At 41.6% G+C, this 57,671-nt stretch carries 44 protein-coding genes (2 of these 44 cut by a window edge); 24 read left to right on the plus strand and 20 right to left on the minus strand.

Annotated features, from left to right (window positions below):
* A protein-coding gene (locus AC04NP_RS08505) for a TonB-dependent receptor (protein WP_482859154.1) crosses the window boundary here: on the plus strand, positions 1-1,746 show its 3' portion. 522 nt of this gene lie to the left of the window's left edge; only the last 1,746 of its 2,268 coding nucleotides appear in the window; the start codon falls outside the window, past its left edge; it ends in the stop codon at positions 1,744-1,746.
* Between the two features lie 407 nt (positions 1,747-2,153).
* On the opposite strand, the gene AC04NP_RS08510 is transcribed toward AC04NP_RS08505, so the two are convergent.
* Positions 2,154-3,638, minus strand: a complete 1,485-nt coding sequence (locus tag AC04NP_RS08510) for a gluconokinase (protein WP_482859155.1) — start codon at positions 3,636-3,638, stop codon at positions 2,154-2,156.
* Between the two features lie 586 nt (positions 3,639-4,224).
* Here AC04NP_RS08510 and AC04NP_RS08515 point away from each other — a divergent pair.
* From AC04NP_RS08515 to AC04NP_RS08530, 4 genes are all read left to right on the plus strand, one after another.
* Positions 4,225-7,470: a SusC/RagA family TonB-linked outer membrane protein gene (locus tag AC04NP_RS08515; RefSeq protein ID WP_482859157.1), complete on the plus strand. Its 3,246-nt coding sequence runs from the start codon at positions 4,225-4,227 to the stop codon at positions 7,468-7,470.
* 71 nt (positions 7,471-7,541) lie between these two features.
* The gene (locus AC04NP_RS08520) at positions 7,542-9,266 is read left to right on the plus strand and encodes a RagB/SusD family nutrient uptake outer membrane protein (protein ID WP_482859158.1); all 1,725 of its coding nucleotides are present in this window, start codon (positions 7,542-7,544) and stop codon (positions 9,264-9,266) included.
* Positions 9,267-9,794: 528 nt separating this feature from the next.
* Entirely contained in the window at positions 9,795-13,190 is a 3,396-nt protein-coding gene (locus AC04NP_RS08525) for a VCBS repeat-containing protein (RefSeq protein ID WP_482859159.1), read from the plus strand.
* 217 nt (positions 13,191-13,407) lie between these two features.
* Positions 13,408-15,099: a glutamine--tRNA ligase/YqeY domain fusion protein gene (locus AC04NP_RS08530; RefSeq protein WP_482859161.1), complete on the plus strand. Its 1,692-nt coding sequence runs from the start codon at positions 13,408-13,410 to the stop codon at positions 15,097-15,099.
* A 141-nt stretch (positions 15,100-15,240) separates the two neighbouring features.
* Here the strand turns inward: AC04NP_RS08530 and AC04NP_RS08535 are convergent, their stop codons facing one another.
* On the minus strand, positions 15,241-15,801 hold the full coding sequence (locus AC04NP_RS08535) for a DNA glycosylase (protein WP_482859162.1): 561 nt from the start codon (positions 15,799-15,801) through the stop codon (positions 15,241-15,243).
* Between the two features lie 83 nt (positions 15,802-15,884).
* Between AC04NP_RS08535 and AC04NP_RS08540 the strand changes: the two genes are divergently transcribed.
* Positions 15,885-16,649 carry a creatininase family protein gene (locus AC04NP_RS08540; protein WP_482859163.1) on the plus strand — a complete coding sequence of 255 codons (765 nt, stop codon included), beginning with the start codon at positions 15,885-15,887 and terminating at the stop codon, positions 16,647-16,649.
* 170 nt (positions 16,650-16,819) lie between these two features.
* Positions 16,820-17,326, plus strand: a complete 507-nt coding sequence (locus AC04NP_RS08545; protein ID WP_482859164.1) for a DUF2306 domain-containing protein — start codon at positions 16,820-16,822, stop codon at positions 17,324-17,326.
* A 167-nt stretch (positions 17,327-17,493) separates the two neighbouring features.
* On the opposite strand, the gene AC04NP_RS08550 is transcribed toward AC04NP_RS08545, so the two are convergent.
* Positions 17,494-18,102 (minus strand): GDSL-type esterase/lipase family protein, encoded by a 609-nt coding sequence (locus AC04NP_RS08550; protein ID WP_482859165.1) that lies wholly within the window; start codon positions 18,100-18,102, stop codon positions 17,494-17,496.
* 309 nt (positions 18,103-18,411) lie between these two features.
* Between AC04NP_RS08550 and AC04NP_RS08555 the strand changes: the two genes are divergently transcribed.
* A complete protein-coding gene (locus AC04NP_RS08555) occupies positions 18,412-18,870 on the plus strand; it encodes a hypothetical protein (protein ID WP_482859166.1) in 459 nt (152 codons plus the stop codon).
* A gap of 76 nt (positions 18,871-18,946) precedes the next feature.
* Here AC04NP_RS08555 and AC04NP_RS08560 read toward each other — a convergent pair whose 3' ends face one another.
* Positions 18,947-19,543, minus strand: a complete 597-nt coding sequence (locus AC04NP_RS08560) for a hypothetical protein (RefSeq protein WP_482859167.1) — start codon at positions 19,541-19,543, stop codon at positions 18,947-18,949.
* Positions 19,544-20,093: 550 nt separating this feature from the next.
* Here AC04NP_RS08560 and AC04NP_RS08565 point away from each other — a divergent pair.
* A complete protein-coding gene (locus AC04NP_RS08565; protein ID WP_482859222.1) occupies positions 20,094-21,785 on the plus strand; it encodes a DUF6909 family protein in 1,692 nt (563 codons plus the stop codon).
* 5 nt (positions 21,786-21,790) lie between these two features.
* Here AC04NP_RS08565 and AC04NP_RS08570 read toward each other — a convergent pair whose 3' ends face one another.
* On the minus strand, positions 21,791-22,660 hold the full coding sequence (locus AC04NP_RS08570) for a TolB family protein (RefSeq protein WP_482859168.1): 870 nt from the start codon (positions 22,658-22,660) through the stop codon (positions 21,791-21,793).
* 107 nt (positions 22,661-22,767) lie between these two features.
* Here AC04NP_RS08570 and AC04NP_RS08575 point away from each other — a divergent pair, with 107 nt between their 5' ends.
* Together AC04NP_RS08575 and AC04NP_RS08580 are read left to right on the plus strand one after the other, a co-directional pair.
* Entirely contained in the window at positions 22,768-22,962 is a 195-nt protein-coding gene (locus tag AC04NP_RS08575) for a hypothetical protein (protein ID WP_482859169.1), read from the plus strand.
* Positions 22,963-23,007: 45 nt separating this feature from the next.
* Positions 23,008-24,936: a glutamate-cysteine ligase family protein gene (locus AC04NP_RS08580; RefSeq protein WP_482859170.1), complete on the plus strand. Its 1,929-nt coding sequence runs from the start codon at positions 23,008-23,010 to the stop codon at positions 24,934-24,936.
* A gap of 1,059 nt (positions 24,937-25,995) precedes the next feature.
* On the opposite strand, the gene AC04NP_RS08585 is transcribed toward AC04NP_RS08580, so the two are convergent.
* The 3 genes from AC04NP_RS08585 to AC04NP_RS08595 form a co-directional block, all read right to left on the minus strand.
* On the minus strand, positions 25,996-27,204 hold the full coding sequence (locus tag AC04NP_RS08585) for a tetratricopeptide repeat protein (RefSeq protein WP_482859171.1): 1,209 nt from the start codon (positions 27,202-27,204) through the stop codon (positions 25,996-25,998).
* A gap of 152 nt (positions 27,205-27,356) precedes the next feature.
* Entirely contained in the window at positions 27,357-27,536 is a 180-nt protein-coding gene (locus AC04NP_RS08590; RefSeq protein ID WP_482859172.1) for a hypothetical protein, read from the minus strand.
* Positions 27,537-28,187: 651 nt separating this feature from the next.
* On the minus strand, positions 28,188-28,421 hold the full coding sequence (locus AC04NP_RS08595) for a hypothetical protein (protein WP_482859173.1): 234 nt from the start codon (positions 28,419-28,421) through the stop codon (positions 28,188-28,190).
* Positions 28,422-28,738: 317 nt separating this feature from the next.
* Between AC04NP_RS08595 and AC04NP_RS08600 the strand changes: the two genes are divergently transcribed.
* The 4 genes from AC04NP_RS08600 to AC04NP_RS08615 all read left to right on the plus strand — a co-directional run bounded on the left by AC04NP_RS08600 (position 28,739) and on the right by AC04NP_RS08615 (position 33,530).
* On the plus strand, positions 28,739-30,058 hold the full coding sequence (locus AC04NP_RS08600; RefSeq protein WP_482859174.1) for a tetratricopeptide repeat protein: 1,320 nt from the start codon (positions 28,739-28,741) through the stop codon (positions 30,056-30,058).
* A gap of 76 nt (positions 30,059-30,134) precedes the next feature.
* A complete protein-coding gene (locus AC04NP_RS08605; RefSeq protein WP_482859175.1) occupies positions 30,135-31,451 on the plus strand; it encodes a tetratricopeptide repeat protein in 1,317 nt (438 codons plus the stop codon).
* Positions 31,452-31,870: 419 nt separating this feature from the next.
* Positions 31,871-32,038, plus strand: coding sequence for a hypothetical protein (locus AC04NP_RS08610; protein ID WP_482859176.1), 168 nt, complete (start codon positions 31,871-31,873; stop codon positions 32,036-32,038).
* 136 nt (positions 32,039-32,174) lie between these two features.
* The gene (locus tag AC04NP_RS08615; RefSeq protein WP_482859177.1) at positions 32,175-33,530 is read left to right on the plus strand and encodes a tetratricopeptide repeat protein; all 1,356 of its coding nucleotides are present in this window, start codon (positions 32,175-32,177) and stop codon (positions 33,528-33,530) included.
* A 102-nt stretch (positions 33,531-33,632) separates the two neighbouring features.
* Here the strand turns inward: AC04NP_RS08615 and AC04NP_RS08620 are convergent, their stop codons facing one another.
* Both AC04NP_RS08620 and AC04NP_RS08625 read right to left on the minus strand, forming a co-directional pair.
* Positions 33,633-34,982 carry a sensor histidine kinase gene (locus tag AC04NP_RS08620; RefSeq protein ID WP_482859178.1) on the minus strand — a complete coding sequence of 450 codons (1,350 nt, stop codon included), beginning with the start codon at positions 34,980-34,982 and terminating at the stop codon, positions 33,633-33,635.
* Positions 34,983-35,002: 20 nt separating this feature from the next.
* Positions 35,003-36,373, minus strand: a complete 1,371-nt coding sequence (locus AC04NP_RS08625; protein WP_482859179.1) for a sigma-54-dependent transcriptional regulator — start codon at positions 36,371-36,373, stop codon at positions 35,003-35,005.
* A gap of 321 nt (positions 36,374-36,694) precedes the next feature.
* Between AC04NP_RS08625 and AC04NP_RS08630 the strand changes: the two genes are divergently transcribed.
* Together AC04NP_RS08630 and AC04NP_RS08635 are read left to right on the plus strand one after the other, a co-directional pair.
* Positions 36,695-39,094, plus strand: coding sequence for an ABC transporter permease (locus AC04NP_RS08630; RefSeq protein WP_482859180.1), 2,400 nt, complete (start codon positions 36,695-36,697; stop codon positions 39,092-39,094).
* Positions 39,095-39,317: 223 nt separating this feature from the next.
* Positions 39,318-40,391, plus strand: a complete 1,074-nt coding sequence (locus AC04NP_RS08635) for a Gfo/Idh/MocA family protein (RefSeq protein ID WP_482859181.1) — start codon at positions 39,318-39,320, stop codon at positions 40,389-40,391.
* Between the two features lie 189 nt (positions 40,392-40,580).
* On the opposite strand, the gene AC04NP_RS08640 is transcribed toward AC04NP_RS08635, so the two are convergent.
* Complete coding sequence (locus AC04NP_RS08640) at positions 40,581-41,930, minus strand: sensor histidine kinase (RefSeq protein ID WP_482859182.1); 1,350 nt, start codon at positions 41,928-41,930, stop codon at positions 40,581-40,583.
* A 19-nt stretch (positions 41,931-41,949) separates the two neighbouring features.
* The gene (locus AC04NP_RS08645) at positions 41,950-43,332 is read right to left on the minus strand and encodes a sigma-54-dependent transcriptional regulator (RefSeq protein WP_482859183.1); all 1,383 of its coding nucleotides are present in this window, start codon (positions 43,330-43,332) and stop codon (positions 41,950-41,952) included.
* 474 nt (positions 43,333-43,806) lie between these two features.
* Here AC04NP_RS08645 and AC04NP_RS08650 point away from each other — a divergent pair, with 474 nt between their 5' ends.
* Complete coding sequence (locus AC04NP_RS08650; RefSeq protein WP_482859184.1) at positions 43,807-44,112, plus strand: LytTR family DNA-binding domain-containing protein; 306 nt, start codon at positions 43,807-43,809, stop codon at positions 44,110-44,112.
* A 96-nt stretch (positions 44,113-44,208) separates the two neighbouring features.
* On the opposite strand, the gene AC04NP_RS08655 is transcribed toward AC04NP_RS08650, so the two are convergent.
* Positions 44,209-44,715 (minus strand): hypothetical protein, encoded by a 507-nt coding sequence (locus AC04NP_RS08655; RefSeq protein WP_482859185.1) that lies wholly within the window; start codon positions 44,713-44,715, stop codon positions 44,209-44,211.
* Between the two features lie 107 nt (positions 44,716-44,822).
* On the opposite strand from AC04NP_RS08655, the gene AC04NP_RS08660 reads away from it, so the two are divergent.
* Entirely contained in the window at positions 44,823-46,826 is a 2,004-nt protein-coding gene (locus AC04NP_RS08660) for a hypothetical protein (protein ID WP_482859186.1), read from the plus strand.
* A 27-nt stretch (positions 46,827-46,853) separates the two neighbouring features.
* Positions 46,854-48,011 carry a YncE family protein gene (locus AC04NP_RS08665; protein WP_482859187.1) on the plus strand — a complete coding sequence of 386 codons (1,158 nt, stop codon included), beginning with the start codon at positions 46,854-46,856 and terminating at the stop codon, positions 48,009-48,011.
* A gap of 61 nt (positions 48,012-48,072) precedes the next feature.
* Here the strand turns inward: AC04NP_RS08665 and AC04NP_RS08670 are convergent, their stop codons facing one another.
* Together AC04NP_RS08670 and AC04NP_RS08675 are read right to left on the minus strand one after the other, a co-directional pair.
* Entirely contained in the window at positions 48,073-48,930 is an 858-nt protein-coding gene (locus AC04NP_RS08670) for an outer membrane beta-barrel protein (RefSeq protein WP_482859188.1), read from the minus strand.
* Positions 48,931-49,268: 338 nt separating this feature from the next.
* Positions 49,269-49,814, minus strand: coding sequence for a hypothetical protein (locus tag AC04NP_RS08675; RefSeq protein ID WP_482859189.1), 546 nt, complete (start codon positions 49,812-49,814; stop codon positions 49,269-49,271).
* Between the two features lie 108 nt (positions 49,815-49,922).
* Between AC04NP_RS08675 and AC04NP_RS08680 the strand changes: the two genes are divergently transcribed.
* Complete coding sequence (locus tag AC04NP_RS08680) at positions 49,923-50,693, plus strand: type III pantothenate kinase (protein ID WP_482859190.1); 771 nt, start codon at positions 49,923-49,925, stop codon at positions 50,691-50,693.
* A gap of 23 nt (positions 50,694-50,716) precedes the next feature.
* Here AC04NP_RS08680 and AC04NP_RS08685 read toward each other — a convergent pair whose 3' ends face one another.
* The 5 genes from AC04NP_RS08685 to trpF all read right to left on the minus strand — a co-directional run bounded on the left by AC04NP_RS08685 (position 50,717) and on the right by trpF (position 54,123).
* Positions 50,717-51,019 carry a DUF2290 domain-containing protein gene (locus tag AC04NP_RS08685; RefSeq protein WP_482859191.1) on the minus strand — a complete coding sequence of 101 codons (303 nt, stop codon included), beginning with the start codon at positions 51,017-51,019 and terminating at the stop codon, positions 50,717-50,719.
* 111 nt (positions 51,020-51,130) lie between these two features.
* On the minus strand, positions 51,131-51,550 hold the full coding sequence (locus AC04NP_RS08690) for an ATP-binding domain-containing protein (RefSeq protein WP_482859192.1): 420 nt from the start codon (positions 51,548-51,550) through the stop codon (positions 51,131-51,133).
* Complete coding sequence (locus tag AC04NP_RS08695) at positions 51,550-52,875, minus strand: DEAD/DEAH box helicase (protein ID WP_482859194.1); 1,326 nt, start codon at positions 52,873-52,875, stop codon at positions 51,550-51,552. Before AC04NP_RS08695 ends, AC04NP_RS08690 begins: the two co-directional genes overlap by 1 nt.
* A gap of 291 nt (positions 52,876-53,166) precedes the next feature.
* Entirely contained in the window at positions 53,167-53,313 is a 147-nt protein-coding gene (locus AC04NP_RS08700; RefSeq protein WP_482859196.1) for a hypothetical protein, read from the minus strand.
* A gap of 180 nt (positions 53,314-53,493) precedes the next feature.
* Positions 53,494-54,123 (minus strand): phosphoribosylanthranilate isomerase, encoded by a 630-nt coding sequence (trpF, locus tag AC04NP_RS08705; RefSeq protein ID WP_482859197.1) that lies wholly within the window; start codon positions 54,121-54,123, stop codon positions 53,494-53,496.
* A gap of 276 nt (positions 54,124-54,399) precedes the next feature.
* On the opposite strand from trpF, the gene mnmA reads away from it, so the two are divergent.
* The 3 genes in view from mnmA to AC04NP_RS08720 are tightly spaced (each overlapping or abutting the next) and all read left to right on the plus strand, a layout consistent with a single transcriptional unit that may run on beyond the window.
* Positions 54,400-55,515, plus strand: a complete 1,116-nt coding sequence (gene mnmA, locus AC04NP_RS08710) for a tRNA 2-thiouridine(34) synthase MnmA (RefSeq protein WP_482859198.1) — start codon at positions 54,400-54,402, stop codon at positions 55,513-55,515.
* Positions 55,502-56,197, plus strand: coding sequence for a hypothetical protein (locus AC04NP_RS08715; RefSeq protein WP_482859199.1), 696 nt, complete (start codon positions 55,502-55,504; stop codon positions 56,195-56,197). The genes mnmA and AC04NP_RS08715 overlap by 14 nt, the downstream gene beginning before the upstream one ends.
* On the plus strand, positions 56,184-57,671 hold the 5' portion of the coding sequence (locus tag AC04NP_RS08720) for a S8 family serine peptidase (protein WP_482859201.1). The gene runs 162 nt beyond the window's last position; only the first 1,488 of its 1,650 coding nucleotides appear in the window; it begins with the start codon at positions 56,184-56,186; its stop codon lies beyond the right edge, outside the window. Before AC04NP_RS08715 ends, AC04NP_RS08720 begins: the two co-directional genes overlap by 14 nt.

Here is a 57,671-nt window from a genome sequence, read left to right on the forward strand (position 1 = left end):
ATTAATGACATTCCCTTAACCACAGGTGATGGTGAAACGACCATTGAAGATATTGATTTACAACTCATTGACAGGGTAGAAGTGATTAAAGGTCCGAACTCCAGCATCTTTGGTGCCGGCCTGGGCGGCACGATCAATCTGGCCACCACAGCCGCAAGATATAGAAACACATCTGCAGAGGTTGGTTTTTCAGCCGGATCATACGGGCTTAACCGGTATACTGCCAAAATGCTGCATGGTGATGATAACAAAAACCTGGCCCTCATTTACAACAAAACCCGCCAGGACGGCTACCGGGAGAACAATGAATATGACCGGGAGTCAATTACCTTATTGGCAAAGATTTTTACCAATGAAGGTAACTCCCTTCATATATTCGGCAATTTTATAGCTCTCAAAGCTTTTATTCCCAGTTCGCTCGATAGTGCTACCTTTACCGCCAACCCCCGTGCGGCGGCGTTTACCTGGCAACAGGCTATGGGATTTGAAGATTACAACAAATCGAACCTGGGTATTTCGTATCACATGGCTATCAACGAGCGCTGGCGCAATGAAACCAGCCTTTTCACCAATTTCAGAAATGCTTTCGAACGCAGGCCATTTAATATTCTGACTGAGTCGACACAGGCCCTCGGGGCCCGGACAAAGACCACCTTCAACCATAAACCGGGGAATCGCCCGGTACAATGGGTGCTGGGAGCAGAGTACTTTATAGATTGGTATGACTGGCAAACGCTTGAAAATAACAACAACCTCACAGGTTCGGTATTGAGTAACAACAGTGAGACGAGGTTTTACTTTAATGTGTTTTCACAACTGGACTACGAGGTATTTGATAACACCAGCATTTCACTGGGATTAAATTTCAACAGAACCAATTACGAACTAACTGATTTATTCGCCGATGACAATATTAATCAGTCAGGGGAGTACCGGTTTGAAACTATTTTGTCACCGAGGTTGGCTGTTCTTCACAAACTAAGGGAGAATCGGTCGGTTTATTTTAATGTCAGCCATGGCTTTTCACCCCCCACGCTTGCCGAAACACTTACCCCTGATGGCCTGATCAATCCGGATATAAAACCAGAAAGCGGCTATAACTTTGAATTGGGAAGCCGTGGAACTATGATGGGCAATAGGCTTAGCTACGATGTTTCCCTGTACACCATGAAAATAAGAAACCTGCTGGTGGCCAGAAGGGTAGGTGATGACCAATTTATTGGTATCAACGCTGGTAAAACTACCCATGATGGTATGGAACTGCAATTAAAATACGCATTGATTGACCAGCCTTTTCATCACCTGGATGGATTTGTCAATATGTCTGTAACAGATTACAGATTTGATGATTTTGTAGATGGGGAAAGCGATTTTTCCGGCAATGAACTTACCGGCAACCCTGACAATATTGTTAACTTCGGACTGGACTATGAAATGAATGGCGGGGTTTATGTCCACATCAACAGCCAGTATGTCGACCGCACTCCTGTGAACGATGCAAATACCATTTACGCCTCTTCCTACTTTCTGACCAATGCTAAGGCCGGGTATCGCAGGCCAATTCAAAGCCGGTGGGCACTTGATATTTATGCGGGTGTGAACAATATTTTTGATGAGAAATATGCTTCTATGATTCTGGTGAATGCCGGAAGCTTTGGTGGCAATGCCCCCAGGTACTTTTACCCCGGGCTGCCGGCGAATTTTTTCGGGGGAATATTTCTGAGTTACGACCTCGGGAATTACTAATTGTTTACAGCATCATAGGAAGTACCATCGGACTTTACCTCCCCCTAATCCTTCCCCGGGAAGATGGGCTTGAAACAATATTTCTCCCCGGGGAAGGGTGGACTTGAACCATTGCTTCCTTTAGAATAATTTCTTTGTGTCTTGGTGCCTCTGTGGTTAAAAAAGGGACACCACAAAGGCACCAAGACACAAAGAGACACAGAGGTTTTTGTTTGCGTTGTGTAACAGCCGCGAGACACTTGCGCCCTATAAAGTAGTTGTTGTAATAAAAAAAATGATCTCCGCGAGGCAAAGTACATCTAAATCTATTATTAAATTTTTCATTTAATTTATATATAATAAATATCTGATTAATAGATATATATAATACTATTTTTAGACTAGACTAAAATCCGGAATTCAATATTTTAGGTGCCACTACCCGCACTGTTGAATGCAAGCAACTCCATAAAACCCTCAAAGTTTTTCTGATAGATTTCAGCGTGCTCAGGGTTCGGATAAAAGACCAGGGGTTGCTTATTCAATTCAGGAGCCTGATCAAAATTGTTAATATAACCCAAAGCTTTCAAGGCCAGTACTACCGCCCCATAGGCAGAAAGATCTACCTGGGGAATCACATTGATTTCCACACCAAAAATATCAGCCAGCAATTGACAGAAAAACTCTGACCGTGCAAGTCCGCCGTTAAAGTTGATTTTCTCAATCTTGTCCGAAAGTTGCTGAATGATTTTCGCAATATTCAAAAGGTTAAAGCCAATGCCTTCCAGGCCGGAGCGCATGAAGTGTTGGGGCTGGTGGTGAAGGGAAATACCATAATAAATACCTTTCGCTTCGGTATCCCATACAGGAGCCCTTTCGCCCAAAATCCAAGGAAGAAAAATCAACCCTTCCGATCCGGGGCTAACCGCTGCTGCCTCGGCAAGCAGCTTATGGTAGTCTTTCCCATCTTTGCTTTGATTCATAAATAATGTTTGCAGCCAATTCAATACAATACCTCCATTGTTCACTGCCCCGCCGGCAGCATATAATTGATGATCGATGATATAGTTAAATATCCTTCTGGAAGGGTCTTTTAAAATTTTTTCGGAAGTAACTCTGACCGCACCGCTGGTGCCCAGTGTAAGGCAGCCCTGGTTCTTCTCTAAGGTTAAGGAACCCAGGTTGGCCATAGGGCCATCCCCACCTCCAATGATTATTGGCGTACCTTCACTGATGCCAAGGCTCCTTGTTTCTTCATTGGTTTTAACTTTTAACAGGTGAGTAGTAGGCACCGGGTGGGATAAATGCTCCGGGTTGGTACCGGCTGTTTCCAGGGCATAATCATGCCACTGTAATTTTTCAATATCAAAAAGGCCTGTCGCCGAGGCCAGTGAATGGTCCACCAAAAAGTCATGTCCCAACTTATGCAGGATGTATGCTTTTATAGAAATGAATTTATGGGTTTTTCTGAAGATCTCAGGTAGCGTTTGTCTGATATGGGCAATTTTGCATAAAGGTGACATCGGGTGAATCGGGGTACCTGTCTGCCGGTAAATCTCATCAGCCTTTTGGTTTGCCCTGATGATCCCGGCCTGTTTATTACTGCGGCTATCGGACCAAATAATACATGGTGTTAAAGGATTGCCCATCTTATCTACCGCCAGAAGACTGTGGAGAGCGCTACTAAAAACTATGGCTGCCAGCTTGTGGGGAGGAAGTCTGGTGGTTAGCGTTCGGCAGGCTTTTTTAAAAGCATGGTAGACCGATAAAGGGTACTGTTCATGTTGGTTACCATGATAATCAGTAGGGTAGCATTGATGAACACTGTCCAATATAGCGGTACTTTTGATATCGAAGGCAATGGCCTTGGTGCTGCCGGTACCAATGTCTATCCCTATAATAATCTCTGTCATTGGCGGAAATTAAATAAAAAAAATGTATAAAGTATAACCAGCCATAAACACAGGATTTTTATATAAAGGTCAAAATCCGGCAAAATTTGCCATAAATAACGCAAATCAGGGGGTAATGTAACATTTACCCCCCGTTATTGTGAGATTTCCCATGGTTCCGGTTCAGTTATTTTCACCAAATTTTGGAAGTGTTATTACAAGAAAATTAACAGTTATATAGTTGAATACAGCGAAAAGAATTTTTTTGATATTTAAGCAAAAACAATCACTTATTTTAAGATTTGGCAATAACACTACACAATACACCAGTCTTTTTAAAAATTTAAAAATATTATTATATTACATATACTAATGCGAATTCATGTTTAATTTAAACTCTAATGTAACTATGGGAAAAAACTACTATCACTACTTTCTTGTCTAACATTTCATTTGATTTTTTTGACACAGCTTTTGCTGGTCTTCTCACCTGATTCTTGGGGGATGACGGTGGGGGATAAAATTCTTTATTTCAATGATTGTCATTGAAATTGTTTGCTTGTATTGGAATAAAATTATTTAACTAAATTTTTAACTAAACTTTCTTATGAAAAATAAAGTTTACCATTTCTTGGGAAAGGCGACGCTTGTTGTACTTTTTATGTTTTTCTATTCGACCGCTTATACTCAGAATAGGGTTGTGAAGGGTAAAGTTACGGATGCAGAAAGCAATGAGGGATTGCCAGGTGTTAATGTATTGATCAAGGGCACGACTGTCGGCGTTATTACCGACGCCAATGGGAATTACTCGATTAATGTAAATTCTGATGAAGATATACTTGTGTTTTCGTTTGTCGGCTATTCTACACAGGAAATTACCGTCAGTGCTCAATCGATCATCGATGTAATTCTTGGTTTTGATTTTCAATCGCTTTCGGAAGTGGTTGTGACTGGTTACTCCGTGGATGATCGGAGGGAAACCACGGGATCGGTGTCGACTGTTGACTCAAGGGCACTTCAGGTGGCACCTGTTGGAAACATAGAGCAGCAGTTGCAAGGGCGTGTAGCCGGGGTAACCGTTATTACCAGTGGCCAACCGGGTACAACGAGTATAGTGCGTGTAAGAGGTTTCGGGGCTTTGGGTGGCAATGAACCACTTTACATCGTTGATGGTGTTCCCGTACAATCCACAGAATTCCTTGCCCCGGAGGACATTGAATCTACTACCGTTTTGAAAGACGCCACTGCCGCTTCTATTTATGGGGCCCGCGCGGCAGGTGGTGTAATTGTTTATACAACCAAAAGGGGTAAGAAAGGCAAACAACCGTTAAAAGTAACTTATGATGGTATGGTAGGCTTTACCGATCCGGGAGAGGGACCTCCCATATTAAATCCACAGGAACAGGCTACGTGGACCTGGAACGCCATTAGGAATGCTGCTATTCAAAACAACGCAACCCCCGAGTTCAATCATCCTCAATATGGTACCGGACCGGAGCCAATAATACCTGATTTCCTGTTGGTGGGGTCACAATCGGGTGTAGTTGGATCTGTTGACCTTGGAGCGGAAGCAGAAAGATATAACATCGACCCTGATGCAGGCTCCATTTATCAGGTTATCAGGGCCAATCGGGAAGGTACGGATTGGTACGATGCCATTACCCGCAACGCATTTGTCCAAAGACATAATATCGGCGTTGCAGGTGGTGGTGAAAACAGCCGGTTTTATATGGGATTAGGTGTGCTGGATCAGGAAGGTATTTTACTTCATCAGAGATTACGCAGGTATTCGGTCCGCATTAATTCGGAATTTGACATAATACCCGGTAAAGTACGTATTGGTGAAAATATCCAGGGTACTTATCGTTCTAACCCTATTTTACTTGGGGCTAGCGGGGGATCTGGTGCTTCAGGTGAAGAAAATGTGATTCTTGACGCCTCCAGAATGTCACCCATCATTCCCGTTTTTGATGAGTTCGGTGGATACGCCGGCACTACGGCCCCTGGCTTTAACAATCCACGAAATCCAGTGGCTAACCTGGACGGTCAGGAGAATGATGAGCTATTCTGGGCTGAGGCATTTGGAAATGTTTACCTCGAAGTAGAGCCCATTGAGAATTTGATACTTCGCACCAGTTTTGGTGGGCGCTGGTTTTCGCAACACGAAAGAGCCTTTATCCGGCGTCAATATGAAAACTCTGAAAACAACTCCGCATTTGGGTTCAATCAAAATTCATTCTATGAAACTTCGTGGGTATGGACCAATACCATTAATTATAAAAAGGTATTTGGAGATCACGGATTAGATGTATTATTAGGCCAGGAAGCGCTAAATCAAGGTTCGAGGAGTGAGATTTTAGCGTCTGGTATTAACCCGCTTTCTCAAGATCCGGATTTTGTCACCTTGTCGACAGTCAATTTACCTATCATCAATGGTTTTAATGAGAATGGCGTTAACTTCTCCTCTTATTTTGGAAGGTTAAATTATGATTTTCAAGATAAATATCTTGCTTCTTTCGTGATACGCCGAGACGGTTCTTCCCGCTTTGGCAGGGATAATCGTTGGGGAACTTTCCCTGCTTTTTCAGCAGCATGGCGTATTTCATCCGAAAGCTTCATGGATGGCCTGACCTGGATCGATGACCTGAAAATCAGGGCAGGATATGGGATTATCGGTAATTCCAACAATGTTGATCCGGATAACCAGTTCTGGCTTTTCACTACGGGTATTCCTCAATCCACCTATGATATTACCGGAAGCAATTCCGGGGCAGCCCAGGGCTTTTACCGGCAAAGGTTTGGCAATCCTTCCGCTCAATGGGAAAAGGCAATTACTACCAATATCGGGTTCGATGCACTTTTGTTTGACGGAAAATTGGATTTGATTGTAGACTTTTGGCTAAAAAACACCGAAGACCTGTTGTTCAGGTTACCACTGACCGTACAGACCGGTGATTTTGCCGATGCTCCCTTTGTGAATGTCGGTGAAATGCAAAACAAAGGTATAGACCTTAAAATCGTTAACAAGGGCAAGATCAGTGAACTGGATTATCAAGTTACACTGAACGGTAGTTTTCTTAGAAATGAAATTGTGGCATTGGCAGATAATATAGAAAATCTTCCTGGCCGCAGTGTAAACTACCGGGGTATAACACCCATATTAAATCAGGTAGGACAACCATTATCTGCTTTTTTCGGATACGAGGTAGTGGGACTATTCAGGGATCAGGAGGAAGTGAATAATGCCCCTACTCAGGATGGCGCGGCCCCCGGACGTTTCCGTTTTGCCGACCTCAATAATGATGGCGTAATCGATATAAATGACCGTACAACATTGGGTAATCCCGTGCCGGATTTTACAGGAGGAATGACTATCAAACTCAATTACAAAAGATTTGAGTTAGAGATGTATTCTTTTGCTTCGATAGGCAATGAAATTTACAATATTTCCAAATTGTTTACAGATTTCTATCCGCTTTTTCCGGGAGCTGCTATCAGCGAACGGGTAAAGGACTCCTGGACTTTTGAAAACCGTTCCGGGGAGATCCCTATATTTGAAAATATTTCAAATTTCAGCACGAATACACAATCTAATTCTTTTTATGTGGAAGATGGATCGTTCTTCCGTATGCAAAATGTGACTTTATCCTATAACCTTCCTCAGCCCTTTTTAGACAGACTGGGCATGGAAAAATTCAAGGTATTCGGTAGTGTCAATAACCTTTTTACCATTTCCGGTTACGACGGGCTGGATCCGGCAGTTGGGGGTAATGCCGATACCAATTTCGGGGTTGATTTAGGTAATGTTCCGATTACCAGAACCTATACCATGGGTGTAAATGTGGCCTTCTAATGGGTTTGACTTTATTCAATATTTAACTGTATATGAAGACTTTCACGTATTTGAAATAAATAATTAAGATTATGAAAATAACGAAAATAATCGCTTTAACCTTGTTGATATCGATGGTAATTGTGATGGCTTGTCAAGAATCCTTTTTGGACGTAGCACCTACTGGCTCGCTTCAGGAAGAGCAACTTACCAGCCCGGCCGGTTTGGAAGTTTCATTGATTGCTGCCTACAGTATGCTTTTAGGCCGATCAGGATTTTATTCCGATGCCAGTAACTGGTTTTGGGGAAGTATTCTGGGAGGGGAAGCCAATAAGGGTTCTAATGCCGGAGATCAATCGCAGATGAATGAAGTGCAGGCTTTTGATCCGCAAACAAATAACATATCTGTATTGCAAAAATATACATCGACTTATGAAGGTATAGCACGATCCAATGTTACTATACGACTGGTAGCGAATGCTCAGCCTGTTGTGACAGAAGAAGTAAAGACCAGAATAGCAGCAGAAGCCAGGTTTTTGAGAGGCCATTACTACTTTGATCTCAAGAAAAATTTTGACAATGTGCCTTATGTGGACGAGAGCTGGGATGAGGTTACGCCCGTCAGCAATAACGTGGACATCTGGCCCTTTATAGAGGCGGATTTTCAGGCTGCCTTCGATAATCTGCCTGAAGAGCAGGTAGATATTGGACGTGCCAATAAATGGGCTGCCGCCGCTTATCTTGGAAAAGCTTATTTATTTCAGGGAAAATTCCCTGAAGCCAAGGCTATATTTGACCAGGTGATCGAGGACGGTGTCAATTCTGATGGCGAGAAATATGACCTGGTTGAAAACTATGCCAACGTCTTCAGATCTACTAACGACAACAACGCAGAAACTGTCTTTGCCTCCCAGGCTGCGGCCGGAACCGGCAGTGTTCAAAATGCCAATCCCGGCATGGTGTTAAACTTTCCTCATGGTACTGCGGGGCCTGCAAGGCCAGGAGGTTGCTGTGGATTTTTCCAGCCGAGTTTTGATCTGGCTAATTCTTTCCGTACCGATGCTAATGGATTACCTTTATTGGATAACTCTTACAATGATCCGGCTAATGCACTGGTGACAGATATGGGCTTACAAAGCAGTGATCCTTTTTCTCCGGACACGGGCAATCTCGACCCGAGAATAGACCACTCTATTGGCCGAAGAGGTATCCCTTACCTGGATTGGGGGCCTCATCCCGGTTTCGATTGGATACGGGACCAGCCTTATGGAGGACCTTATTCTCCTAAAAAGTTTATTTATTATCTTGAAGGTTCAGGTTCAGAAAATGATGCCAGTGACTGGACTCCGGGTTATACTGCTGTCAACTATAACATTATTCGTTTTGCAGATGTACTTCTGATGGCCGCTGAGGCCGAGATAGAGGCGGGTACCCTGGACAAAGCCCTTGAATATGTCAATAGGATTCGTGCCAGGGCCGATTCTTCACGGCTTATGCTTGATGATGATGAAGGAGAAGCGGCCAACTATGTGATTGGCGCATATACTACTTTCGCCTCTGAGGAAGAAGCAAGAACGGCGGTACGCTTTGAACGCAAACTGGAACTTTCCGGTGAAGGCCACCGGTTTTATGATCTCGTACGATGGGGCATTGCCGGAGAAGTATTGAATGCCTACCTGGATCATGAAGACCAGTTGCTGAACTCACCATTCGCAGGTGCCTCCTTTACCGCTAGCAAAAATGAGTTTTTACCGATTCCACAAGATGAGATTGACCTCCAGGGGCAGAATATTTTAATCCAGAACCAGGGGTTTTAATCCTATTCCAATATAGCTGAATTTTAGAAAAACCCTGGCGTACTGCGCCAGGGTTTTTTATGGCCCTGTGGCAGTAGCCATAATTTTCCCGAAGTCATAGCATGGCTCAAAGCCATACTATGACTAATTACGTCCTCACCATGATTACGTCTTCACTCACTTCACCAAAACCATTAACAGCATTGTTTTTACCGTATTAAATTATTTATCCCAACAAAACCCTGGCCCGTGAAATTTTTTTATTGATTTAGCCAATACTTCGCTGAAATTGTGATACCCCACCCATCTTGGTAAGGCCGCCCCCGGACAGGCGGTTTTGTGGAAATTTCCTTTTTATCCTTTTACCGGAAAAAAACACATTACCGTGATGAGTTGGCTGCGAATGCCGAAATTATCACAGAAGACATGCATTTATTGGAACGGTTTTACTACAAGATTATGCAGCATATGAGGAAATAAATAGAAAATCTCTCCATTATTTTGTTTCTTTGTTAATGGTGCGACTATCACTTGGACAAACCATTAACTATGAGAAAGGTATTAAATATTTTGGCAATCGGGCTTTTTGTGTGTATATCTTCCTGTATCGAAGATGGCGTAAATGTCGAACAAGAGAGCGGGAAGGCAGTAACATCCATTTTTAACAAATTATCCCCCGAGGAAAGCGGCATCACTTTTACCAATTACCTGGAAGAAGACACTATTATCAATTATTTTACCTACCCTTACATCTACATGGGAGGTGGCATAGCGGTGGGTGATGTGAACAATGACGGTTTACAGGATATATATTTCACTGGAAACCGGGTGAAAAACCAACTCTATTTAAACAGAGGCAACCTTCAATTTGAAGCTATTACCAGTGAAGCTAAAGTTGGGGGAGATGACCGGTGGGTGACCGGCGTAACCATGGCGGATGTCAATGCGGATGGCTGGCTGGATATTTATGTCAGCGTTTCCGGAAAATTTGCCACCACAAAAAACATGCTTTACCTCAACAACGGCCTCAATGAAAATGGCATCCCGGTATTTACCGAAAAGGCTCAGGCCTGTGGCATTGCAGATGAAGGGCATTCCACACAGGGGGTCTTTTTCGACTACGACAGGGATGGGGATTTGGATTTGTATGTAGCCAACTATCCTTACACCAGTTTCAAAACGATGAATATGGCCTACAAGTTTAAAATGGATAAAAAGGACCCGGAACACTCCGATAAGCTTTACAGCAACAATGGGGACGGAACTTTTGAAGATGTCACCAAAGAGGCGGGATTGCTGAATTTTGGTTTGTCACTGAATGTCAGCGTGGGCGATTTCAATAACGATGGCTGGGAGGACATCTACGTTTCCAACGACTTTGCTTCTCCCGATCATTTTTATTTTAACAATGGGGATGGCACATTTAGCGATAAGATCAAAGCAACCACCCAGCATACGGCATTTTTTGCCATGGGAACAGATGCAGGTGATTTCAACAATGACGGTTTGCTGGATATCATACAAATGGATATGACCCCTGAGGATAACCGTAGAAATAAGGCCAATATGGCCAGCATGGACCCTGCTGGCTTCTATGAGATTGTGAACCTGGGCATGCATTACCAATACATGCAAAACACCCTGCAACTCAATAACGGTATCACGGCAGATGGCCTTCCCCATTTTAGTGATATTGCCCGGATGACCGGAACTTCATCCACAGACTGGAGTTGGGCAGGCTTATTTGCCGATCTGGATAATGACGGCTGGAAGGACATTTTTATCACCAACGGTACCAGAAAAGACATTAATAACAAAGACTATTTTACCAAAATTGACAAAGCCAGCCGCAAAACCAGGGAAAGCTTTGATTTTCTGGATTTAAGCCTGAATATTCCCTCGGAAAAGGTTGATAACTATGCTTTCAGGAACAATAAGGATTTAACTTTCAACAATATTATCAAAGAGTGGGGACTGAGTCACGAAGGCTTTTCAAACGGTGCGGCCTATGCCGACCTGGATAATGACGGTGACCTCGATATTGTCATCAATAATATCGATGAGCCTTCCCTCGTATTTCAGAATAAAACCGTTGATCTTAAGCTCGGAAATTATCTCAGGTTTAAGCTGTATGGAAGTGAAAAAAATCCTCTGGGTTTAGGGACAAAAATCCTGATTAAAAACAAAGGCGAAATACAATTTCAGCATCATACATTAACCAGGGGTTTTCAATCATCTGTAGAGCCAGTTATTCACTTTGGTGTGGGGCAGGAGCATGTGGTAGCAGCGGTAGAGATTACCTGGATTGACGGGAAAATTCAGACTTTGAACAAAGTCAAGACCAATCAGGTCTTAACAATCGATTACCGGGATGCCCATGATAGTGCGTATAGTCAGCCGCTTTTAGCAGAAAATGAATTACTGTTTGCCGATGCCACCAGGGATTCGAATATTGACCATCTGCACCGGGAAAACAATTACAATGATTTCCAGTATGAGGTTTTACTTCCTCATGTTTATTCCCAAAGTGGCCCCGGTCTGGCTGTGGGTGATGTCAATGGGGACCAACTCGAAGATTTCTACGTAGGAGGGGCCCTGGGTAGTGCCGGAGCCCTGTATTTGCAAAATGAGGAGGGGACTTTCAGCATTTCAAAATCCGACGTCTGGCAGGATGATCGCGGTCATGAAGACATAGGCGCGACATTTTTTGATGCAGATGGCGATGGGGACCTGGATCTGTATGTAGTAAGTGGTGGCAACGAACGCAGTGAAGGGACCCGGGGATTACAGGACAGATTATATATCAATGACGGTAAAGGGAACTTTAAAAAGGCGCTTTACGCCTTGCCGGAGATGTTAACAAGCGGCTCCAGGGTCAAGGCCGCAGACTATGACAACGATGGGGATTTGGACCTGTTTGTCGGTGGCAGGATAGTTCCCGGATCTTATCCCTTACCTGCCAAAAGCTACATGCTGCGCAATGACGGGCTTGAAAACGGCGAAGTTAGATTTGCTGATGTTACGGAAGATATTGCACCTGATCTGGTCGAAGCCGGATTAGTAACCGATGCCATATGGGTCGATTTTGATCAGGATGACAGGCTGGACCTTGTTGTAACAGGGGAGTGGATGCCTGTGACTTTTTTGAAAAATACCGGAAAAAGTTTTGTGAACAAAACCAGCGATTTTGGTTTGGAAAAATTTACCGGGTGGTGGTACAGTATTGTAGCCGGGGATTTTGATAAGGATGGAGATATGGATTTTGTGGCAGGTAACCTGGGGTTGAACTATAAATATCAGGCCAGCGAGGAAGAGTCTTTTGATGTATATGCTTACGACTATGATAAAAACGGGCGTATTGATATCGTTTTGGGGTATTACAATAATGGAATTCAATATCCGGTAAGGGGCAGACAGTGCTCGGCAGAGCAAATACCGAACATTAAGGTTAAATACCAGGACTATAACTCATTTGCTGAAGCTTCACTGGTGGATGTCTACAGCATGCAAGATCTTGAAGCCTCGTTGCACTACCGGGCCACAACCTTTGCCAGCAGCTATATCGAAAACAAGGGTAACGGTATTTTTGAATTTCGGAAGCTGCCTAATCAGGCCCAGGTATCCTGTGTAAATGGTATGCTTACGGAAGACTTTAACCAGGACGGGCATCTCGATATCCTGGTAGCCGGAAACCTTTACGGTGCTGAGGTAGAAACTACCCGCAATGATGCAAGTTATGGCAAATTTCTGGCAGGAGATGGCAAAGGCAATTTCCGGGCAGTACCCTTTTCGGAAAGCGGTTTTTACTTAAAGCATAATACCAAAGATCTGGCCAGGATTCAAACCCCCCACGGTGTTGTCATTCTAGCCGCCAATAACAACGATTACCTGAAAGCCATCAAAGTAAATAATACCTCCAAAAAGAAATCCCTTGCCACTTTCTAGTGCTAACCCATTTGTACGCCGCAGCTTTAGGGAAGGGGTATGCGATACTTCTTATATTGACCGTGTTTGCATAAGGCTTTAGTGGCTTTAGCAGGCACAATGTTAGCATGGGTCTTTGGGAACGGCGACCTGGCTATAGAACAACTATTCTTTTGCTACTATATTTTAAATCCGAATCCTTCCTCTATCTTTGCATAAACAAACAGTCGTATAGTCAATGAGTGAACATGCAGAAGTGAAACCTTCTTTGAATTTTATAGAAGAAATCATAGAAGAAGATTTAAAAAAAGGTAAAAACGAGGGCCGGGTACATACCAGGTTTCCTCCGGAACCTAATGGATTCCTGCATATTGGACACGCAAAATCCATTTGTCTGAACTTTGGCATAGCGGAAAAATACAATGGATTGTGTAACCTTAGATTTGATGATACCAACCCGGAAAAGGAAGAACAGGAATACATTGACGCTATAAAAAAAGATATTCAATGGCTGGGTTTTAATTGGGATGACAGGGAATACTACGCTTCTGATTATTTTCACAACCTGTACGAATTTGCCATTCAGCTTATTAAAGAGGGCAAAGCCTATGTGGATGATCAAACGGCAGAAGAAATTGCCGCCAGCCGGGGCACACCTACGGAACCAGGCCGTGAGAGTCCTTTCCGTGACAGACCGGTAGCGGAAAACCTGCAACTGTTTGAGAAAATGAAAAATGGCGAATATGATGAAGGTGCGAGCGTGCTCAGGGCTAAAATCGATATGGCCTCCCCCCATACTTATCTGCGAGACCCGGTAATGTACAGAATCAAGCTTGCCGAACATCCGAGAACCGGCAATCAATGGTGTATTTATCCAACCTATGACTGGGCTCATGGGCAGTCCGATGCGTTGGAGGAGATCACCCATTCACTCTGCACATTAGAGTTTAAAGTACACCGGCCCCTGTATGACTGGTACATAAAAACATTGGGAATTTTTCCCTCCAAGCAAAGGGAATTTGCCCGGTTGAATCTGGCTTATACCGTACTTTCCAAAAGAAAACTCCGGCAAATGGTGGAGGAAGGTTACGTAAGTGGGTGGGATGACCCCAGAATGCCCACACTTTCAGGCATGAGAAGGAGAGGTTACACCCCCGGGTCGATTAAAAACTTTTGTGATACGATTGGTGTTGCAAGAAGGGATGGTGTGGTCGATATGGCATTGCTGGAACATAGCATAAGAAATGATCTCAACAAGGTGGCGCGCAGAGTGATGGGCGTGCTGAGGCCGCTGAAAGTTATAATAACCAATTTCCCCGAAGGGGAAGTTGCCATGTGCACCGCCATCAACAACCCGGAAGATGAAAACGCCGGGACCCGTGAAATACCTTTTGCCAGGGAGGTTTACATAGAAAAAAACGACTTCATGGAGGACCCTCCCAAAAAGTTTTTCAGGCTGGGACCTGGCAGGGAGGTACGGCTAAAATACGCCTACATAATCAAGTGTGAAAGTTATGACAAAGACCCGGCAACCGGTGAAATTACAACTGTTTATTGCTCCTATGACCCCGACACCAAAAGCGGAGCGGATACCAGTGGTAAAAAAGTAAAAGGCACTTTGAGCTGGGTTGCTGCGGCTCATGCCGTGGATGCTGAACTGCGGTTGTATGATCGTTTGTTTTCAGTGGAAGATCCGGAAGGCGATAAGGAAAAGGACTTTAAAGCATTTATCAATCCCGATTCGCTGGAAATTTTAACAGGCAGTAAGGTTGAGCCGGGTTTAAGGTCGGCCTCGGTTTTGGAGCATTTTCAATTCGAGAGACAAGGCTATTTCAACGTGGATCCTGACTCCGCCCCCGAAAAACTCATTTTTAACAAAACGGTTGGGCTACGCGATAATTGGGCCAGGATGCAGCAAAAGAAGCCATAAAAATCGGTATACCAATGCTCCGGGCCTGTAAAAAACTAATGACCGGGGCTGTCCGATAAGTTTGATTGAGTCAGTAAACGGCGAATTTTATTGGGCTCAGCGTTTGTTGACACCTCCCCGCCTCCCTCAAGGGGAGAGTTTTTATCCATGGCGACTACCGCCAGTTGAGGTGTAGTCAAACCTTACACCCTCCTTGAGGAAGTCAGGAGTGTGTGCCGGTCGTTGAAGCAAATAAAATTTAGTTGCAGGTCGAAACTTCTCCACAAGTGCCCTTTTTGTTTTATAGGCAAAACCAAGGTTGATCTGCTGTCCAATAATCGTCCAACTCAATGCTTCAAATAAATCTTTAATACCAATCAGGCGTAACCCCCAATATTTGTCTATCAGGGGATTTAAGATGGGATATCTTGCGCCAATATCATAAAATGCCTTCAAGTCCGTTTGCAGGTCAAACCACCGGTTAATATAAGATTTGATCAAAGCTTGATGGTTTGGAGATGAATCCCCCCACAGTAGGCTCACCTGTAAAACACTCTGGTTATAAGTAATCGAAACAAGCGAAATATTATTCTCAATATTAAGTGCTTTGATGATTGTATTTTTGTTAATTTGATGCAGACAATCGTCAAATCCCCGGTGTAGGAAACTCAGACATTCCTGGTAGTTGAAGATCTCGGGAGGTTTGATTTTTAGGGTTGTCATACAATCGGCTTACTGTTTGGCATTCAAAACCAAATAGGCTGGAAATATACAAAATCACTGTTAAATTTTTAATGCTGAATTTTATGCCAAGGCCCTACATTTTATCAGAAACAAATTGGAAAACCGTTAAATACGCAGACTACGAGGTGGCCGTATTACCTTGGGGCGCCACCGAAGCCCACAATTATCACCTGCCCTACGCTACTGATAATATACAATGTGACTTCATCGCAGCAGAATCGGCACGGATGGCCTGGGAAGCCGGGGCGAAAGTCATCGTTTTGCCTACTGTGCCGTTTGGCGTCAATACGGGGCAACTGGATATCAAGCTTAACCTCAATCTCAATCCTACCACACAATTGGCTATTATCAAGGACATTGCAGCTACCATTCAGAGAAGCAAAATACCCAAGTTGGTGATTATGAACGGCCATGGCGGTAACGATTTTAAGCAGATGGTGAGAGAAACCGGTCAGTTTTTCCCGGATTTATTTATAGCATCCCTCTCCTGGTTTAAAGTGGTGGACGGAAACGGATATTTTGAGGATTTGGGAGACCATGCTGGCGAGATGGAGACCAGCTTGATGATGCATTTTGTACCTGAAATTGTGCTTCCATTGAGCGAAGCGGGCGATGGTAAGGCAAAACGTTTTAAAATAAGTGCTATGCAGGAAGGCTGGGCATGGGCTGAAAGGTCATGGTCGCAGGTAACCAGGGATACAGGAATAGGCAACCCTTCAAATGCTAATGAAACAAAGGGCAAAGCCTATTTTCAGGAAGTAACCAAAAAAATTGCCGGGTTTTTTACAGAATTAAGTAAACTTGATAATAATGACCTGTACGAATAAATGGTAGCTGAATGATTTTCATTGTTGCCTGAATGCTCTGACTGAGTTGCTGCCGGCATTTTTCATATTCGTTAAAATTTTTGGGAAAAAGAATATTTGTTTAATTTAATAATGCATAGGGTAATTGGAATTATTAAAGGGAAATAAATAGATTTATTGCATATTTGTTTATGGATGCTATTCATACCACGATTGGACTTTTTGCCATCCTGGCAGGATTCATCATTTGTTATAAGGATAAGGGTACAAGAAAACATCGGCTTTGGGGAAGGATTTATATCATCAGCCTGATATTATTGGGGATTACTACCTTTCTGTTCCGGGATCCACGGCCAGGAATCGGTGCATACAAGATGTTTATCATCCTGAGTCTTTTATTTATCCCTGCTGCCGTTTATCCCCTGGTTTTTCGCAAATACATCAAAGTTTGGGTGGTTTGGCATTATACTTTTATGTTATATTCGTTTTTATTTCTTTTAATTGCCTCCGTTACCCTTTTTATTGATGATTTAAGGGACTTTCTGATGACCTTTAAAATTATCGAATCAGAGGCTAATGTGGTTAGCAGGGTTTTGTTTTGGTTTCTTCCCTTTATTATCGGCACCATTTGGATTTTTAGCAAGAAGCGTGCCTATGAAAGCAAGTTCAGAAATCTGATGATGCGCCCTCCGAAGTAAACAGGAAAGTCAGCAACTTCAGAGAGCGACAGTGGTTGATTGGACACTCAAAACTGACTCCGCCTTAGAGAAGGGCAGGAGGGTGTTCCTATCGCCAAAAGCAAATAAAACTTGATTACAAGTCGAAACATAATAACTTACCGGACAGCCCCATGACGCTTTTAAAATCAAGAGCCAGCGATAAACCGAGCCACGGTTCTGGCGATGATCTTGGCACCATGGGCATTTGGGTGGATGCCGTCAGGAAAATGTTGTGGTTGGTTAGACAAGGGACGGTAAAGGTCTATCACAGGGATGGACAAATCCTTACCAACACTGTCGATTTTTGGGATTACCTGTCTGGTGATCACCGTATCGTTGATATCTTTGCCGGCAAAATACAGGGGCGCAGGAAAACATATGTAAACCTCTGGCCGTGCAGGCAGGTTTTTAAACGAATTGATCATTTCCGTATAATCACGGACAAACTGATCCTTGTGTGTCCAGTTATGAAACTTGGCGTCATTGGTTCCCAGTTCGATCACGACAATGTCGGGGTTGTAACGGATGGCTTCCATATATGCCGATTCAACCCAATATGGAAAATCGCCTGTTTTCAGAAGAGTACGCCCTGATACACCGAAGTTTTTTACTTCGTACTTTTCTCCCAGGATTTTACTCAGTTGGGCTGGGTAAGCATTTTCATCCCTGTTTTTGATACCCATACCGTAGGTAATACTGTCACCAACGCATGCTATTTTGATTTTTCCCTCGTCATTTTTATCCTGGTTTGGCATTTGGCAGGATGGAATTAAAAGCATCAAAAACAGAAAAAAGTAAATCCGGAGGTTAAAAGAATGGGATACTAACATTTCATTATAAGCAAAAATCACACCAATGATACAAATTTTTTATCTTTTTTAATAAATTCTCTAAAAAAAATTGAGGGTGATTGTGTTTTGGTTTGTATTATTTAACAAACAATTTCCGGTATGTAAAAATTCTACATAATTCTTTTTTGTGTTTTTAATAAAATGGTGATGAATAGCAATAAAATGTGTAGAAGCCGGAATGGTATAATATTCTTGTTTATAACTTTGTTTTTTTTGAGTTGTAGTGACGATGATGTAGAGGAGGTAATGGAACCGGTTGCCTTTGCTAATGTAGATGGGGAACTGGTTCCATACTTTGAAAGGTTTCAGGAGGAAGCGGCGGCAAGAGGCATTTCGGTGGATTTGGCTACGGCAGAGATCGAAGGGGTGATAGAAGAAATTGATGAACAGCATGTGGCCGGTCAGTGTTCTTATGGCCGATTCAGAAACCCCAGGTTAGTTACTATAGATGCTTCTTTTTGGAGAAGGTCTTCTGACCGGTTCAAAGAGTTTATTGTGTTTCATGAACTGGGCCACTGTTATTTGAATCGTGGTCACCTCGAAAGTGCTTTTTCAAATGGCGTTTGTGTAAGTATTATGAGAAGTGGTGTGGGTGATTGCTTCGATAACTACCATGTCAATACAAGGGAGTATTACATCAATGAGTTATTTGAGCAGGAGTTCGCACGCTAGGTTGGTTGGTTTTGAGGTTTGAGATAAGATACCGGCTTTTCCCAAAAAGCCGGTATCGAAACCTTTTTGCAATGAATTATTGCTTAAGCAACAATTTTTCTTCAGTGGAAACCTCAAAAGATACCCGACGGTCTCTTAAATTTTCCAGGTTGTAGACACGACTGAAACTCTGTTGAATATCGATGGTTTCAGAAAATATTTCATTTTTATTATCGTTGAAAATTCTGACAAACACGGCTTCGTTAATTACACCCAGCACATCTAGTTTCAGTTTATTTTCATTCTTTTCCACAGGATTCAGCCTTGCCCTGATAATTTTGTTTTCAGTGGGCGCTTGCAGTTTGTACTCTAAAACTTTTTCTGCCATGCCTTCACAATCGGTTATTTCAAACCTGTATTTTCCTGCAACCAGTTCTTTGAAATTATAAGGCCGCACAAATCCGTTTTTGTTATAGATTTTGTCGGTGTGAACCAATACATTTTCGGCATCAAAAATGCGAATAGTGACTTTTCCTTTTTTTTCTCCCTGGTAAAACAGTTTAACTACCGGTTGGCTGGGATTGGCTACTAATTTACTGCTCTTAGCAGGATCCACCCCATCGACTCCCCCTGCCAGGAGGTATCCCGGAAATAAAATCATAACCAGGAAGACTAACTTCATTGTGTTTTTCATTTTGAATTTTAGTTTAAATGTTTCAGTTTAAATTTGCTGCAAATGTAGGCTTCTTCCGGGTTGCCTAAAACAGGTTTGTATTATCTAATAGTTACTTATAGCCAGCCATAAACGGCCTGGGCGTAATATTTTGGGCCATTCAGGGGTTAAATGCCAGGTTTCAAATTGTTGACAAATTGCCAGCGACCAAAAACGCGGTAAGAACGATGGGTTATTATACGGGTTTCAAAATTTTATTGGGATCAGCTGAATGGTGGCAGAACGGCACAAATTTAACGATTAGGTAATATCATGTAATATTCAATATACCTTTTCTATACAAATAAATGGACCCAAAAGTAAGATTTGGCTATAAAAAAAGAACAGTTAGCCGGGAATCCATGCTAACTGTCTTTTAAAGTTTATAAAACTTATTACTAATGGGTTTTTTTTAATGAAAAAGCTTGGTTTTGGTAACCCCTAATTTTATAATTAAAATATTAAAATCACCGATTAGCCCCGGATGAGACCGGAAGATTTTGTAATATTGGACAGCACTATTGAAGTATTTATGAACACCGAACCTATTCAACGCAGCAGAGCCCAGGAGTCGAGGTCTGCTATTGAGAGATTATATATTATCATGCGCCACCTTTTTATCAGAGGTGGCTATAAACCTCTTGGAATTTCCGGAGAATCATTGGTGCAGGCATTATTAACCCTGAGGCCCGAGATTTATGGCCTGATTGCCGATAATGAAAGGGTTGAATTGGATGGGTTGCTTTATGTTATTGACCGGCTTCCCAAGGGGATTGAAGAATGCCGGTTCATCAGATTGATTTCCAAAGAGGGCCTGGACAAAACCAATTTCCAGGCAATAGTTCCCCTCAAGAGGCGAAGAAACTGCTACCGGATAGATAAGGACCAAATGTACATAGAGCTAACCCGCGGGAGAAGTGATATTTATGACATCCTGACCCACCTGACTTTTCTTTACATAGAGGCCGAAAAAATTAAATTGCATGGCCTGGATCAAAAAGGTGGGAAAACCCAGGCGTGGCTAAAACTGGAGGAAACTATCACACGTGAATATCAGGGCAAGGAATTTAACAAAGAGATCGCTTATACCTATCTGAGTACGGTTATTGGAAGAACATACGAAGAAACTGCCAGAGCAGGTGAAAGTTTTTATGAAAATGAGAATCGTCATAGCCTTTTTCACACGATTTATTGGTTAGGAAAGCTGGCTATTGATGAGGAAAAAGGTAAGGGGGACAGGGAGATCAATTTTTCAGCGACCTTGAGAGAAAGGATCGGACATCATGTTTATGGTGAGCTTTGGGCTGATAACATTAAAAACTATCTGTGGGAACACGATTTGATGCAGCGGCCGGTACATATTATTAGTTCTAATTTACACAGTGTGATTAATACCTTGTATGGTTATAAGGTGCTAAGAAATACCCTCAAAACTGACAAGTTGGAAATCATTGCCCGCCAGCTTAGCATTTTGAAAAATGAAAAATCCCGTGAAAAGGTGAAAAAATATGCCAGGGAAAACGGGCTGTACGAAATCCCTGACCAGTCGGGCACAAACCTGGCTGTACAAATCATTGACATGGCCAAACTTGATCTCAAATCTTTGCCTAAAGAGCTTTCGGTTGATGAAACTAAAATCAAGGACCATCAGCCAATCATTCTGGTGATGGATTATGCTTTTGGTGAACAGGCGTTCGAGACCATGGATGAATTGCTGAAACCTTTTGAAAAAGACGGTAAAGCATATCCGTTAAAAGTGGATTCTATCTCAATAATGGGTAAAGCCGGTATATTGACTGGTAAAAAAAGCGATATCATGGTGCCAAGCTCCCACATTTTTGAAGGTACTGCCGACAATTATCCTATTGACAACGAGTTTTCTTGTAAAGATTTTGAAGGTCATGACCTGCAGGTATTTGAAGGGCCCATGGTCACTGTTCTTGGCACGTCATTGCAAAACAAGGATGTGCTTGAATACTTCCTTGATTCATCCTGGAAGGCCGTAGGATTGGAAATGGAAGGCGCCCATTACCAAAAGGCCATTCAGTCGGCCTCCAAAATCAGGAACAGCATCAAGAAAACCGTAAAATTACGATATGCCTACTATGCTTCTGATAATCCGTTAATCACTGGCAAAACCCTTGCTTCCGGCAGCCTGGGCCAGGATGGCGTAAAACCCACTTATCTGATTACCGTGCAAATTTTAAATAAGATTTTAGGTTAAAAGCATCATTCCATCACCACAACAGCCAGCTTTTTGTTATTGGCACTTACTGTCGGCCGGTTAAACTTTGATGTAATCCCGTAATCAGATAAATCCGCCACTTTAGACCAATTGATGTCCGTTTTAGCATTGTATTTAAAGAGTGCGTTACCCTGTCCCATAAGAAACGTTCCATCATTCAAAATGCAAAAGTCTTCCGAACCGGGTAATGTATCGATAACGTCAGTCATCACCAGATTATCGGGGTTGAGGGATTTAATCACCCAGTGGATTGCGTCTTTTTTTTGGACAAAGGTTAGCAGGTTTTCGCCAGGCATAGGGTGCAGAGCCCGGCCAATCTTTTCTGTAACCCGGAGCGAATTGCCAGTGATGGTATTGCCAATCTGTAAAGTATTAGGCTCGCCCGCAATGAACAATCCCAACCTTTGGTCGTCAATCCAGCAGTGATAACCCACAAACTTAATGTGTTCGAAAACGGGGGATCTTCCCCGCCCATTCATTTTGTATTTCCATAACCGCTGATCTCCGTTTTCTTCTACCATGATGCAGGTAAAATATTTGTCTTTTTTGATAGGAATAGGTGAATATTCACTTACATAGGTGTTAAAGATCTTCTTTGTTTTTCCTGACTTTAAGTTGTAACTATAAATATTAGTGTGATTACCCGCCTCCATGGATGTGAACAGTATCTTTTTTCCTTTATGGTAAAAATGTGGCTGGTTATCATAACCAGGCCGTTCTGTAATATTAATAGGATTGGCAATCGAAACATTGTCAAGCGCAATTGCTAAGTCAAAAAGGTAAATTTCACTTCCCTGTTGTCCATATATATATCCTGATGAAAAAATCAGGATAAAAAAAATGTGCCGGTGCATAATGAAATTATTTTGATTGGTATTTTAAGATATCCAGTTTTATTACCCGAATTTAGTTAAATTGTTGTTACTACATTCTGAAAATAATTTTATTTTTCCCGGAACCCTTGCCCGGGCCTGATAGGGTCGACAGGGGAGCGGTCTATCAAAAACAGTGGAAAAGTGTTGCTGTTGGCAGATTGGATTTGAGAAAAGGTACGCAAACCATCATCATAAACAGGAATGCCGTTGATCCGAGCGGGCAAATAGCACTAAAAGCTTTGTTGTTAAAGAAGCAAATTAATGAGGATGAAGCTATGTAATGTCAAAATATTTAATATTTTTAATTAAAGTTTAACCTAAAAGACATGGGCGACCTGAATGTAAAACTGGTGACTACCCAAAAGCAGCTCAATGATTTTACAAAGCGGCTTTTGCTGGATGTGCAAGCCCTGGAGAGGATGATAGATGAGGACTGGTTTGACGATAGTCCGGCCCGCATTGGAGCCGAACAGGAAATTTGCCTGATAGATCGGTATTATAAACCGGCCCCGGTGGCCATGGAGTTACTGGATAAACTGGGAGACGATAACTTTACCACTGAGCTCGCCAAATTCAACATCGAGGCCAATCTGCCACCTCTGGATTTTACCGGGGGGTGTTTTTCTACGCTTGAAAATAACATCGACGCATTGCTGAACAAGCTCAGAAAGACGGCCAATGACATGGACATAGATTTTCTCATTACAGGAATACTTCCTACCCTGAGAAAGTTTGATATGGACCTTGATAATTTAACACCCCTGCAACGTTATCACGCCCTGATGAAAGCCATCAGTAAGTTAAGAGGCAGGATGTATGAGCTAAGGATCAAGGGGATTGATGAGCTTAATTTGAAGCATGACTCTGCCATGTTGGAAGCCTGCAATACCAGCTTTCAGGTACATTTGCAGGTCAGGCCCGAGGAGTTTGTGGAAAAATACAACATTGCCCAGGTACTTACTGCCCCAACCATTGCCATTGCCTCAAATTCGCCATTGTTGTTTGGCAAAAGGCTTTGGAGTGAGACCCGTGTCGCCTTATTTCAGCAATCGATCGACACCCGCACTGCCGGTGAACACCTCAGGGACAGGAGCCCCAGGGTGACTTTTGGAAATCAATGGCTGCAAAACTCCATACTGGATTTGTACAAAGAAGATATTGTTCGTTTCAGAGTGATGTTAATGACACAGCTCGAGGGTGATGTTATGAAATTGCTCGACGATGGGATTACACCAAAGTTAAGGGCCTTGACCATCCATAACTCCACGGTTTATCGCTGGAACCGCCCCTGTTATGGAATAAGCAGCAATGGCAAACCGCATTTCAGAATAGAAAACCGGGTACTGCCAGCCGGGCCAAGTGTCATTGATGAAGTTGCCAACGCAGCCTTTTGGCTGGGGTTGATGAATGCCTTTGGCAACCACTACCCAAACGTAAACCAGCTAATGGATTTTGACGACGCCAAGTCAAATTTTATGGCTACTTCATTTAATGGTATTAATAGTGAAATTACCTGGTTTAATGGTAAAAAACTGGGGGTCAGTAAGTTGATTAAAAATGAGTTGTTGCCTATTGCCCGTGAAGGACTGGAAAACAACAACGTCAGCAAGGGAGATATTGACCGGTACCTGTCGGTTATAGAAGAAAGAAATGAGGTGCGGCAGAATGGGACAGTCTGGCTGCTGAATTCCTTCTCCAAATTGTCAAAGGAACAACGAACCAGGGAAGAGGTGATGATTGCTATTTCTTCGGCCATGGTTGAAAATCAAAAAAAAGGAGTTCCTGTACATCAATGGAAAGATGCCTGTGTAAATGATATTAATAGCTGGCATCCTTCCAAGATTTTGGTGGAAGAGTTTATGACTACCGATATATTCACAGTACATAAAGATGACATACCGGAGTTGGTCGCTGATATTATGGACTGGCAAAAGATCAGATATACCCCTGTTGAGGATGAAAAAGGAAAACTGACGGGGTTAATTACTTCCAGGACGCTTTTACGTTATTTTTGTATCAAGCATAAGCTGGGAGAAAAGCTGGAAAAAACGGTAAATGATTTAATGATTAAAGATCCGATATCCATTTCTCCTAACGCGACCATTATTGAGGCCATGAATCTGATGAGAGAGTCGGGCATTGGTTGTCTTCCTGTGGTCAACAATGATAAATTGGTTGGTGTAGTAACCGAAGGAAATTTTATTAACATAACGGGCAGTCTGTTGAATATATTAAAAGAGAAAAGGATAAGCTAAACCACCAAACCACCAAGATAAACAAATAGAGTTAATAAATAAATAGCGTTAAGGTGATAGAATAAACACAATAAATTTCATCCAATAAGCCAGCCTAACGGTCTGCATAACTCTAGGAAGAACGAAAGTGGCCAGGCTTTCTCTCTCACCTTTGGTGCTTACCAAGCCAGGGCCACTTTTGTTGAAAGGAAATTAATATTTAACTTTCACCTAAACTATAATTCCCGGTTTTTTTATACGATGCGTTTTTCTATGTATTTTTAACTATAGGTTTTACAATGTCATTGATTTACAGAATATTATGGCTGTATTCCCAAACTCTGTCGAAACTTAACATTTTTACCTGTGACAACAGATCTTAAAAATTTACCAACCTATTCCCAAGACATGGTGAAACCTAAACTCCGATTGATATTTTTCCATATGTTACATTTTTATACTTTTGAAAATGAGTCAAGAATGCCCCGAAATAGGGCATCCTTTGGTAAAAGAGCTCTGACCTGATTACTAACCTAACTTTTTACCCCAAGCCAAATTCGCTTCTTACCAGCGATTCTAAAATCGCAACTATCCCCCAATAATTGATTTGTTTGAAAATAGTAGTAAAGGATTCGGATAGGGCTATACTTTCAAGTTTAAAAAACTGACCTCCAAAATGTTTAGTTAATTTTAAATTTTAATTAAGTTTAAAAAATTAAGCCCTATCCTTTTCCTTCCCACGATTAAATTGATGTTTAATCAACAAACCATTTTACGATGTTGTTAATTGATGTTGTAATGTTAAAAATAAATAACAATAATGTCAACAAAAAATTATAAAAAAAATAACACTTGGTTGTTTTTCTGAAATTTTTTACAATAAGTAATTGATAATCAGTTTAATAAGAAAATTATACATAATAATATCACACAGACTATTTTCCCTGGCATTCAGATAGCTTACGCTTCCTTTTGACATGCCAAGCGCTTACTGCGCCAGATTTCCAACGCTCAGACAATTCAGGGACCATGAAGTACAGAATGGACAAGTTACCCTGTGCTTGTTTGTGTAGTGCGTAGTTAATTGCTACAAACTTTTTTGAGTATGGGGCCGGCACTTTTAATGCCCAGTTCGAAAGCCTTTTGAAGATCGGGACAAGCCGCAGTAGATGCTTGGTTATTGTACCTGGCAATGCCCCGGTTAAAGTAGGCCAACCCGTAAGAAGGATGGTAGAATATAGCCATATCGTAGTTTTGAATGGCTTCTTCGTATTTATCCAACTTAATCAAAACGTTGGCCCTGCTCAGGTAGGCTTTTTCATGATCAGGTTTCAGATGAATGGTTTGGCTGAAGTCACTGTAGGCTCCCACAAAATCTTCTGATTTTTCTTTGGCCAACCCCCGGTTCAACCAATTTTCAGGGTTGGACTTATCAAGCAATATGGCAGAATCATAGTCTGCCAGGGCACCTGAATAGTCTCCGCTTTCCATTTTGGCAATACCTCTTTGGGTATAGGCATAGGCAAGTGTCGGATCTTTTTTCAGCACTTCAGTGTAGGTTTTTATAGCCAGTTCGCTATTGGTTGTCTGTACCGCCAGCACACCGAGATTATAGCTGGCCAAAGCATTGCCCGGATCCAACTGTAATGCTTTCTCGTAATCGGCAATGGCTGCCCCGATGTCTCCCAACCCTTCATGTGCTATGCCGCGGTTGGTAAGGTAGTCGGGCTCACGACCGTTTATCTGTATGGCACTATCGAAGTAATGAATGGCTGGTTTGAAGTCATTTAGTTTTGTGTGGGTCAGGCCCAGGTAATTGTAGATTTCGACACTTGTCCCCTGAGCGGTCATGATTTTATCAGTGCCAGCTTCAAATAGGGAAGACCGGAAAAACACGGTGTTTGTTTCACCTTTTGGCAAAGCCAGAAATCTCAGAAAGTCTGCTTTCGCCAGTTCATATTGTTGCTGATTGTATCTGAGAATGCCCCTGGCCATAGTACCTTCTACATGCCCTGGTGCCAGCTCCAGCAGTATATTATAGTCGGTTAGCGCCGCTTTTGATTGCTTTAACCACTCCTTGGCAGTTGCCCTGGCGTAATAAGCTTCCAGGTAAAGATAATCCCTGTATAAGCACGCATCAAAATGATCAATGGCCTTTTCAAAGTTGTTGTTGTCCAGCGCTTTCATACCCAGTTGATAATTTTTTTCTGCCGAATACTGGAGTAAATCCTGCCGTCTTTGATTCTGGGCCAGACCGGTATGAATGAACGAAAGTAAAAGGAAGCTCAAAAAAACAATTAATTTAGAGAACATAGGCCCATTGTTGCCGAAACACTTTTAGTGAAATGTCAATTATCAAATGTCAAATGACAATCGGAGATTATTAGTGAGTAAAATTGATTCATTCTTATTGACATATACGTATTTGAATTGATTTTGATCTATGCTTTTGTATGAACTATTTTATTCAGGATCATCTGGTCGGTACGGCATTTTCCGGTGTCTGTAAGCGAAATGACAAGGGCAAGCACAAAATAATTAAATGCTATTTCACCTTCGGTGAAGTTCAACAGATTGTAGGCAAAAAGTACGGCAACCGCCATATTGAAAGTCAAAATCATAGCTACCGATTTAAGACCCATTATATTAATATAGCGGTTACAAACCCGCTTCCCTGAGAGAGATAGCACATCATTTCCACTATCTTCCTAATGAATAAATTGGCTATTGGTTTGTTTAAAGTTATATTTTGGTTATCAGGCCTTTCATTTACTTAAATAGATGTCTATTATCAATGGCTATCATATCATGTTTTTCCGCCAAACTTGTACAAAGATTCTATCACTGCCTCGTGACCGGTTCCTTATAATACTTTTGCCGGTGTATTCCCATTATTATCTTTGCTATTGGGATCTGCCTCTGAAGTTATTAACCTGATTATTACTTCCTGCTGATTTCTGATATTACGTCCTTTCCCGTTGAGCAGTCCGTGAACGACCCACAGCAATGGCGAACACCCAAATTCATCTTGCTGCCGCCGTGGCGGATCAGTGTACGAACCATTTCCAGACCAGTGGATTCGTAGATTTTATTTTCAAATACGCAATCACAGATAAAGTTGATGGGATGAACCTGATGCTCATGTCCGGACCCAAAAGTTATATTTTCATTTACAACCTGAGGTGTTTTTTGGATAGTGGCAATTAGTTCGTCAATTTTTCCTTGTTCGATGGCATGCTTTATCTTTGTATTGGGCTAAGCAGAATTTTGACTCATTTTTGAGCATTAAAACCCGGAATGGGTGAAGAAATATCTATTATTTGAAATGCCTGACGGGGGTTTTTAATCATAAGTTGATCTATGTCTTCTTGTGTAAGTGAGAAGCCCAGCTTTTTGCCAGCCATTTTCTCACTAACGGTATGAAAAAAACCCTCGTCAAATTTCTGGCTGATTTGGCAGTAATTGAGGATTAAAAGCAGCAAGGTTGTCAGGGCTAAATTTTTCATATGGGTATGGGACTTTATTGCCTGGTTTTTGGTGTGAAAATCAAATTTAGCAAAAACATTATATTTATTTTAGCGCCTTTGGTTAGGGCGCTGTATGGCGCATTGCTTGAACCAATTGCCTGATGTCCCAATCAATTTGAGGACCTATCATCCGTATTTACCAAAACCTGTTGATAGTGAAATTAATCCGATGGCTGTTACCATGACATTGCCGGTGTCTGTAAGGTAGAGGAGAATAATTATTTTTTCATTATATTTTTAGATATGTTTGAAATTTTATATTTTGTTAATCTTAATTTACAACCGGTTTAAAGCACATGGGAAGCGTAAAATCGATCATCAAACTTTTTGTATTTTTTGTTTTGCCCTGGCCTCTGAACGGGCAAGGACAGGAGATGCCGGATTCTTTGATTATGGAGTTGGAGAGGACTTATAACAAGGAGCGAAAACTAGAGATTTTGTGGAAGGTTGTCAGAAAGACTTATGGAGTTTCTGATTATGATACAACGATGTTCTTTGCTAAACAACAACTTAATTTAGCTAAAATACTTGAGAATAAGAAAAGATATGCAGATGCTACAGCGAGAATAGGCATGCTCTACAAATTAAAAAAAGATTTTCATAACGCTGGTGCTCATCTATTTCAAGCCCTTCATCTATATGAACAATTGGGTGATAAAGACAACACAGCAATGGTATTGTATAATATAGGGCAGGTTTTTAAAAAAGGTGGCGAATTCGAAAAAAGTGTATTGTATTTACAGAAAGCTCTAGACATATATAAATTTCTCGACGAAGAACAATTCGAAGCAAAGACTCATTATGAACTAGCAAGAGGATATTTGGAATTAGGAAATCATAACAAATCTTTGTTTCACCTTAATCAGTGCTTAAAATTAAATGATGTCAACGAAAATCAAGGACTTACCAGTAAAGCCCATAATTATCTGGGGATTAATTATTATCAGTTGAAATTATATGACAAGGCTATTGAGGAATATAGCAGGGCCAGGGACTATGCCGTAGGATTGGCAGATTATGACAACAAGTTGGCCATCGCTTTTAATAATATTGGTGAGGTGTATGTGGAGAAAGGTGATTATGAGAAGGCCAGGTCACATTATGAAAAGGCTTTGGCGCTTAAAAGGGAGTATGGAGACCTGGAACTGCTGGCCGGCACATTGATTAATCTCGGTAAGTTGGCCTTATTAGAAAATCGACCTTCAGGGGCAATTCTCTATTTAGAGGAAATAATATTTATTCTGGATAAAGACCGCTTGAGCGATAATTTAAAGGAGGCCTCGGTCTTGCTGGCAGAGGCCTATAAAAGTAAGCAAGATTTGACCTCAAAAGACTTACAAAAGATTATGAGTCTCAATGAACAATATGCCCGGCACATCCACGATTTGAAACAGACTGGATTTCAGCAGTCGATGGTTTTGACCGCTTCCAAAAGTATGCTGGAACATGAAACCCTGTATTTAAAAAATAAAGTTAAAGAGAGCCATAACCTCACACTTTGGATCATCGGCTTTTCAATAATTATCATTGTGGGATTTCTGCTGTTATTATATCACCGGGAGAGGAAATTCAAGCTTTTTATTCAAAAGATGTGGGAAGATATAAAAGATATTTAAGGTTTTTTGATTGACGTTTTTGATATACTGTAAATCTAATGTTTCATTAAATTTAATTAGCAATCAGGTGAAATTCATGGAAAGCACAAAAACTATAGTAGCACTTCTCACATTTTTAGCATTTTTATCACCCTTGAAAGGGCAGGAGCAGTATATGCCTGATTCATTGATTATGGAGATGAAGAGGACGTACAACAAGGAGCGGAGATTGGAGATTTTGTGGGAGATTGTAAAAGAAACTCATGAATCTAATCCGGATACGGCAATATATTATGCTAATGAACAACAAAAACTTGCAAAAGTATTAGGTAACGAAGAAAAATTTGTAAGGGCTATATGGGCGCGTGGTATCATTCATAAGTTAAATGGCAATCTAAAAGAAGCTGTAAATTGCTTTTTTGAATCTCTTGATTTATATCGTAAAATGAATCGCACGGAAAAGATCGCAATAGCCCTATACAATATTGGGCAGGTGATCATGGAAGGAAAGAATTTCAGTAATGCGCTTTTATATTTTAAGGAGGCATCAAATCTAAATAACGAGAGAAAAGATTATCAGAGGGTAGCTAAAGCCCAATATGAAATAGCACGATGTTATCTGGAAATGGCAAATTATAATAAATCGCTTTTTCATCTTAATCAATGCCTTAAAATGAATAAATCAAGTGAAAATCAAGGCTTAACCAGTAAGGCACATAATTATTTAGGAATTAATTATTACAAATTGAAAGAGTATGACAAAGCTATCATGGAATATAGCAAGGCAAGAAGGTACGCGATTGGATTGGCGGACTATGATAAAAAATCAGCGATAGCCTATAACAATATTGGTGAAGTCTATGTAGAAAAAAAAGACTATCAAAAGGCGTGGTCAAATTTCAACAAGGCCTTGGCCCTTAAGCGAAAACTTGGAGACCAGGAGTTGTTGGCCGGCACTTTGATTAACCTGGGAAAGTTGGCCTTGTTGGAAAATCGACCCTCAGAGGCAATTTCTTATCTAGAGGAGATAATTTCCATTCTGGATAAAGATCGCTTGAGTGACCATTTAAAAGAGGCCTCGATTTTGTTGTCAGATGCTTACAAAAGTAAACAGGATTTGACAACCAAAGACCTGCAAAAGATCATGTTACTCAATAAACGATATGCCCGGCACATCCATGATTTGAAACAAACAAGCATTCAGGAATCGATGATTTCGACCATATCCAAAAATGAGTTGGAGAATGTCGCTTTACATTTCAAAGAAAAAGCAAAAAAAACATACTACTTCACACTTTGGATCATCGGCTTGTTAATTATCATAATTGTTGCATTTTTGGTTTTATTACGTTACAAAGAGAGAAAATTTAAATCATTTATCCAGCAGATGTGGAAGGATATTAAGGATATATAATTGCTTGGTTATACGTTATCCCAATATCCACAACTTGCTTACAGCAACTCTATTTTTAAGACTCAATTGATCTTTGATCAAAAATTTCTGTTGGTTTGCCTAGGCAAACTCATACTGGTTGCACTTCCCTGAAATTATTAGTTTGCTCTAGCAAATTATTTGGAGTCAATATACTTTTTAACGTTAGATTTTATCCGGATTATGGATAATACTAATCTTAAAGGGTATTTCAAAAATCATATCTGAACTTCAATAAATATAATTAAGCAAATCAAGTTTTATTTAATTCCCCACCATCAGTTATAATCTTCACAAGATTTGGTATATTCAATACGGTTACGGAAATACTGGAAGAGTGTCAATTTTATCAAAGACACTTGAACGATGATTATGTTTAACTTCTAAAATTAAAAAATGCTATGAAAAATCTATTAATGCTAATGTTTGTGATAGGGTTCTCACTTTCATTTTCTGCTTGTGAAAATGATCCATTAAAGGAAATACAGCCTAAATTTGATTTGCCAGACGTACAGCTTACCGATGGGGAGGATGAAGGTACTGGAGGAGTGGGTAACACGAGAAGGTAACGGATACTTTAGGTGGCAGGAATTTCCTGCTACCGTATTTTTTTTAAAAATATTTATGGTATATTAGTAGATTAATACCCCTGGATCGCGTTTATATTTCCTAGTGTTCGACTCTTTCGACATTTGTGCCATGAATATGAAGATATTTGTTTTTTTGCTGCTGCTATCAACCCAAGCACTGAGTTTGAGTGCTCAAATTCCAGTGAAAAAAATAATGGAATTAGAAAAATCTATGAGCAATGAAGCTAAACTTGAACTTTTATGGGAAATTGTAGTAGAAACTTCAGAGTCTCATTATGATACAGCATTGTATTTTGCTAGCAAACAACTCGAATTGGCAAAAACTACAGGAAATGATGAGAGGTATTTGAATGCGGTCTGGGCCACCGGTTTGATTTACAAATGGAAAGGTGCTTTAAAAAATGCTGCAACATATTTGTTTGAAGCGCACCAACTGTATAGTAAGGAAGGAAATAAGAAGAATATTGCTACGGCACTATACAATATTGGACAGGTATTTAAAGCTGGGAATGATATTGAAAATGGAATTTTATATTTAAAACACGCATTAGATTTATATCAAAAAATTAATGATGATCAACTAGAAGCAAAAACTCATTACGAACTTGCCCGAGGCTACATGGGCGTTGAGAAATATCAAAAATCGTTATTTCACCTTAATCAGTGCCTTTTGTTAAATGATAGCAGTAAAAATCAATCTCTCACTAGTAAAGCTCATAACTACCTTGGCGCCACTTACTTTAATAAAAAAGAGTACAACAAAGCCATTGAAGAATATTTTTTATCTATGGAAGCCGCCGAAGGCCTGAAAGATTTTAAGAAAAAATCAGCGATTGCCTACAACAATATTGGCGAATCATATTTGTACAGCGGGGATTTAAAAAATGCGGAGATATATTTATTGAAGGCTTTGAAGCTGAAAAAGGAGCTAGGTGATCATGACTTCACTTTAAGCACGCAGGTATTGCTAAGCCGGCTGGCCACTAAGAAAGAGGAATATGAGAAAGCACTGGCCTATCTGCAGGAAGGCATTATGTTAGCGGATAAGTCTATTATCAACACCAACTTAATGGACGCCCTCGATGAAATTATAGCACTGAACGAACAGCAATCCACCGTAAAGATCCCTTCTGATCAAATCATTTCCTATTTTAAGATTGAAAACCGACAGGCGAGGCTACTGCGCGGACTCAACGAGGAACTGGGCAGTCTGAATAGCCAGTATGTTTTGAAAAATGCATTCGAAACCTACCAGTTATCTGAAGCTAACAGCAGTTTAACTGACAAACTTTCACAATCCAAGGTGATTATTATACTGACCGTGCTACTTTCTTTGTTTACCGGCATTTTATCCGTCTATTACGTCAGAAAATATATCGTCCTAAAGGAATTCAAACAAGAAACCACCCTTGGTTTAGAATTAATATCCCACCAATTAGAACGCACAATAAAAATGGCTTCCAAAAAATAATATCAAAAAAAACCTCAAACCCCACACCCAAACCCACACTCACACTCCAATTACTAATTGTTCCCACACGGGCACCCTCCCCAGGGAAGTAGTGGTCTCTGATCAGTGGTTGAAAACCAGGGTAAAACTTGCACCCTGGCCGGGTGGGGAAGATACTTTGATGGTGCCGTTATGGAGGTTCATGATTTGTTTAGACAGGCTTAATCCGATGCCGGAGCCGTTGGGTTTGGTGGAGTAGAAGGGAACGAAGATGCTGTCCAGCTTGGTGTGGTGGATGCCTCGGCCGTTGTCTTTGATGGTTATCATCTTTTGACGGTCGTGGGTATTGGTGCTTATGTCGATGGTGCCGTGTTGTTTGTGCTTGAGGGCATGAATGCTGTTGGTGATGATGTTGATGAGTACCTGTTCAATCAATTTGCGGTCAGCTTTAATGATTTGGCCGGGTGGGGAAAGGCTGAGGGTAAACCGGATGCCCTTTTTGCCGGCTTCTCCTTTCATGAGCGTAATGATGCCTTCCAGCAGGTTTTTCATATGAATTTCTTCCGGCTTGGGTTGAGGAATTTTGGTGAGTTTACGGTAGTCATCCACAAACTTTAGCATGCCATCACTTCTTCGCTGGATGGTCTGCAATGAAAACCTGATATCATTGATGTCTTCACTGTTCAGGGATTTGGAGGGTTTTTGATGGGGGATATGTTTTTCCAGCAACCGCAATAAGCTATCGGTTAACGATGTAATCGGAGTAATGGAATTCATAATTTCATGGGTAAGAATTCGGATCAACTTATTCCAGGCTTCTAGCTCTTTTTGTTCTATTTCCCGCTCAATATCCTGAAAGATAACCAATTTGTATCGCTGGTTGATTAAGACCATCGAGCTTACCCCTACTGACAATTGTATGCCGTTACCTAGTGTTATTAGCTGCTTATCGTAGTCACTGGCATTTTCCACCCTGGTAACCAAATCCGGGTGGATGGTCCCCAGGTCATTCCAATGTTTTAGCGCTCCGGCTTTTAGGAGGACGCTTGCTTGCTTATTGATGAGATAAATTTCATTATCCTCTTTCAGGGAAATGATCCCAATTGAGATTTTATCAACCATCATTTTGAGAAATTGATACTGTGCTTCTTTTTGGATTTTAGCCTCTTTGATGGTATCTATCATATTAAAAAATGCCTGGTTTAGTGCTTCGAACGAGGCTCCTAATTTGCTGTCTTCATAATTTACGGAATAGTCGGCATATTGGATAGCCATCAAAAATTTCGATAACTCATAATTGGTTTTAGAAACAAACCTCAGCAACTCATAAACCTGGATACTTATCAGGCCCAGCAGAATGATCTGGTTGAACAGTAACTCCTTTCGCCCAAAAATAAAGGCAAACACGCAAAGGGTAAACAGCAATAGCGCAATTCTTAAAACAACCTTAAAGTTAAACCTTTTAAATAGCATATGATGTGATTTAAGGAGGGTTATATCCCGTATTTTTCCAATTTACGGTACAATGTGGCCCGTGTTATGCCCAGCTCCCTGGCCGTGCGGCTCATGTTGCCGCTATGGTGATTCATGGCCTCCCTGATGGTTTTTTCTTCCATTTCATCCAGCGTCACCGGCTTGGATGGCTTTTTGGAATCATGAGCAGGGGTTACCAGGAAGTCAGTGTCACTGAGCTGACTGTCTTCGCCCAAAATCACTGCCCTTTCCACTGCGTGTTGCAATTCCCTGACATTGCCTGGCCAAGGGTAATGCTGTAGCTTGCGGAGGGCAGATTTATTGGCTTTGATGTTGTCCTTTTTATACTTTTTGCTATAAACCTGCAAAAAATAGTCAATCAATAAAGGAATGTCTTCTTTACGGTCCCTTAAGGGGGGAATCTGTATTTCAACAGTATTGATCCTGTACAATAGGTCTTGCCGGAAGGTTTTGTGGGCCACCATGTCATAAACCGGCATGTTGGTGGCGCTGATCAGCCGGATATTAATGGGCTTATAGGCATTGGCACCCACTCGTTTTACCTCCCGGTTTTGCAGCACAGTCAAAAGTTTTACCTGCAGGGCTTTGGATAAATTGCCAATCTCATCCAGAAACAAAGTACCCTCCGAAGCCAGTTCAAAACTTCCGGGCCTATCTTCTTTGGCATCGGTAAATGCCCCTTTGACATGACCGAACAACTCACTTTCAAACAGGCTCTCGTTGATTGCTCCCAGGTCGACTTTGATAAATGCCTGGTCTTTGCGTAGCGATTTGTTATGCAGGGCCCTGGCTACCAGCTCTTTGCCTGTGCCGTTTTCACCGAGGATCAGTACGTCGGCATCTGTAACAGCCACCTTGTCGATCAGCTCGAAAACCCGCTTCATCACCGGTGACCGCCCTATAAAGCTGGCAAAACTTTTGTTAATACCGGCAGCAAGGTGTTGCTGGGTACCTTTCAGTTTTTCCACCTCCAGCTTTGATTTCCTCAATTGTAAAGCAGACAGAATGGTAGCCAGCAGTTTTTCATTGTTCCACGGTTTCAGCACAAATTCTACAGCCCCCTTTTTGATAGCGTCCACGGCAATATCGATTTCACCGTAGGCGGTGATCATCACAACGCTCAGCGCCGGGTCTAACTTCAGGATGTTTTCGAGCCAGAAAATGCCTTCCGAACCGTCATGGTCGCCTTTTTTATAGTTCATATCCAGCAGTACCACATCAATGTTTTCTTCAGGAATGATGTCGCTGATATCTTCCGGGTTTTGGCAGGTTTTAACGCCTGAGAATTCCTGCTTTAAAAACATTTTAGCGGTGTGCAGCACGTCGGCATCGTCGTCTGCTATTAATATATTGGCTTTGTGTTTTGGCATCGTGTTTATTGGTAATTGACAATGGATAATTATAAGGGGGTGATTTGATGGTTGATAATTAGCATTGGACAAATAGTGTTTGTTGGCGTTTAAGTTAGGTAATTGTATTATAATTATACAGTTATTTGTTTAAAAATTAAACACAAATTTTGTTTCAAATGCAGAGGTTATTTTTTAAACATATGATAATCAGATAGTTGAAAAGATGGCATTTGTTTTGACTAGTAACTGTTGGATAAGTTTCCTGAACGGAATGTAACTTAACAGTTTACAAAACTCCGGAGACATTTTTTGCATGGTTAACTTTCAATAAATTCAGTGATGATTAAAAACTACCTGATTACCGCCTTACGAAATTTATCGCGTAATAAAACTTATGCGGCCATTAATATAACCGGCTTGTCGATTGGTATTTCCTGCGCGGTTGTAGCTTATCTAATGGTAAGTCACATGACTGGCTTTGATAAAAAGCACCGTAAAAAAGATCGAATTTTCCGGGTGGTTACCATGTCAAAACAAGATAATAGGGAAGAACGTAATGCTGGCGCACCATTGCCCATGAAGGAAGCTCTCATAGCGTTTTTTCCTGAATTTGAAAAAATTTCCATACTGCACAAATATGATGGTGGTCTCATTACAGTGCCTTCGGCTGATGGTGATCGGGTCAGTATTCAGGAGGAGGATGGTATTGCTTTTACTGATGAAAATTTTTACCAGATACTAGACAGGGAATGGCTGCAAGGTAATCCGCTGCTTGCTTTAAAAGCACCCAACAGTGCCATTTTATCGAAGTCATTGGCAGAAAAACTTTTTTCCGGTCAGGAGGCATTGAACAAAACAATAAACCTGGATAATAAATATGATTTTAAGATTACAGGTGTAGTAGCCGACCTGAATGACAACAATACGGATTTTAACTTTCATTTGCTTGCCAGTTTTGCAACCATAGCCGACGAAATGGAAGTGGAAGATTGGGGTAATTTATCCAGTGATACACAGTGCTTTGTGTTAGTACAGGATAACGCAGTTTTACATGATGCCGAAACCAGAATGGCGGAATTGATTAAAAAGTATTATGAACAGGATGATCAGGCAACGAAGTTTCATCCGTTACAGCCCTTCGCAGACATTCATCACAACAGGGCTTATGGGAGTTTTCACAGAATTGCTCCCAAAAGCGACATCTGGACCCTCATCTTTCTTGCGCTGTTTCTAATTATAACAGCCGGCATCAATTTTGTGAATCTTGCCACGGCCCAGGCCATAAAAAGATCAAAAGAGATCGGTGTTCGGAAAGTATTAGGCAGCTTTAGAACGCAAATCAGGTGGCAATTTCTGGTTGAGACCATGATGATTTCCCTGCTGGCTATTGTCATCTCCTTGGGTTTCGCAGAGTTGCTTTTAATCAAGTTTAATCAATACCTGGAATTGTCATTAAAAATTGATTACCTGAATGATCTGAAATTTTGGGGATTTTTGCTCATCGTATGGATATTTGTAACGATACTATCAGGTTTATATCCTGCTTTTGTTTTATCCCGATTCAGGCCTGTGGCGGCCTTAAAAAATTCAATTACCACTAAAAACGCAGGAGGAATGCCTTTAAGGAAAGGGCTAATTGTATTTCAATTTGTGATTTCACAGGTGTTAGTGATGGCTACTATCGTAATCATGTATCAAATGCATTTCATGAAGAATCAGGACATGGGCTTCGAAAAAGAAGCCATTTTGAATATTCAGTTACCGAACAAAAATGAAAACAGTCGTAAAGCATTCGTTCAAAAGTTAAAGCAAATGCCGGCTGTATCATTTGTTACAAGCGCAATGGATTCACCCGCTTCCAACTCGATTTGGAAGTCGAATTTTATTTTAAAAACCGACAGCGGCGTTGTTGAAAGCGATGCCCAGATTAAAGTTTGTGACCAACATTATGTTCAGACCTACGGGCTTACCCTACTGAGTGGTAAAAATTTGCTGCCAAGTGATACGATCAATGGATTCCTGATCAACGAAACGCTTGCCAGATACGCTGGTTTTACCAACCCCGGAGATGCTGTAGGCAAGCAGTTTAAGTTTGGCTGGGACAATGAGTTTTATCCGATTGTCGGGGTGGTTAAAGACTTTCATACTGCTTCTTTCAGAAATGAAATCAATCCTACCGCGCTTTTTCAACATAAGGAAGAGTATCAAATGGTGGGTATTAAATTAGTGTCAGCCAACTTTCAAAAGGATTTGACAACCATTGAGAAACACTATCGGACCTTGTATCCTGAATACAATTTTGAATACCGGTTCATGGATGAGATTATTGAGCGGTTTTACAGGGGAGATGAAAAAATGTATCATATCCTTCGTGTTTTAACTTTGATTGCTATTTTTATCGGTTGCCTCGGCTTGTATGGTCTGGTTTCGTTTATGACGAATCAAAAGGTAAAAGAAATAGGCATCAGAAAGGTATTGGGGGCTTCTTTTACGAACATTCTCCGCTTGTTTTCCATAGAGTTTTTGAAATTGATTGCCATCGCGTTTATCATCGCATTGCCGCTGGCCTATCTGGGTATGAGCAACTGGCTGCAAAAGTTTATTTACAGCATTGACCTGGAATGGTGGATATTTGTCATAGCGATTTTTGTGACAATCGCGCTGGCTTTGCTAACGGTAAGCTATAAGACGATAAAATCTGCTTTATATAATCCTGTGGATTGTTTAAAAGATGAATAATGTTTAATGGCAGTTGAACCTTCGTGAAGTATAAGACCATGTTACTTATTTTAAGATAGCTTTGCGACCCATAAAAAGACAGCAATTTTACCATCAGGGGAAATAATAATTTCGAAAGTGTGTTTAGGGAAAACAACGTCCGGAATGCAGAAAAAGATTTTTTCAAAGTATTAAATTTTGCCTAAACGGGAACGTTTCCTATCTTACGGAAAAAAACTGAAAATTGGCAAATAAACTGAACGTACTCGTAGTAGGCTGTGGTAACATGGGGGCATCCCACGCCAGGGCTTATCATAAAATTCCGGATTATAACATTGTAGGATTGGTGAGCCGTGGCCCGGCCAGAAGACAGGAGCTGATGGATCAAATCGGGCCATATCCAGGTTATGATGATTTTGAAGAGGCGCTGACAGCCACGCAGCCCGATGTGGTTTCTATCAACACTTATCCGGATACACATGCTTCATACGCGATAAAAAGCCTGGAAGCCGGTGCCCATGTTTTTCTGGAAAAACCGATAGCTTTAACTACTGAAGAAGCGCAAAAGGTGGTTGACTGTGCGGTTAACAACAATAGAAAACTGGTTATCGGCTACATTTTGCGTGTGCATCCGGCCTGGAAAAAATTCACTGAAATGGCACAATCCCTGGGAAAACCCCTGGTTATGCGAATGAACCTCAACCAGCAAAGTGCCGGTAAAAACTGGCTGACCCACAAAAACCTGATGCAGTCCATGTCGCCGATTGTAGACTGTGGCGTACATTATGTCGACGTAATGTGTCAGATGACAAGGTCAAAGCCTGTGAGCGTCAGCGCTATTGGGGCAAAGTTGACAGAAGATGTCGGGGATGACATGTATAATTACGGACAGTTACAAGTCAAATTTGCCGATGGGTCTGTAGGTTGGTACGAAGCCGGATGGGGCCCTATGATGAGTGAAACGGCTTATTTTATCAAGGATGTAATTGGCCCGAAAGGCGCTGTCAGTATTGTAGAATCACCTAAGGGGGAAGACTCCCAGGACATTGATGGTCATACCCAGACAGGCTGTCTGAAAATCCACCATGGCGAGCTGGACAATGCAGGTGAATTTGTAAAAACCGATGAATTTTTTGATACCTCCGATGAACCCACCCATGATGAGCTTTGCGAACTGGAACAATTGTTTCTATTGGATGCTATCCAAAATGACAAGGATCTGTCCGACCATATGGTCGATGCGGTGAGCAGCCTCCGGATCGTTTTAGCTGCCGATGAGTCCTATAAAACCGGTAAAACGATTAATCTCGATTATTGATGCTACTTTAATTGTGGGAACATTGGGAACCTACTTCTTCCAGGGCATAACCTTTACGTGGATGTCGCACAATATTTTCGACAAAACTCTTCGTGTCTCTTTGTGTCTTGGTGCCTCCGTGGTGAAAAATGGTTAACCACAAAGGCACCAAGACACAAAGAGACACGGAGGTTTGGGGCGATTTGATGGCTAAAAGAATAATGTGACCTTAGTGCCGGCGCCGGTTCTGGAGCTTACTTCGATGGTGCCATGGTGGAGGCGCATGATTTGACGGGACAGGCTGAGACCAATCCCCGAACCTTGATTTTTGGTGGTGTAAAAGGGAACGAATACATTTTCCAAGACCTCTTCAGGAATTCCGGGACCATTGTCACTGATCTCAACGCATTTTTTTCCATCATGATTGACAAAGCAGGAAATAATAATCTGTGGGTTGCTTTTGTTTTCCAACGCGTCCACAGCGTTCAACAACACATTGATAATAACCTGTTCAATTAAGTCCATATCCGCCTTAATCATCATATCGGTACTTTCCATCTGATATTTTAGCCTGATGCCGGAGCTTTTAAGCTGGGGTGTCAATAGCTGTTCAACATTCTTCAGTAGGGACAAAACCTTTACTGATTTAATTTTTGGTGGCGGAATTCTGGTGAGATCATTGTAGGCTTTCACAAAGTTCACCAAACCCTTACTTCGGCTGGCTATGGTCTTAAGGCTGGTTTTGATGTCTTTTAACTCTTCCGGATCTACGGTGCCCAGATCTTTTGGTGTGTCGTTCTCGCCGATTAATTGTTGGTAAGTGACGTCTGTCAAGGTAGCTATAGGAATAGCCGAGTTTTTGATTTCATGGGTCATCACCCTGATCAGCTTTTGCCAGGACTCCAGTTCTTTTTCTTCCAACTCAGATTTTATGTCTTGGAATGACACCAGTTTATAATTATTATTTTTTATTCTGAAAGCCGTGGCCTGCAATGACAGGTGCATCAACTTGTTTTGGATAACGATTTTTATCAGGCTCTTTTGGCCGGGTCTCAATGACTTCAACAGATCATAAAGTTCAGGATCTATCTTTTTTAGGGCGATAATGTTTTTCAAGTAAGGCCGGTTAAACAACTCACAGGCCGCCTGATTCAGCAAAGTTACCTCTCCCTGTTCATCGAAGCAGACCAGTGCCACTTTCACATGCTCAACCACTGTTTTGAGATATTGATGCTCTGATTCCTTTTCCTTGTTCAGCCGCTGGAATACCTTGAGAATTTGCGTCTGGGCATATTTCAAATCAATTTTATAACTGGATTGTTGTGATGAAGTTGTAAAATCGTTTTGCTTGATAGCCAGCAGGAAATTGACCATTTCCCTTTGCGATTTTTCCAAATGACGGATTAAATTCACAGTGATCAGTGCTATAAATACCAAAGACCACAATGATATGGCCCAGTAGGGGGTAAGCAACCAAAAATAGACGACAGCAAAACATAGCACAAGGATAGCGACAATCCTTAATAGTATGCTGATGTTATTACTTCTGTAAAATTTCATACAATATAGTCCCCTGATGCTATATGGTTATTCCATACCTTCTCATTTTTCTGTACAAAGTGGTACGGCCTATTCCCAGCTCTTCAGAGGCTTTGGTCAGGTTGCCATTGGCCATGGTAATGGCGGTTTCAATGGCATTTTTTTCCAACAGTTCAATGTTTAGCGTATCGGGTAAATTTCTTTGTCTGCCTGCCTCCGGATTCTTTAAAAGAAAATCCGAGGGTAGTAATCGATGGTTGTTACTCATGATTATGGCCCTTTCCACAGCGTGTTGTAGCTCCCTGATATTCCCCGGCCATTGATAGGCTACTAGTTTATCCAGCGTATTCCGGCTGATTTGCAGCCGCTCTTTTTGATACTTAGCCGCATAAAGTTTCAAATAATGATTAGCCAATAGTGGAATATCTTCTTTCCTTTCCCGCAAAGGTGGCAGGTTTATTTCCACGGTATTGATGCGATATAATAAATCCTGGCGAAAGGTATTTTTGGCAACCATCTCATAAATATCCCGGTTGGTGGCACAAATGAGCCGGATATCGATCGAAACGGGTTTATTTGAACCCACCCTCACGATTTCGCGCTGCTGCAGGGCTGTTAACAATTTAGCCTGCATAGCCGCCGAGGTATTGCCAATTTCATCCAAAAACAAAGAGCCACCCGAAGCAATTTCAAACCTTCCGGCCCGGCTTTCTTTGGCATCGGTAAACGCCCCTTTGGCGTGGCCAAATAATTCTGAGGAGAACAGGCTTTCGGTTATCGCTCCCAGATCAACTTTGATAAAAGATTCTTTATGACGGGTCGATCTTTGATGAATGGCCCTGGCAATCAATTCCTTCCCTGTACCATTTTCTCCTAAAATAAGTACATTGGCATCTGTTCCGGCAATTTTGTCTATGGCCCTGAAAATATGCTGCATGGCCTCCGAGTGACCGATAATGTTATCAAATTGCCGGTTTAAATCCTGATTTAATATTTTGGTCTTGTTTCTTAGCTGATTTAGCTCCTTTTTAGATTGGCTTAGCTCGAATATGGAAAGTACGGTTGACAGCAACTTTTCTTTTTCCCAGGGTTTCGTAAGAAAATCCACCGCCCCGGCTTTCATAGCCTGTACGGCAATGTCAATATCTCCGTAAGCGGTGTTGACCAATATATGCAAGCCAGGATCGGTTTGCCTGATTTTTTTTAGCCATGCCAGGCCTTCCTGCCCCGAGGTCACCCCCCGGGAGAAATTCATATCCAGGACCAATACATCCACATGGTGCCGCTTTAGATAATCTGGCAGGTCATGAGGCGAGTTAAATGTCTTTACTGCTGAAAAATGTGGCTTTAATATCACTTTCGCCGTATGAAGTACTCCTTCATCGTCATCGATTACCAATACGGTTCCTTGTTTTTTTGTCATGGCCTTTTACCGCTTATCATCTAAATTTATGCATCGTTTCATTATGATACAAACGATTGTTTTATAATGAAACAATATTTTTTTGAAAAAGTGAATTTTAAAATATGCATATTGTTAATTGACAATTGATAATGAACAATTGACAATTCAGGCGGTATAAAAATGAAACGCTGAAAAATTTTCTCAAAATATTATTTTGAGAAAAGCCGATGAAATGAGTATATGTTACTTGCTTTTTCATTCAATTAACTAAAACAGAATTTAATTTGGTTGTTTTTGGCAACATTGTTGTTTTCACACAGCCTGAATTGGCGATTGGGTATTTGGTAATGGATAATTGGGTATTATGATTTGGAGCTACATTATTGTTGCCGCAAGGCAGATTTTGAAAAACAGGATCTAATTTTCATTGACTAATGAGCCTCATCAGTCCCGGTGCACCAAAAAACCGTTGTAATTCATAATTCTGAAATAATGACTATATGCCTTAAACACGATTGCCATGATGGTAAAATACATTTTTTCCCCTTCAATGACATCATATGGGTACAGGCATTTGATTACTATGTGAAAATACATATCAATGGCAGGTTTTATCTGGTTCGCGAGCATTTAAAAAAGATGGAAACTACGTTGCCCGGTGACATGTTTTTACGCATTCATAAATCCAGCCCGGTCAGTATCGCTGCCATTCGTAAGTTGACCCCTCATTTCAATAACGCGTATATTGTTACCCTTTTTAACGGAAAAAAACCAAAGATCATCCAAAGCTATCGCTAGAACCTGAAGGATTTGCTTGATTTTTCACGAAAACAATCACACCCTACCCCCACCTACAACCCACACCCAAACTCACCCCCACACTCAAACTCAAACTCAATTCGGTAGGTATTTGTCAGGGATAGGATTTTTTTCGTTTTCCGATAGCCAGTAAATGTTGACTACCCACCATCTTTTTCCGTCATTAAGCAATTGAATACTATTAATGCCACGGGAGAACGGCTTTTCATCGTGACGGCTGTGACGGGATTCATAGGTGCTGAAAATGTGGGTCAGGTTGCCGAAGGTTTCAGTAACCCGATGAATTTCATTTTCGTGGAATCCGTTTTGCACCAGCCAGTCATTGGCATTTTGGACATATTGCTCCGGTGTACAGGTGCCAAGTCTGATATTGCCGGAACTGTCTATACCGGTAGGAATCAGTCGGGCCTCTTCGACAAATAGTTTCCTGAATTTATCCCAATCCCTGGGTTCTCCCTTTTCTCCGGAAATCGAAGCATACAAAGCGTTTACTATGTTATCTAAAGAAGAAACATCTTTGTCAGCGCTGCTATCCTGACCTATGGAAACAGAAACCTGTACTGATAAAAGGCTTATCAGCATAAGCGCAGTTAAGGGGTTTGGTTGTGTATTCATGGGCTTTTTGCATCAATATAAGAAAAAAAACCACATCTTTTTGTATTTTTAAGCAGACCCTAAACTTTAATTCAATGAAAAACTCAAAACAATCAATCTATTTTTCTTTTCTATTTTCATTCCTATTTTTTTTTCTGCTAAGTTTTAACCTTCGGGCACAGGATGAATTGAAGATCAAACTGGCTTCAGAGGATTTGACTATGGATGTGAACGAAACCAAATCCATAGATGCGTATGTGGTGGGCAAGGATGGCCGAAAAATCGAGGGTAGGAAAGTGATGTATTATTCCAGGAATGGAAAGGCCCTGGAAGTGGATTCACTGGGAACACTGAAAAGCCACGAACCTGGCATCCATAGCTTAATTATTATCAGTCCTGATCCAAACGGGCGGTTTTTAAGAAAGGATGTGGAGGTAAAAGTTAATTTTCCGCCACTGGCGAAAGTTGAGATCAGGAATGTACCTAATAAAATTTATGCAGGCAGTACCATTTTGTTGGACGTTAGAATATTTGACAAGTCTGGTTTTGAGAGAAAAGATCTGAGTGCTACCATTACCAGCTCCAATGAGGACGTGGTGGTTTTAGATCAGTTTTATCACCTTACCGCTTTAAAGCAGGGAAAAGCTTCAATTTCTGCTACCATTGAAGGGATATCCGGAAAGGTCAATGTCAACATTCTTGAGAACCCGGTGGCTGACATTGATTTAACTGTAAACACGGCTGAAGCCAGGACCGGTGATGTCTTTCGTTTTACCGCCATTGCCAAAGATAAAAAGGGTAACAAGGTAGAAGACGCTCTGATCACCTTCGCTTTTGAAGGAAAAGCTTATGATGTTTCTTCCAGTGCCTCCGGCCTGATTAAGCAAGATGGCCGGTTTGTTGCCGATGAAGCCGGATTATATACCATTACTGCCAGCAGTGGTCAGTATGTGGCCAGAAAATCCGTTCATGTTGTCAAAAGGAATGTTAAAAGAAAAATTGAGCTGGTTGGTAAGGGTCTGGTACGGGATAAGCATACTTCGGATTTTTGGATTTGGGAAGGTGTGGATGGTAAGGACTATGGTGTCACAGGCACCTGGGGCGCTGATGGCACTGCGTACTTTTGGGATGTTACCGACCCGGCCAACATTGTTAAAATCGATAGTGTGCAGGTAGATGCCAGAACCGTCAACGACGTTAAGGTTTCAGAAGACGGTAAAATCTGTATAATCAGCCGGGAAGGAGCCTCAAATCGTAAAAATGGGATCGTCATTCTGGATGTAACCGACCCACATCAGGTTGAGATCATTTCAACTTTTACAGAAAATCTTACCGGGGGTGTTCATAACCTGTTTATTTACAAAGATCATGTTTACGCCTTGAGTGCAGGTCAAAAATACTACATCATCAACATAAAAGATCCTGCCAAGCCTTATATTGTCAGTAAGTTTGAGTTGGAAACCCCTGGCCATGCCATTCATGATGTTTGGGTGGAAGACGGTATTGCATACTCCTCAAATTGGTCCGATGGTATACAACTGGTGGATGTAGGTAACGGCATTGCCGGTGGCTCACCGGAAAACCCTGTGAAATTTGCCAGCTATGCTTATCCAAGTGGTGCCAATCATGCTACTTTTCCTTTTAAAAGCAAATCGACCGGGAAATTTTATGTAATCGGCGGAGATGAGATTTTTCCCTATGGGTTGAATCTGGATGGCCCGAATATAGCGGGTGGGTTCCTGCATTTTATTGATTTCACCGATTTGGAGAATCCTGAGGAGATTGCGCGGTTTGAAGTACCTGGAGCCGGATCGCACAACTATTGGGTAGATGGGGAAACGTTGTATGTGGCGTTTTATAATGCCGGGGTAAGGGTAGTGGATATTAGCGGGGAGTTAATGGGCGATTTGTACAAGCAGGGCCGTGAAATAGCTTTTATTATTCCGAGTGATCCCGAGGCATATATTCCCAACTCACCTTTCACCTGGGGGGCGCAATTGCATAAAGGACATATCTTTTATTCAGATTGGAACAGTGGTCTTTGGTCGGCTAAACTCGAACCGGAAACGCCCTCGGATACAAAACTCGAAAGCCGTTAAGGTCTTTTAACAACAAATTTTACAGACATGAAAAAGATATTAATCATTGTTGTAAGCCTGATTTTATGCTCGGAATCTGTATTTTCACAAAACTATTACGTTTACGCCACCGCAGAATCCGAAGACGAAGTGGCACTGATCAAATTTGATGGTAAAAAAGCGGAAGCCATTCATAGGATTCCGGTAGGGGTGTGGCCGGCTGAAATAGAAGGTCCCCACGGTATCACGGTTGGCCCGGAAGGCAAATTCTGGTACCTTAGCATGGCTCATGGTAATCCGTACGGCACGTTGTATAAATTTTCTACTGAAACAAACAAGGTGGTGGGGCAGACAACACTCGGGTTATTTCCTGCCACGATGCAAATTTCAAAAGCTACCGGCTTACTTTACTGCGTGAATTTTAATTTACACGGGGATATGGTCCCCAGTACAGTTTCGGTAGTAGATCCCGAAACCATGACTGAGATCAAACAAATTACGACTGGTGCTATGCCCCATGGTTCACGGATATCTCCCGATGGCTTAAAGCACTACTCTGTAGCGATGATGTCGGGAGAATTGTTTGAGATTGATGCCATTAGCTTGCAGGTTAGCAGGGTTTTGAACCTGGATGAAGCGGGAGAGTCAGGCAAATCGGAGCATGCCCAAATGGATCATAGTAAAATGGACCACAGCAAAATGGATCATTCCAAGATGAATCGGCAAGGTAATAAAATGATGGATCATAAAATGCATCATTCCAGGATCAAGCCCACCTGGGTAATCCCCCATCCCGATGGAAAAAAGGTATATGTAGCGGGCAATGGCAGTGATGAGATCCTGGAAGTCGATTTGAAAAAATGGATGATTACACATCGTTTTCCCGGAGGAAAAGGACCCTATAATGTAGAGGTAACGCCGGATGGAAACAAAATGGTTGTCACTTACAAATCGGCTGCCAGTACCGGGGTATGGGACTTAAATACCAAAAAAGAATTAGCTGAAATTAAGAACAACCGCCGGATTTCGCATGGCATTGCCATCTCACCGGACAGCCGTTACGCATTTGTGTCGGTGGAAGGGGTAGGAGGAGAGCCTGGCAGTGTTGATGTTATTGACCTTGAGGCCCTGGAAATCGTAGACACCGCAGAACTTGGGAAACAAGCGGGAGGTATACACTTCTGGAAAATAGAGGAAAATAATTAAGTAAAAAAAAGATGAACCACGAAGGCACAAAGACACAAAGGAGGTATGGAGGTTATTCTTCTTAGTTATTATATAAAAAGGCTTCAGCGTTTCTGTCCAATTGTTTGGCTTTAAATGATCTTACTCCACCAAACATAAAGTTCAGACCGATTTGTGCACCAATAGCCAGGTTAGCCCTGCGGTCAAAAAGCCCATCCAGGTTACTGCTTTTGAGTAAATCTACCAAATCTCCGTTTCTCATATCGGTAAAGCTGTAATTAGCCCTGATCAGTGTTGACAAATAAAAGTACTTGGAAATATCAATATCGACCCCAAAGGAAGCGGCAATCTGTAATTCTGTTTCATTGAACTTGTTTATTTCCTCGTTGGCCGAAGTGCTTAGCAATTCTGTTGAAGGCAGTGCCGGCACATCATAGCTTCCGTCGGCATTCAAAGTTGCTCCTTCAGGTAATTCATTGGTGTTTTCAATGTTTTGAGTCGAAGCTTCGTATTGGATGGTTTCCACCCCATTTCTAAGAATAGAAAGCTGCGGCCCTAAAGAGAAATTTGTGCGGGCTTTGGTAGCTTTTGCGCTCATAAATTTAAAAAGCAAGGGTAGCTGAATGTAGCTTAAATCGATCTTGCGTTCACCAACCGCTGTCTTTGCTACATCGAGCACCTCAAAAACCTGGCCCTGGTTCGCCAGGATAGATTCCAGTTGTATGCCAAACCCGTTGCTTATGTCCACACCGAATGAAAAGCCCGCAGGAGCAAAATTGTAAGTCATCTGGCTATTGTACCTGGGATCTTCTGAAAGTCCTTTATCCAATACAAATGTACTGTTTACACCACTTGTAACGCCAATATGTACCTGAGCCAGTGTTACCAGTGGTGAGAAAAGCAGCAGCAGTAATAATAGTTTCCTGTTCATTTTTCTCATAGTGAATTGTTGTTTTAGATACTACGCAAAGAAGAAAAATGGCTGTTCCCGACCAAATTCAGGTTTAAAAGCTGATTGTTCTTTTTTAAATCAGTCTTCTTACCTGACACTTCTTTCCTATTTATCCCAGCGTAATCGGCGCTGTAACCATGGGAAATTGCTGAGCCTGGGTGTGCTCATGTAATAATTACCGGAAAGAATACAAAATAAGTCAGGAATACGAAATTTCGGATGAAAACAACATGCAAGGCACCGGGGTTAGATGATGGAGACATGGTAGGTGCCTTGCATTGTTCTACGATTGGAGGGATTTTAAATCGTGTTGTTCTGATTAAGTATTATTGCTCTGAGGTTAAATCTTTTATTCTGGTGAATTCACCTTTACTCTCAATCGGATTACCTTTGGGGTCAGTAGAATGGGCGATGACTACAAACTTATCGTTGCCCAGCTTTTTGGTCATACGGGTAGCCTTTCCCTGCGGACCGTACCAGGTCATTTTTATCATATCGCCTTCTCTCATACCTTTTCCTTTGTACATACCCCGAATGTTGTCTATCCAATATCCCATCATTTCCATACTCTCGGGTTTTAATGTAATGGCACCATATCCCTCGTACTCCCAATCTGCTCCCATTTTGGAGGTAGCTGAAACCATCAGGAACTGTTTTTCCAGTGTATATTCATATTTCAACCATTCTTCGGTTTCCCCCATTGGGCCAACCATTTTTCCTTTCCATTCGCCAATCATCCAGGCCATCAGGTCGTCATTAAGAGGGGCTGGGGCAGTGTAACTTTCAGTTTCCTTTGCCTGTTCTTTTTCTTGTGATATTGCCAAACAGGAAATAAAAAGGAAAATCAGGGTAAAATAAACCAGCTTTTTCATTGTAATAGGTTTTAGGTTGTAAAATTATTGACAGTCAATAACTTATAAAAGTTAGCCAAACAATGGATAAAAGTCAAAATATTTTTATATTTCTTTTTTAGGATTAATATGCTCTTGGCTATAGATATTGGTAATACAGATATTGTATTCGCACTGAACAATAAGGATCAATGGATACATCATTGGCGCGAAAAAAGTGATATTTCCCGATTACCGGGGTCCTTCGCTCTGAACTTAAAAAACCACTTTCTTGAAAACGATCTGAATACTTCACGGGTCAAAACCGTCGTTTTAAGCAGTGTTGTACCGGCACTGACTACCATCATCCATAATATGATCGAGGTAGTATTCGGTTTTGAGCCGCTGGTGGTTGGCCCTGACATTTATGACCGGATAACGATAAAAACCAATAACCCCCAGGAGATAGGCACCGATCTGGTAGCTAATGCTGCGGCGGCTTATGCCCGGACCAAGGACTACTGTATCGTTGTGGATTTTGGCACTGCCCTGACTTTTACAACCATCAATAACCGGGCTCAGATCCTGGGAGTTGCCATAGCCCCTGGCCTGAAAACGGCTGTGAAAAGCCTTTCAGGAAACACAGCCCGCCTACCGGAAATTCCTCTTGAACTCCCTGCATCTGTATTGGGAAAAAATACCGTACATGCCATGCAGGCTGGTATATTGCATGGGTATGTGGGTTTGGTAACAGGTATGATTGACAACATTCGAAATGAACTTGCCAGGCCCTGCCAGGTGATAGCCACCGGCGGATTATCTGCCATATTGACCCCACTGCATTCATATTTTGATGAAATCAATCCATTACTCACCCTGGATGGCTTAAAAGTTATTGCCGGCGAAGTAAAATTTTTGTGAATGGACATTAGCTATAGCAATGGTTATCCTGATTTGTTAAAAAAGCAGTGGATAAAAAATAGGGCATTTTTATTACTGCACTCATACATAAACTGTATTAATGCGCCATCGATGAGTTTAAGATTAAATGCGTTTTCTTTCAGGCATTCCTCATAAAGTTCATCATATGAAAGATTTCGTAGGGCAAAAGAGATATTTTTGAACCCTTCCCAGGCAATCATACCATTTTTATCTGAAACATAGTTAAAATCAATCTGGAAGCTTGTCTCAATAAATGAGGTTGTAATATGCCTGATCTGCTTTGTGATGTATTTACTTACGTCCATCTTTTTTTATCAAGACTTTTAATGTTTCCTGCATATCTTCCGGATAATCTTCTATTTGAACCTGTCCGGAATTTATACGCTCCACGATTTGCTTTAATCCGGTTAAAGACGCTAAATCTTTTTTAGTTGGGTTTCCTCGGTTTCACTAATGTCCCTGCTTATTACATTCATTTTTTCAATTTCTTCAGGCGTGGGATATTTAAAGGCAAGCTCAAAATCCCTTTTTTTTACTTCATCAAATTCCTGAGAAAGGAATTGCATTCTTGCATCAGTTCCAAATACTTTTACCCATGCCTTACTCCTCGTAATTGCTGTAAACAAAATGTTCCTTCTTTCCCTTAAACCTCTATTGGTAAAGTGCAGACCGGAATAGCAATCTTGTCCATTCATGATATACACAAATGGGACTTCGTTTCCCTTAGCCCTGTTTATTCCTGTAAATGCAATGGAATTGGGTTTGAAAAACTCATCCCTATCCACATCTCCGGTTATATGGCTTTTGATTCCTTTTTTATCCAGGGCTGCTCTCACTAAGCGACTTCTTTTTTGGTGGTTAAAGCAAGGGGATTGATGACTATGATGTCCTGATGCATTAATTCTTCTTCCTTTAAATTTTTTTCGATATCATGTGCAATCGCTTCGGCCTGTTCAACTTTTGAATTACAGAAATTGAAACTGATAATATCATCGATGTTTGTTTCTTGTTCAAGAAATTTATGAGTAGCTTCTTCAGCCCTGAAAAGCGTGACATCGTGACCGCCTTTTAATTGTCCTTTTTTAACCAGATATCCCAGATCTTCCCATAACTCAGGTTGGTCAAAAAACTGAACCAATCCTCCGTCCCTGTATATACCGAATCCCAAGGCGTGGGCCGTAACAAGCACCGGCCTTGGATTTCTATAGCATTTTTTCAGTATTATGTCGCTCGTGTCGGTTTCTTCACTGAATATTTTTTTGGGGTTTCTCAATGGTGAACCCTCATTTAATTTTTGCAACTCATCGTAAGCGTAAATCAATCTTTTATTTTTGCCTTTTAATTGTAAATAAACCAGGTTGAGAAAAGATTCGGATAAATCCTGGGCTTCGTCTACCAAAACAGCGTCATATTTCCGGATAATTTTGTTTTTATCTACCTCATCCAAAGCTTTTTGACAAACTGCGTCGAACGGCGTCCTGTTAAGTCTTTCCCCTAATGTCTTGGCGGCCCTGAAATCCAGGTATTCTAAACCATTGTCTTTACAAAACTCATAATAAATACCCGTGCTTGAATTACTACCCCATGCCTGAATTACTCTTATTTTATCTTCGACCGGTTTTCTTCCCATTTTTTGAATACAAAACAATTCAATCAATTCTTTAAATTGATTCTTCAATGCCCTTGTATTAAATGTAACCACCATGCTCCAATCAGGGTTGATGGCGTGGAGATAGGCGGCTTTCAGGGCAATTACTATGGTTTTCCCTGATCCGGCCAGCCCCCTTATTCTTTGCAGGCCATCGTGATACTCGATGATGGCTGTTTCCTGCTGATTATCCAAATTTGCGATGGTCTCTTCCAGCCGTTTAATGATGGCTCCCCTGGAATTCTTTTTTTTGATGTAACTTCTGTCAAACGGAGTTTTGATACGTATTACCGATTGGATAACAGAGATTGTTTTCTTTAATAATTCCTCAGATGTATTAACCCAGTCCTGCACTTCTTCATTTATAATCTCAAGCAGTTCACGTTCATTGGTGGCTGTATAGGGGAAAATATTGTTATGGGTACAGGCCGGGGCATATGTAACCACTTCTATGTCTATAAGCAATTTTCTTCCTTTGTTTAACGCTTCATATTGCTTTAATTCTGACTCCACCTTATAGATAGCCTAATGCTTTCACTATTAAATACCTGAAGTCCTCGGTTTTAAGGCTCAGCCCGGACCTGACAGGTTTAATTATCACCTGAAATGAGATAATACACTGGACAACGGCAGAGTGGTGGTGGTGGTGCATGTGGATACCGAGATTGAATATACAATTAATCAAGGAATAAGCCTGGCAGGAAAGTGTGTAAAAAAAAGCGCTGTGAAATTTTCACAGCGCTTTCATCTAAACTTTAACTAAACCCTATACAATTTCAAAGTAACAGCTTTTTATTTTCAATATCACGGAGAAATATTCCTTATGATTACCCAGGTAAGTTTATCCACACCGTTGATAATTTCCAACAGTTCGTTTGCCTCTCGGCAAACTGGTTTGCCGTAAGAACTTTTGCCCGATGGCCTTAAAACAGCAGGTTTTTTGATTTTCATTAATTTTTTTGATGATTGCTGACGGGAGTAATAAGTACCCGTCGCGTAAACGTAGTGGCAAAAACCGTAACCTGGGGATGGCTTATATATACATTAGCCATCCACCCAACAACCTACCATTCCACTCCTCCATCATTCCACTACGCCATCCATCTTCCTGTCAAACAACCCAAACCACAATCAATATCCCTCCTCGACCTCAATCATCTCCAAAATACCCGCCAACTCATCAAAATCCTTATACCCCGGCTTTATTTCATCCCCACCTTTCAGCGCGATACCAGCCAAGCTGGCTGTCGAAAGCAGTTGATCCACATTATGGCTCCCAACCCACGATCCCAGCACTATACTATAACGTTTGGCCAATGCCATAATCTCCTGTAAACGCGCCGGGTTTTCCTCCTCCCGGGTACTATGAACCAGGAAGTACTCTACAAATCCATGGCCGTAGTCAAGCACTTTCTTAAGTGCCATTTCATCAATGTAGTCGTCCACATTCAAGTCTAATATGACTGGTAACGGCAGTCTGTTGAACTCGTCGAGAAGCTCCACGCGATTTGTCTGAAGCAAATCAAATTTGTAACTCCGTACAACTTCCAGGGCATAGTCCGTAGATTGATCACCTAACTCTCCCACAAACCGGACCCCGGCTACCCATCCGCCAATTTCTTTGAACTTTTCGCTGTCTACGAATTGGGGATGATCCGGCACTACATTGAAGCCTAATTGATCCACTCCCATGCCAGCGCAGTAACGGGCATCACTCAGGTTGTTCACTTCACTGATTTTTACAAAGGTTTTTAAAGCCATAACTATGTTATAATTTATAGTAATCCGTTATGCAAAAAAGTGACAATTGACGAAATAAAGCAAACCGTTTAATTCGGGGAATTTTATTTGAATTCCACCAATAGCTTTATATTTGCAATAAAAACATTCTATTCTGCTATTTTTTGCATATGTAAGGATGACAAAAAAGAAGGATAGAAAACGATAAATCTTTTCGTACTTTTAATTGTTAAAAACAAGAAAACAAGGGGATCAACCTGAAATAATCAAGGTGACACCCTGGTATAGGAGATAAAAATGAGTAAAAAAGGAAGAGTGTTAGTGGCTATGAGTGGGGGTATTGACAGTTCCCTGGCGGCCGTTTTACTGCACGAGCAAGGATATGAAGTGATTGGTATGACCATGAAGACATGGGACTACGTTTCTTCCGGAGGCAGCAAGAAAGAAACCGGCTGCTGTAGCCTGGATTCAATCAATGATGCAAGAAATATCGCCGTGAATTTGGGCTTTCCACATTATATCCTGGATATCAGAGAGGAATTCGGTGACTATGTAATAGATCATTTTACCGAGGAATATCTGTCGGGAAGGACACCTAATCCTTGCGTTTTATGTAATACCCATATTAAATGGGACGCACTTTTGAGAAGGGCAGATAAGTTGAAGTGTGATTATATTGCTACAGGACACTATGCCAATATTCGTGAAGAAAATGGCAGGTATGTGATAAGCAAGGGAATGGATTTAAGTAAAGACCAATCCTATGCCCTGTGGGGCATCTCTCAGGAGAGCTTAAGCCGTACCATTTTTCCATTGGGCCAACTTACCAAAGCCAAAATCCGGGAAGAGGCATTGAAAAGAGGATTTGTGGAATTGGTCAATAAGTCCGAATCTTATGAGATATGTTTTGTGCCCGACAATGATTACCGCGGATTCCTAAAAAGGCGGGTTGAAGGCCTGGACAAGCAGGTCGAAGGAGGGGAATTTGTGTTGGAGGATGGGTCTGTGATAGGAAGTCACAAAGGTTATCCCTTTTATACAGTAGGACAGCGGAAAGGGTTGGGAATAGCTTTGGGTTATCCTGTTTATGTGACTGAAATTCAAAAAGATACAAACAGGGTTGTACTCGGTACTTTTGATGAGCTTGCCAGGGATGGCATGTATGTAGACAAGCTCAACATGGTGAAATATGAAAATATAGACGGGCAAAGGCTCGATACTATCACAAAAGTCAGGTATAACGACCCGGGAAATCCGGCTGTGATTGAGCAGGCAGGTCATGTTATGAAGGTTTTTTTTGGTAACGGTGTGCATGCCATTGCACCGGGGCAGGCGGCAGTGTTCTACGAAGAAAATGATGTTATCGGTGGAGGATGGATTAAATCAAGTTTCAGACAAAATGAAGTGCGGTAGCAGATATGTAATTGTTTTTTTACTAACATTCGTCTTATTTACATCGTGTGATAGCGATACGCCGGAACCGGATGCATCCAGATTGGGTTTTACCTTTTTTCCATTGGAAACAGGGATTTTCAGAGTGTATGACGCTGAGGAAATCCGGTACTCCGTTTTAGGCTTCGATACCATAAGATACCAGTTAAAAGAGCAGGTAGTGGACTCATTTCTTAACCAAACAGACACATATACGTACGTAGTTCACCGTTTTTCAAGACAGGATGAAAACACCCAATGGGGGTTGGATTCGGTCTGGACTGCACGGCAGACACCCATGCAGGCTATTTCAATTGAAAACAATGTGCCGTTCATTAAACTTGTTTTTCCGGTAAAAGAAGATGTATCATGGGATGGAAATGCCTTAAATGCCAATGAAAGCGATGATTACACCATCAGGGATCCGTTTGAATCAAAAACTTACAAAGACGAAGAGAAGAGAACGGTAACTGTGGTGCAGGGGGATGAAGAAGATTTACTGATCAAGGATGAAAGAAAAGAAATCTTTGCCGAGCATATTGGTTTGGTGGAAAAAACGTTTATAAAGTTAGCGTTTTGTAACGATTCGGCATGTTTCGGGCAAAAGGTCATAGAAAGGGGGAAAGCCTTACAGTTAACCCTGATTGATTATGGTAAAGAATAACCTGTCGTTTTTTTTGTGTATCATTTTCTGTAATGTTTTTGAGGCATCAGGTCAGGAAAACAGGTACATTGTTTACTTTTCTGATAAAAACAATTCGATGTATGCCACAGACCGGCCTGCTGAGTTTCTTTCCGAAAGATCTATCCAAAGAAGACAAAAAAATCAGGTAAGCATTACCGAAAGTGATTTACCTGTCAATCGATCCTACCTGCAGCAGATTACAGCCATGGGAGCAGAGGTTTTTTATACTACGAAATGGTTAAACGCGGCGCTGATCGTATTACCCGAATCCAAAGTCGATGATATGAGAGTATTGCCGATCGTTGAGGATGTGGAGTTGGTAGCACCGGGAAGTCTTGCCGGAGCGAGACATACCCATAACACAAAGTTTGAAAGAAGCCTTACAGGTGCAAACAACCGGCAACAGGCTACTCATGCGACGGATCCGCAAAACAGAATGTTGGCAGTTACCTATATGCATGACCTGGGCTATCGCGGTGAAGGTATATTAATCGGTGTTTTTGACAGCGGTTTTCGCCATGTGGATAATCTGTTTTACTTTGACCATCTGTTTGCTGACAACCGTATAAAGCACACCTTTAATTATGTAGGTAACAATGAAAACGTTTATGCGTTGGATGATCATGGAACGGAGGTACTTTCTTGCGTTGCGGCATTTGGTGAGGGGCAGATTACAGGTACGGCACCCGGTGCGGAATATGTCTTGTATATCACCGAGGATATTGGCAGTGAGTACCGCATTGAGGAGTTTAACTGGATTTTTGCCGCAGAAATGGCAGATAGCATAGGGGTTGACATTATAAATACCTCCCTGGGCTACAATACTTTCGATGATCCTGCTATGGATTATGATATTACCGATATGGATGGTCAAACCACCATTATCTCCATAGGCTCGCAAATGGCAGCCGATAAAGGTATATTACTCGTCAATAGTGCCGGCAACTTGGGGAATGACCTTTCCTGGGAAATCATCACTGCACCCGGAGATGTTGAAGACGGAATATCCGTCGGTGCTATACGATCTGACTCGGCCAGAAGCAGCTTTAGTTCTACGGGCCCGACGGCAGATGGACGGGTAAAACCTGATGTAGTAGCTCTCGGCTCGGGCACGGTAGTGGGATTTAACGAGTTTACTGAGACGCCAATAGCATCTTCCGGTACATCGTTTTCCACACCATTGGTAGCAGGATTGGCGGCAGGCATTATGCAGGCCTTCCCTGATAAGACTAAAAATGAAATTTTACAGATCATCAGGGACTCAGGACACCAGTCGGGCACTTCAGATAGTGAGCTAGGTTTTGGTATTCCCAGCTTTGCAAGAGCGCGTAATCTTATTGTGGGTATAGATGAAGCGTTGGACCCCGCATTTAACTTTTTTCCCAATCCTGTTGACAGTGAACTTTATCTGCAATGGGAGTCCGGCGATTTTCCGGGGGAAACCAAGATCCTT

It is taken from the genome of Agaribacillus sp. DX54 (genome assembly GCF_056858335.1).

What these genes read in the sequence shown, in the direction of transcription:
- AC04NP_RS08510 (WP_482859155.1), bottom strand. Translation starts at nt 3,638, where the DNA reads ATGACAGAGATTATTATAGGGATAGACATTGGTACCGGCAGCACCAAG.
- AC04NP_RS08515 (WP_482859157.1), top strand. Translation starts at nt 4,225, where the DNA reads ATGAAAAATAAAGTTTACCATTTCTTGGGAAAGGCGACGCTTGTTGTA.
- AC04NP_RS08520 (WP_482859158.1), top strand. Translation starts at nt 7,542, where the DNA reads ATGAAAATAACGAAAATAATCGCTTTAACCTTGTTGATATCGATGGTA.
- AC04NP_RS08525 (WP_482859159.1), top strand. Translation starts at nt 9,795, where the DNA reads ATGAGAAAGGTATTAAATATTTTGGCAATCGGGCTTTTTGTGTGTATA.
- AC04NP_RS08530 (WP_482859161.1), top strand. Translation starts at nt 13,408, where the DNA reads ATGAGTGAACATGCAGAAGTGAAACCTTCTTTGAATTTTATAGAAGAA.
- AC04NP_RS08535 (WP_482859162.1), bottom strand. Translation starts at nt 15,801, where the DNA reads ATGACAACCCTAAAAATCAAACCTCCCGAGATCTTCAACTACCAGGAA.
- AC04NP_RS08540 (WP_482859163.1), top strand. Translation starts at nt 15,885, where the DNA reads ATGCCAAGGCCCTACATTTTATCAGAAACAAATTGGAAAACCGTTAAA.
- AC04NP_RS08545 (WP_482859164.1), top strand. Translation starts at nt 16,820, where the DNA reads ATGGATGCTATTCATACCACGATTGGACTTTTTGCCATCCTGGCAGGA.
- AC04NP_RS08550 (WP_482859165.1), bottom strand. Translation starts at nt 18,102, where the DNA reads ATGCCAAACCAGGATAAAAATGACGAGGGAAAAATCAAAATAGCATGC.
- AC04NP_RS08560 (WP_482859167.1), bottom strand. Translation starts at nt 19,543, where the DNA reads ATGAAAAACACAATGAAGTTAGTCTTCCTGGTTATGATTTTATTTCCG.
- AC04NP_RS08565 (WP_482859222.1), top strand. Translation starts at nt 20,094, where the DNA reads ATGAACACCGAACCTATTCAACGCAGCAGAGCCCAGGAGTCGAGGTCT.
- AC04NP_RS08570 (WP_482859168.1), bottom strand. Translation starts at nt 22,660, where the DNA reads ATGCACCGGCACATTTTTTTTATCCTGATTTTTTCATCAGGATATATA.
- AC04NP_RS08580 (WP_482859170.1), top strand. Translation starts at nt 23,008, where the DNA reads ATGGGCGACCTGAATGTAAAACTGGTGACTACCCAAAAGCAGCTCAAT.
- AC04NP_RS08590 (WP_482859172.1), bottom strand. Translation starts at nt 27,536, where the DNA reads ATGATTTTGACTTTCAATATGGCGGTTGCCGTACTTTTTGCCTACAAT.
- AC04NP_RS08595 (WP_482859173.1), bottom strand. Translation starts at nt 28,421, where the DNA reads ATGAAAAATTTAGCCCTGACAACCTTGCTGCTTTTAATCCTCAATTAC.
- AC04NP_RS08600 (WP_482859174.1), top strand. Translation starts at nt 28,739, where the DNA reads ATGGGAAGCGTAAAATCGATCATCAAACTTTTTGTATTTTTTGTTTTG.
- AC04NP_RS08605 (WP_482859175.1), top strand. Translation starts at nt 30,135, where the DNA reads ATGGAAAGCACAAAAACTATAGTAGCACTTCTCACATTTTTAGCATTT.
- AC04NP_RS08610 (WP_482859176.1), top strand. Translation starts at nt 31,871, where the DNA reads ATGAAAAATCTATTAATGCTAATGTTTGTGATAGGGTTCTCACTTTCA.
- AC04NP_RS08615 (WP_482859177.1), top strand. Translation starts at nt 32,175, where the DNA reads ATGAAGATATTTGTTTTTTTGCTGCTGCTATCAACCCAAGCACTGAGT.
- AC04NP_RS08620 (WP_482859178.1), bottom strand. Translation starts at nt 34,982, where the DNA reads ATGCTATTTAAAAGGTTTAACTTTAAGGTTGTTTTAAGAATTGCGCTA.
- AC04NP_RS08625 (WP_482859179.1), bottom strand. Translation starts at nt 36,373, where the DNA reads ATGCCAAAACACAAAGCCAATATATTAATAGCAGACGACGATGCCGAC.
- AC04NP_RS08630 (WP_482859180.1), top strand. Translation starts at nt 36,695, where the DNA reads ATGATTAAAAACTACCTGATTACCGCCTTACGAAATTTATCGCGTAAT.
- AC04NP_RS08640 (WP_482859182.1), bottom strand. Translation starts at nt 41,930, where the DNA reads ATGAAATTTTACAGAAGTAATAACATCAGCATACTATTAAGGATTGTC.
- AC04NP_RS08645 (WP_482859183.1), bottom strand. Translation starts at nt 43,332, where the DNA reads ATGACAAAAAAACAAGGAACCGTATTGGTAATCGATGACGATGAAGGA.
- AC04NP_RS08650 (WP_482859184.1), top strand. Translation starts at nt 43,807, where the DNA reads ATGACTATATGCCTTAAACACGATTGCCATGATGGTAAAATACATTTT.
- AC04NP_RS08655 (WP_482859185.1), bottom strand. Translation starts at nt 44,715, where the DNA reads ATGCTGATAAGCCTTTTATCAGTACAGGTTTCTGTTTCCATAGGTCAG.
- AC04NP_RS08660 (WP_482859186.1), top strand. Translation starts at nt 44,823, where the DNA reads ATGAAAAACTCAAAACAATCAATCTATTTTTCTTTTCTATTTTCATTC.
- AC04NP_RS08665 (WP_482859187.1), top strand. Translation starts at nt 46,854, where the DNA reads ATGAAAAAGATATTAATCATTGTTGTAAGCCTGATTTTATGCTCGGAA.
- AC04NP_RS08670 (WP_482859188.1), bottom strand. Translation starts at nt 48,930, where the DNA reads ATGAGAAAAATGAACAGGAAACTATTATTACTGCTGCTGCTTTTCTCA.
- AC04NP_RS08675 (WP_482859189.1), bottom strand. Translation starts at nt 49,814, where the DNA reads ATGAAAAAGCTGGTTTATTTTACCCTGATTTTCCTTTTTATTTCCTGT.
- AC04NP_RS08680 (WP_482859190.1), top strand. Translation starts at nt 49,923, where the DNA reads ATGCTCTTGGCTATAGATATTGGTAATACAGATATTGTATTCGCACTG.
- AC04NP_RS08685 (WP_482859191.1), bottom strand. Translation starts at nt 51,019, where the DNA reads ATGGACGTAAGTAAATACATCACAAAGCAGATCAGGCATATTACAACC.
- AC04NP_RS08700 (WP_482859196.1), bottom strand. Translation starts at nt 53,313, where the DNA reads ATGAAAATCAAAAAACCTGCTGTTTTAAGGCCATCGGGCAAAAGTTCT.
- trpF (WP_482859197.1), bottom strand. Translation starts at nt 54,123, where the DNA reads ATGGCTTTAAAAACCTTTGTAAAAATCAGTGAAGTGAACAACCTGAGT.
- mnmA (WP_482859198.1), top strand. Translation starts at nt 54,400, where the DNA reads ATGAGTAAAAAAGGAAGAGTGTTAGTGGCTATGAGTGGGGGTATTGAC.
- AC04NP_RS08715 (WP_482859199.1), top strand. Translation starts at nt 55,502, where the DNA reads ATGAAGTGCGGTAGCAGATATGTAATTGTTTTTTTACTAACATTCGTC.